General features: G+C 73.5%; 42 protein-coding genes (2 of these 42 cut by a window edge). 24 read left to right on the top strand and 18 right to left on the bottom strand.

All coding sequences use genetic code 11. The annotated features are described in order from the left end of the window. A protein-coding gene (locus ACFWPT_RS07440; protein ID WP_380480270.1) for a hypothetical protein crosses the window boundary here: on the top strand, positions 1–89 show its end. 187 nt of this gene lie to the left of the window's left edge; only the last 89 of its 276 coding nucleotides appear in the window; its start codon lies beyond the left edge, outside the window; it ends in the stop codon at positions 87–89. Positions 90–314: 225 nt separating this feature from the next. Here the strand turns inward: ACFWPT_RS07440 and ACFWPT_RS07435 are convergent, their stop codons facing one another. The 3 genes from ACFWPT_RS07435 to ACFWPT_RS07425 form a co-directional block, all read right to left on the bottom strand. Next, on the bottom strand, positions 315–1,232 hold the full coding sequence (locus tag ACFWPT_RS07435; RefSeq protein ID WP_380480268.1) for a phosphatase PAP2 family protein: 918 nt from the start codon (positions 1,230–1,232) through the stop codon (positions 315–317). A 142-nt stretch (positions 1,233–1,374) separates the two neighbouring features. Further along, on the bottom strand, positions 1,375–2,037 hold the full coding sequence (locus tag ACFWPT_RS07430) for a response regulator (protein WP_380480266.1): 663 nt from the start codon (positions 2,035–2,037) through the stop codon (positions 1,375–1,377). Beyond that, positions 2,034–3,347: a sensor histidine kinase gene (locus tag ACFWPT_RS07425; protein ID WP_380480264.1), complete on the bottom strand. Its 1,314-nt coding sequence runs from the start codon at positions 3,345–3,347 to the stop codon at positions 2,034–2,036. Before ACFWPT_RS07425 ends, ACFWPT_RS07430 begins: the two co-directional genes overlap by 4 nt. A gap of 325 nt (positions 3,348–3,672) precedes the next feature. Between ACFWPT_RS07425 and ACFWPT_RS07420 the strand changes: the two genes are divergently transcribed. After that, positions 3,673–5,172, top strand: coding sequence for an alpha/beta hydrolase family protein (locus ACFWPT_RS07420; protein WP_380480262.1), 1,500 nt, complete (start codon positions 3,673–3,675; stop codon positions 5,170–5,172). A 111-nt stretch (positions 5,173–5,283) separates the two neighbouring features. Here the strand turns inward: ACFWPT_RS07420 and ACFWPT_RS07415 are convergent, their stop codons facing one another. Beyond that, a complete protein-coding gene (locus ACFWPT_RS07415) occupies positions 5,284–5,772 on the bottom strand; it encodes an SRPBCC family protein (RefSeq protein WP_380372335.1) in 489 nt (162 codons plus the stop codon). 63 nt (positions 5,773–5,835) lie between these two features. Here ACFWPT_RS07415 and ACFWPT_RS07410 point away from each other — a divergent pair, with 63 nt between their 5' ends. After that, entirely contained in the window at positions 5,836–6,507 is a 672-nt protein-coding gene (locus ACFWPT_RS07410) for a TetR/AcrR family transcriptional regulator (RefSeq protein WP_380372338.1), read from the top strand. Between the two features lie 128 nt (positions 6,508–6,635). Here ACFWPT_RS07410 and ACFWPT_RS07405 read toward each other — a convergent pair whose 3' ends face one another. The 4 genes from ACFWPT_RS07405 to ACFWPT_RS07390 all read right to left on the bottom strand — a co-directional run bounded on the left by ACFWPT_RS07405 (position 6,636) and on the right by ACFWPT_RS07390 (position 10,276). Then, the gene (locus tag ACFWPT_RS07405) at positions 6,636–7,568 is read right to left on the bottom strand and encodes a chitinase (RefSeq protein WP_380480260.1); all 933 of its coding nucleotides are present in this window, start codon (positions 7,566–7,568) and stop codon (positions 6,636–6,638) included. A gap of 228 nt (positions 7,569–7,796) precedes the next feature. Further along, positions 7,797–8,222, bottom strand: a complete 426-nt coding sequence (locus tag ACFWPT_RS07400; RefSeq protein ID WP_380480258.1) for a VOC family protein — start codon at positions 8,220–8,222, stop codon at positions 7,797–7,799. 76 nt (positions 8,223–8,298) lie between these two features. Next, positions 8,299–9,168 (bottom strand): HEAT repeat domain-containing protein, encoded by an 870-nt coding sequence (locus tag ACFWPT_RS07395; RefSeq protein WP_380340365.1) that lies wholly within the window; start codon positions 9,166–9,168, stop codon positions 8,299–8,301. 241 nt (positions 9,169–9,409) lie between these two features. Beyond that, entirely contained in the window at positions 9,410–10,276 is an 867-nt protein-coding gene (locus ACFWPT_RS07390) for an LLM class flavin-dependent oxidoreductase (RefSeq protein WP_380480256.1), read from the bottom strand. A 781-nt stretch (positions 10,277–11,057) separates the two neighbouring features. On the opposite strand from ACFWPT_RS07390, the gene ACFWPT_RS07385 reads away from it, so the two are divergent. From ACFWPT_RS07385 to ACFWPT_RS07330, 12 genes are all read left to right on the top strand, one after another. Beyond that, positions 11,058–17,531, top strand: a complete 6,474-nt coding sequence (locus ACFWPT_RS07385) for an amino acid adenylation domain-containing protein (protein ID WP_380480254.1) — start codon at positions 11,058–11,060, stop codon at positions 17,529–17,531. After that, positions 17,528–20,518 (top strand): type I polyketide synthase, encoded by a 2,991-nt coding sequence (locus ACFWPT_RS07380; RefSeq protein ID WP_380480252.1) that lies wholly within the window; start codon positions 17,528–17,530, stop codon positions 20,516–20,518. The genes ACFWPT_RS07385 and ACFWPT_RS07380 overlap by 4 nt, the downstream gene beginning before the upstream one ends. Continuing rightward, positions 20,515–25,125 carry an amino acid adenylation domain-containing protein gene (locus tag ACFWPT_RS07375; RefSeq protein ID WP_380480250.1) on the top strand — a complete coding sequence of 1,537 codons (4,611 nt, stop codon included), beginning with the start codon at positions 20,515–20,517 and terminating at the stop codon, positions 25,123–25,125. The genes ACFWPT_RS07380 and ACFWPT_RS07375 overlap by 4 nt, the downstream gene beginning before the upstream one ends. A gap of 103 nt (positions 25,126–25,228) precedes the next feature. Beyond that, complete coding sequence (locus ACFWPT_RS07370; RefSeq protein ID WP_380480248.1) at positions 25,229–26,128, top strand: phytanoyl-CoA dioxygenase family protein; 900 nt, start codon at positions 25,229–25,231, stop codon at positions 26,126–26,128. A 2-nt stretch (positions 26,129–26,130) separates the two neighbouring features. After that, the gene (locus tag ACFWPT_RS07365) at positions 26,131–27,513 is read left to right on the top strand and encodes a cytochrome P450 (RefSeq protein WP_380480246.1); all 1,383 of its coding nucleotides are present in this window, start codon (positions 26,131–26,133) and stop codon (positions 27,511–27,513) included. Then, positions 27,510–29,303, top strand: coding sequence for a non-ribosomal peptide synthetase (locus ACFWPT_RS07360; protein WP_380480244.1), 1,794 nt, complete (start codon positions 27,510–27,512; stop codon positions 29,301–29,303). Before ACFWPT_RS07365 ends, ACFWPT_RS07360 begins: the two co-directional genes overlap by 4 nt. Continuing rightward, positions 29,300–30,034 carry a DUF6875 domain-containing protein gene (locus ACFWPT_RS07355; protein WP_380480242.1) on the top strand — a complete coding sequence of 245 codons (735 nt, stop codon included), beginning with the start codon at positions 29,300–29,302 and terminating at the stop codon, positions 30,032–30,034. The genes ACFWPT_RS07360 and ACFWPT_RS07355 overlap by 4 nt, the downstream gene beginning before the upstream one ends. Continuing rightward, positions 30,031–30,267 carry an MbtH family protein gene (locus ACFWPT_RS07350; protein ID WP_380372365.1) on the top strand — a complete coding sequence of 79 codons (237 nt, stop codon included), beginning with the start codon at positions 30,031–30,033 and terminating at the stop codon, positions 30,265–30,267. The genes ACFWPT_RS07355 and ACFWPT_RS07350 overlap by 4 nt, the downstream gene beginning before the upstream one ends. Next, positions 30,264–31,553 (top strand): ATP-grasp domain-containing protein, encoded by a 1,290-nt coding sequence (locus ACFWPT_RS07345; RefSeq protein WP_380480240.1) that lies wholly within the window; start codon positions 30,264–30,266, stop codon positions 31,551–31,553. Before ACFWPT_RS07350 ends, ACFWPT_RS07345 begins: the two co-directional genes overlap by 4 nt. Positions 31,554–31,686: 133 nt before the next feature. Then, complete coding sequence (locus ACFWPT_RS07340; protein ID WP_380480238.1) at positions 31,687–32,985, top strand: MFS transporter; 1,299 nt, start codon at positions 31,687–31,689, stop codon at positions 32,983–32,985. A 458-nt stretch (positions 32,986–33,443) separates the two neighbouring features. Continuing rightward, positions 33,444–33,593: a hypothetical protein gene (locus tag ACFWPT_RS07335; RefSeq protein ID WP_380372373.1), complete on the top strand. Its 150-nt coding sequence runs from the start codon at positions 33,444–33,446 to the stop codon at positions 33,591–33,593. Next, a complete protein-coding gene (locus ACFWPT_RS07330) occupies positions 33,590–36,424 on the top strand; it encodes a hypothetical protein (protein ID WP_380480236.1) in 2,835 nt (944 codons plus the stop codon). The genes ACFWPT_RS07335 and ACFWPT_RS07330 overlap by 4 nt, the downstream gene beginning before the upstream one ends. A gap of 75 nt (positions 36,425–36,499) precedes the next feature. Here ACFWPT_RS07330 and ACFWPT_RS07325 read toward each other — a convergent pair whose 3' ends face one another. Next, complete coding sequence (locus tag ACFWPT_RS07325; protein ID WP_063352197.1) at positions 36,500–37,039, bottom strand: hypothetical protein; 540 nt, start codon at positions 37,037–37,039, stop codon at positions 36,500–36,502. Positions 37,040–37,405: 366 nt separating this feature from the next. Here ACFWPT_RS07325 and ACFWPT_RS07320 point away from each other — a divergent pair, with 366 nt between their 5' ends. The 3 genes from ACFWPT_RS07320 to glsA all read left to right on the top strand — a co-directional run bounded on the left by ACFWPT_RS07320 (position 37,406) and on the right by glsA (position 39,478). Beyond that, positions 37,406–37,828 carry a DUF6325 family protein gene (locus tag ACFWPT_RS07320; RefSeq protein WP_063352198.1) on the top strand — a complete coding sequence of 141 codons (423 nt, stop codon included), beginning with the start codon at positions 37,406–37,408 and terminating at the stop codon, positions 37,826–37,828. 47 nt (positions 37,829–37,875) lie between these two features. After that, positions 37,876–38,175 (top strand): SHOCT domain-containing protein, encoded by a 300-nt coding sequence (locus ACFWPT_RS07315; protein ID WP_380372379.1) that lies wholly within the window; start codon positions 37,876–37,878, stop codon positions 38,173–38,175. A 76-nt stretch (positions 38,176–38,251) separates the two neighbouring features. Then, positions 38,252–39,478: a glutaminase A gene (glsA, locus tag ACFWPT_RS07310; protein ID WP_380480234.1), complete on the top strand. Its 1,227-nt coding sequence runs from the start codon at positions 38,252–38,254 to the stop codon at positions 39,476–39,478. A 54-nt stretch (positions 39,479–39,532) separates the two neighbouring features. Here glsA and ACFWPT_RS07305 read toward each other — a convergent pair whose 3' ends face one another. From ACFWPT_RS07305 to ACFWPT_RS07295, 3 genes are read right to left on the bottom strand one after another with little or no spacing between them, the layout of a single operon-like run. Beyond that, the gene (locus ACFWPT_RS07305) at positions 39,533–41,341 is read right to left on the bottom strand and encodes an SLC13 family permease (protein WP_380480232.1); all 1,809 of its coding nucleotides are present in this window, start codon (positions 41,339–41,341) and stop codon (positions 39,533–39,535) included. A 36-nt stretch (positions 41,342–41,377) separates the two neighbouring features. Continuing rightward, positions 41,378–43,078 carry an AbgT family transporter gene (locus ACFWPT_RS07300; protein WP_380480230.1) on the bottom strand — a complete coding sequence of 567 codons (1,701 nt, stop codon included), beginning with the start codon at positions 43,076–43,078 and terminating at the stop codon, positions 41,378–41,380. Continuing rightward, positions 43,075–44,676 carry a leucyl aminopeptidase family protein gene (locus ACFWPT_RS07295; protein WP_380480228.1) on the bottom strand — a complete coding sequence of 534 codons (1,602 nt, stop codon included), beginning with the start codon at positions 44,674–44,676 and terminating at the stop codon, positions 43,075–43,077. The genes ACFWPT_RS07300 and ACFWPT_RS07295 overlap by 4 nt, the downstream gene beginning before the upstream one ends. 202 nt (positions 44,677–44,878) lie before the next feature. Here ACFWPT_RS07295 and ACFWPT_RS07290 point away from each other — a divergent pair, with 202 nt between their 5' ends. Further along, positions 44,879–45,100 carry a hypothetical protein gene (locus tag ACFWPT_RS07290; protein ID WP_380480226.1) on the top strand — a complete coding sequence of 74 codons (222 nt, stop codon included), beginning with the start codon at positions 44,879–44,881 and terminating at the stop codon, positions 45,098–45,100. A gap of 226 nt (positions 45,101–45,326) precedes the next feature. On the opposite strand, the gene ACFWPT_RS07285 is transcribed toward ACFWPT_RS07290, so the two are convergent. Next, positions 45,327–46,694, bottom strand: coding sequence for a hypothetical protein (locus tag ACFWPT_RS07285; protein ID WP_380480224.1), 1,368 nt, complete (start codon positions 46,692–46,694; stop codon positions 45,327–45,329). A gap of 395 nt (positions 46,695–47,089) precedes the next feature. Here ACFWPT_RS07285 and ACFWPT_RS07280 point away from each other — a divergent pair, with 395 nt between their 5' ends. Continuing rightward, positions 47,090–47,800 carry a hypothetical protein gene (locus ACFWPT_RS07280; RefSeq protein WP_380480222.1) on the top strand — a complete coding sequence of 237 codons (711 nt, stop codon included), beginning with the start codon at positions 47,090–47,092 and terminating at the stop codon, positions 47,798–47,800. A gap of 76 nt (positions 47,801–47,876) precedes the next feature. Here ACFWPT_RS07280 and ACFWPT_RS07275 read toward each other — a convergent pair whose 3' ends face one another. Beyond that, positions 47,877–48,080: a DUF6093 family protein gene (locus tag ACFWPT_RS07275; RefSeq protein WP_380480324.1), complete on the bottom strand. Its 204-nt coding sequence runs from the start codon at positions 48,078–48,080 to the stop codon at positions 47,877–47,879. A 199-nt stretch (positions 48,081–48,279) separates the two neighbouring features. Here ACFWPT_RS07275 and ACFWPT_RS07270 point away from each other — a divergent pair, with 199 nt between their 5' ends. Continuing rightward, the gene (locus ACFWPT_RS07270) at positions 48,280–49,104 is read left to right on the top strand and encodes an SAM-dependent methyltransferase (RefSeq protein WP_380480220.1); all 825 of its coding nucleotides are present in this window, start codon (positions 48,280–48,282) and stop codon (positions 49,102–49,104) included. A 65-nt stretch (positions 49,105–49,169) separates the two neighbouring features. After that, complete coding sequence (locus ACFWPT_RS07265) at positions 49,170–49,841, top strand: hypothetical protein (RefSeq protein WP_380380551.1); 672 nt, start codon at positions 49,170–49,172, stop codon at positions 49,839–49,841. A gap of 52 nt (positions 49,842–49,893) precedes the next feature. On the opposite strand, the gene ACFWPT_RS07260 is transcribed toward ACFWPT_RS07265, so the two are convergent. Continuing rightward, complete coding sequence (locus ACFWPT_RS07260) at positions 49,894–51,186, bottom strand: cytochrome P450 (protein ID WP_380480218.1); 1,293 nt, start codon at positions 51,184–51,186, stop codon at positions 49,894–49,896. A gap of 176 nt (positions 51,187–51,362) precedes the next feature. Beyond that, entirely contained in the window at positions 51,363–52,364 is a 1,002-nt protein-coding gene (locus ACFWPT_RS07255; RefSeq protein WP_380480216.1) for a LacI family DNA-binding transcriptional regulator, read from the bottom strand. A gap of 179 nt (positions 52,365–52,543) precedes the next feature. Between ACFWPT_RS07255 and ACFWPT_RS07250 the strand changes: the two genes are divergently transcribed. Then, positions 52,544–53,485, top strand: a complete 942-nt coding sequence (locus tag ACFWPT_RS07250) for a nitrilase-related carbon-nitrogen hydrolase (RefSeq protein ID WP_063352210.1) — start codon at positions 52,544–52,546, stop codon at positions 53,483–53,485. 149 nt (positions 53,486–53,634) lie between these two features. Here the strand turns inward: ACFWPT_RS07250 and asnB are convergent, their stop codons facing one another. Together asnB and ACFWPT_RS07240 are read right to left on the bottom strand one after the other, a co-directional pair. Beyond that, complete coding sequence (asnB, locus tag ACFWPT_RS07245) at positions 53,635–55,494, bottom strand: asparagine synthase (glutamine-hydrolyzing) (RefSeq protein ID WP_380480214.1); 1,860 nt, start codon at positions 55,492–55,494, stop codon at positions 53,635–53,637. 291 nt (positions 55,495–55,785) lie between these two features. Next, positions 55,786–57,189 (bottom strand): short-chain fatty acyl-CoA regulator family protein, encoded by a 1,404-nt coding sequence (locus ACFWPT_RS07240; protein ID WP_380380542.1) that lies wholly within the window; start codon positions 57,187–57,189, stop codon positions 55,786–55,788. A 337-nt stretch (positions 57,190–57,526) separates the two neighbouring features. On the opposite strand from ACFWPT_RS07240, the gene aceA reads away from it, so the two are divergent. Then, positions 57,527–57,671, top strand: partial view of an isocitrate lyase gene (gene aceA / locus ACFWPT_RS07235; RefSeq protein ID WP_063352213.1) — the 5' end (the start) only. The gene runs 1,151 nt beyond the window's last position; the window shows 145 of its 1,296 coding nt (coding positions 1–145); its start codon is at positions 57,527–57,529; its stop codon lies off the right edge, out of view.

The raw sequence follows: 57,671 nt of genomic DNA, 5'->3' as shown, positions 1-57,671 counted from the left end.
TGCTCCTCGCACCGGTGATCGGCCTGGCCCTGCGCGCCACGGCCACCCTCGTGGCCCGCCGCCGACGGGCGCGGACCAGTCGGCGGTAACCCGACGCACACCCCTGCAACAGGCCGACCCGCCGGCGCCACCGGCGGGTCGGCCTGTTGCGTGCTCGTTCCGTGCTTCTGCAACAGCTCACGGTCCCGGCGTCCGGGGTCCACGTCTGGGAAGTCCCGGGTCGGAGTGCGCCGTGGTCACGAGGCAGACGGGCGGCCAATGCCGAAGGCCGAGGCCAACGGCCTCGGCCTTCGGCCGGACAACGTGCCGGGCGGTCAGCCCACGGCCAGCCGCGTGCGACGCGCGACGCGGGCAGGTCCCGCCACCACGGTGCACCAGACCAGGACCGCGCACAGGAAGGCCGCCGCCGCGAAGATCAGCGGTCCCGTGACGGAGTCGTCCCGCGCGCCGGCGGCGAGCGCGGCGGCCGCCGACAGGACGAGGGCGACGGCCGGCAGAGCCCGGGGGCTGCGCGCGACGCCCGGTGCGGCGGAGGCCGGCAGCAGCCAGAGCGCGAGGCCGTAACAGGCGCAGCCCAGCAGCGCGGCCCCCAGCACGTCGCTGGGCCGGTGGTGGTAGAGCGCCTGCACGGCACCGGCGGTGACGGTGAGCCACAGCATGCCGACCGCGGTGACGTAGGGGCGCAGGCGCGGGGAGGCGACGAGGGCGGCGCCGAGGACCAGCCCGATGGGGACGGCCGCGTGCCCACTGGGGAAGCTCACCTCGGTGAGCATGGCGGGCGCGTTCACCAGATCGGGGCGGGGCAGGACCATCTTGCTGCACACCTCGGTGCCCCCGAACGTGCCCAGGACGACCCCGATCGCCGCGCAGCCCTGCCACCAGCACCGCCGCACCAGGGCGACGACCACGATCACGGCCATCCCCACGACCAGGGTGGGCAGGGCGGTGAACTCCAACGGGGGCATGGCCGCCGAGTCGAAGGCCGACCCCGACCAGTCGTAGATCCACGCCGGTTCGCCGCCGTTCCCGTTCATCAGGGAGTTCTCACCCCGCTGCCCGAACGGGGTCCAGACGGCGAGCAGGTAGACCGCCGCGAACCCCAGGGCGCACAGCAGAGCCGGCAGCCACGGCCGTATCGACCGCGTGGGGCCCTCTCCGGCCGGGGTTCCCGGGGCCCGACCGGAGGCGTCCGGCCCGGGTGCGGGCAGGGCCTGGTGATCTTGCTGAGTCATCACTGTCTTTCTGCTCGGAACTCAGGGAGCCGCGGGCCCTGGTCGTAGACGACTTGGTTTGAACAGGGACGCCGACGACGACGTCACGGTTCCCGTGCCGACACCGGACCCGGGGCGGGCGGCGGCGAGGCGCTCGGCGGCGTCATGCGGGGTGGATGAGGCGGCTCTCGTAGGCGAAGACCACCGCCTGTATCCGGTCGCGGAGTTCGAGCTTGTGCAGGATTCGCCCCAGATGGGACTTCACGGTCGCCTCCGCGAGGTACAGGGCGGCCGCGATCTCGGAGTTGGACAGGCCGCAGCCCACCTGGACGAGCACCTCGCGTTCACGGGCGCTGAGTCGGCCCAGCCGATCGTCGGGGTCGGCGCTGCTGCCGTCGGGAATGTGCGGGCGCAGGTGCTCCAGCAGGCGGCGGGTGATCCGCGGGGACACCACCGCGTCGCCCGCGGCGACACTGCGTATCGCGGTGAGCAGTTCCTCGGGCCTGGTGTTCTTCAGCAGGAAGCCCGAGGCTCCGGCGCTGAGTCCGGCGAAGGCGTATTCGTCCAGGTCGAAGGTGGTGAGGATCAGCACTCTGCTCTGCGGGGAGATCCGGATGACCTGCCGGGTCGCCTCGATCCCGTCGATCCCGGGCATCCGGACGTCCATGAGGACGACATCGGGGCGCAGCTCCCGGGCGAGGCGGATGGCCTGGGCGCCGTCCGCGGCTTCGCCGACCGGTGCCATGTCGGGCTGGGCCTCCAGGACCGTGCTGAAGGCCATCCGGAGCAGCGCTTCGTCGTCGGCGATCAGGATGCGGATCGTCATGCGGACGCCGCTCCGCTGCTGTCGAGGAGGAGGCGGGTGTGGACTCCCCAGCCGCCACCCGGAAGCGGTCCGGCCCGCAACGTCCCCCCGTAGGCGGCCGAGCGCTCGCGCATGCCGGGGATGCCGTGGCCGGACGGTGTGGCGCCGGGATGGGGCGGGCGGGGGCCGCTGTCGGTGACGTCCACGGTGACGGTCCCGGTCGAGCACCGTATCCGGACCGTCGCACGTGTGCCGGCGGGTGTGTGCTTGAGGGTGTTGGTCAAGGCTTCCTGTACCAGGCGGTAGACGGTCAGTTGTGCGGTGGCGGGTATGTGGGTGTGGCCGCCCTGGACCTCGATGCGGGTCGGCAGCCCGGCGGCGCACATCTGGTCGGCGAGGGCCTCCAGTTGGGCGATGCCGGGTAGCGGGTGGCGTTCCGCGTCCGGTTCGTCGGTCCGCAGGATGCCCAGCGAGCGCCGCATGTCGGTCAGGGCCTGCCGGCCCGTCTCGGAGATCTGGAGCATCGCGGTGGTGGCCTTGTCGGGCGACCGGTGCTGCGCGTAGACGGCGGCGTCGGTGAGCGCGACCATGACGGACAGGTTGTGGGTGACGATGTCGTGCATCTCCCGGGTGATACGTGTCCTCTCCTCGGCGACGGCCAGTCGCGCCTGCTGTTCCTGTTGCTGTTCCAGGCGTGCGGCCCGTTCCTCCAGGGCCGCGAGGTAGGCGCGCGTGGTCCGCACGTTCACACCCAGGACGGCGGCGGCGACGACCATCGCGGTGACCGCGACGAAGGGGGTCAGGAATGCGCCTTCCGTCGCCCAGCGCAGGCAGGCCAGCAGGGCCCCTGCCTCCACGACGGCACCGGCGACGAGTGTGCCGCGCCGGCCCGAGTTCGCGGCTGCCGTGTAGAGGGCCACCAACAGGCAGACGTCCGCCGGGAGTTGGACGTCTGTCAGCCACTGGACGAAGGCCGCGGCTGCCACGGTGCCGAACACCGTGAGCGGGGCCCGGCGCCGCCACAGCAGGGGCAGCGCGAGAGCGGCGGTGAGGGCGACGGCCACCGGCAGCTCGTGCGGCGCGTGGGTGGTCACGATGTTGAGCAGGAGAAGCGTCGGCAGCAGCGAGTCCCACACCATGGGCGGCAGCCGGGAGCACCGGCGCCCGGCGGCTGTCACCAGTCGCGCCGCTCGTGCGGAGGCCAGGTCGGCGTACCTCGTCAGCCGAAGAGTCGTCCTCGCCCACCGCACCCGGTCCCGCACCAGCTCCCGCACCCTGTCCCGATCCCGGTCCCGGTAGGCATCGCCGGGTTCCGCGGCCGCCTCGGTCATCACACGTCCCTGTCGATTCAGCGTCATGGTGGCCCCGGCCGGGGCTGCCACCGCGTGCAGCCGGATCCGAGTCGGGTACGGGGAACGTACGCCTCGCGCTGCCCGGCACGTACCGCGGCCCTGTCACGGTAGGGCGCGGGCCCCAGGGAGCACATGCGTCCACCGTCTGATGGCACCGTGCCGAGGTACGACCGCAGGAGGAGTCCCGCTACCTCCCGTGGTCGTAGGGCGGCCGCCGATCCGGCGTGCCCGATTGCCACTCCGGTCGCACCGGGAGCTGCCACGGATTGCGACCCCGGTGGCACACGACGGCGACCCGGGATCGATGTGCCAGCGCGTACCCGGCGCCGAATATGGCCTGGTGACCGAGATCATCACGGGGCTGTACATGTCCCCCCTGGAAATCCTTGTCCTGCTGGGCGCCGTCGCACTGGTGGTGGCGCGCTGGCTTCCCCCCTCCGCCCGCCCACACGTCACGATCGCGGCGGGGGCGGTTCTCGTCCTGTCCGCGATCCTGCTGAGCGTGGCGGGGATCCGCTGGCAGATGCTGCCGGTCCTGGCAGGCGCCGCCTTCGCGTTGCCGTTCGCCCTCTCCCCCCTGCTGCGGCCGCTGCGACGCCGTCCCGGCCGGCCCGCGTGGCGGGCCCGCTGGTGGCTGGCGTTGCCGGGATCGGCGGCCTGCGTCGGTCTGATCGCCACGGGCCCGGCGGCCGCCTGGGCCCTTCCCGTACCCGAGTTCCCCACCCCGTCAGGCGACTTCGCGGTCGGCACCCGCGTGGTCCAGTGGACCGACCCGCACCGCCCCGAGACCTTCACGGCCGATCCGGACGACCGGCGCACGGTCGTGGTCCAGCTCTGGTACCCCGCGCAGAAGAGCCCCGCCGGCGCGCAACGGGCCCGGTACCTCGGACGCACGGAGCACGAGGCCCGCACCGTCTCCGACGCCCTCGCCCGCCAGGTCGGCCTGCCGGGTTTCCTGGTCGACGGTGTTCCGCGTGCCCACACCCATTCTGTATTCGACGCCCCGGTGGACGGCGGGCGGGGGCGGTTCCCCGTCGTCCTGTTCTCTCCCGGGTCGGGCGGAGTACGCACCCAGAACACCGCCTGGGCGGAGGAACTGGCCAGCCACGGCTACGTGGTCGCCGCCCTCGACCACCCGTACGACTCCGCCGCCGTCGTCCTCTCCGACGGCCGGACGATCACCACCGAGACCACCTCCACCGGCGACCCGGACCAGGACGAGAAACTGGCGGCCGACTGGACAGCGATTCGGGCCGCCGACCTCGGATTCGTCCTCACCCAGCTGGACGGTCTGGACCGGGGGGAGACCGCCGACCCGCTGAGCGGACACCTGGACACCGGTCGGGCCGCGGTGGCCGGACACTCCATGGGTGGCGCCGCCGCCCTCCAGGCAGCCCGGCAGGACCGCCGCTTCCACGCCGTCATCGATCTGGACGGCTACCCCCACGGCCCCACCTCCCCCGCCCTCGACCAGCCGACGCTCGCGCTCACCCAGGCCGTCACCCCGGCAACCGACCCGCGCTACCTGCCCCGCCTCACCGAGGCGCTCAAGTCCAGCACCGCGACGAGCTACCGGCTCACCATCCCCGGCGCCGCACATCTCACGTTCATGGACGGCCCCCTGTATCTGCCGCCCGTGCCCTCGATCGTCGGTTCCCTGGGCCGTGCCGAGAGCCCGCGCGTCGTCGCCGCGGCCACCCTCGCCTTCCTGGACGCCACGCTGCGGGGCAAGCCCGGCGACCTGGCCGGCGTTCTGCCGGCCTACGGCAACCTCAGCGTCCACCGCCCGGACAGCAGCCACTGACCAGCTGTTCCGGGGCACGTACGCCTGCCGGACGAGGACGATGAGATCAGACGAGATCATCGGCCGGAGGGCCGCGCTCGAAACCGCCGGCAGGCGGCCCCGTGTCGTTGTTCACCTGTGTGCGAACGCGCGGAGCAGGCGTACGTACGGGGTCCAGCGGGCCGGGCGGGCCACCGTGCCCGTGCAGGCGAGCTCGGCGCGGTCCAGGCCGTCCTCCAGGCAGGCGTCGTGCATCGGGCGCCAGGCCGCCGGCCAGGTCAGGCGCTCCAGGCCGCCGGCCTTCATCGCGAGGGTGTGTCGCAGCACGGTGCGTTCTTCGTCGACGGGCAGCACCGTGAACTCGTGGAAGCCGTGGAATCCGCGCGGCCCGCTGAAGGTGAAGCGGACCCAGACCCCGGGCACGTACGCGGTGACCGTGTAGCGGACCGGGCCGTGGCCGCCGGTCGCGCCGACCGCCAGTGGGCGGTCGAACTCCATCGCGGGCCAGTCCGAGTGCGCCCAGAGCCGGTCCGCCGGGCCGCCTGACAGGCTGTCGACGAGCGCGCCCACCTCGCTCGCCTTGGCAGCCAGCAGGCGCTCGTGCACGTTGTAGACGCCCATGCGTCCTCCCCTTCAGATTATTAGAGACCAGCCTCTAATAATCTGGAGAGTACCCTCTGATTCATGGCGAGACCACCCCGATTCGACACCGACCAGATCCTCGACGCCGCCGTCCGGCTGGCCGCCTCCGCCGGGCCGGCCGGCGTGACCATGTCCGCCGTCGCCCAGGCGATCGGCGCGCCGAGCGGGTCCATGTACCACCGCTTCCCCGGCCGTACGGCCCTGCTCGCCGAGGTGTGGCTGCGGACCGTGGAGCGCTTCCAGGAGGGGCATTTCGCCGCACTCGGCAGCGCCCCCGACCCCCACCCGGCCGCCCGCGCGGCCGCCCGGCACGTCATCTCCTGGAGCCGCGCCCACCCGCAGGAAGCCTCGCTCCTCCTCTACGGCGCCGAGGAGTTCGGCCGCGCCGGCTGGTCCGAGGAACACAAGGAGCGCGCGGACCTCGGCAACCGACGCGTGCTCGACTCCATCGGCTCCCTCGCCGAAACGCTCGGCGCGGCGGGCCCCCAGGACCACGAGCGCATCACCCTGGCCCTGATCGACCTGCCGCTGTCCGTGGTCCGCCGCCATCTGCGCGCCGGACAGCCGCTGCCACCGCACGCGGAAGACCTCACCGAGGAATGCACGACGGCTCTGCTGGCTGTCGCCCAGCCCGTCGCCGCGGGGGCCGGGAAGGCCTCGTCACGCCCCGTCAACACGGCCACCACCCGATCGGACACCGACAACGAGGCATGACCCGCCTCCGATGAGGTGTCCGGCATCCCCGGCTTCAGGGCACCGGCCGGGACGGCACCGGCCCCCTTCGCGCGGAAGCGAAGGGGGCCGGATGCCACGAGGCCTGAGAACTGCGCGGAGCTACACCGTCAGGCCTTGGCCACCGAGGCGACGAGCGCCTGACGGACGGCACAGTACCAACTAGCAGAACCAGTAGGGCAGTTGGGGCCGTCGACGTTGCGGGAGAGCGCGTATTCCCAACCGGCGGCGCCGGCGAAGTCCGGGTACTTGTCGGCGAGAGCGCGCAGGGTCCGCTGGAGGACCGGCATGTCGACGTAGCCCTCGCAGTCCAGGTTGTCGTTGGTGATGCCGGCGGCGACGACCTTGGACGCGGGGAACTGGTTCCGGATGACCGCGTCGTAGTCGGCGGTGTCGGCGAGGCTGCCGTTGCCGCAGTAGAACTGGGTGTTGTACCAGCGGATCAGGGGGCCGACCTGCTTTTCGAGCGTGCGGTAGTCGAGGAAGGGGAGGTTGCTGCCCTCGGGCATGGTGAGCTCGCCGGGCCCCGGGGCAAGGGTGATCAGGAAGTCCGGCCCGAAGTCGGAGCGCAGCTGACGGATGAGCCTCTCGGCGGTCGCCTCGTGGAACGCTTCCTCGACGTCGAGGTCGATGCCGTCCAGCCGGTACGTCCTGAGGGCGTCGCGGACGGGCGGGTAGTACGTGCCGAAGTCCTTGTCGAGCAGCCCGTACGTCCCCTGCGCGGCGCCGCCGAGGAGAGCGGTGACCTTGACGCCCTTCGCCTGCACCGAGGCGATGTCACGCCACATCGGGACGTACTTGGCCGCGGAGGGCGGGTCGTCGTTCAGGGTGAGGATCGGGTACTGGGCGGGATCGTTGAGGTGGAACGCGGCCACCTCCACCACGTCCGCGTGGCCGATCAGGGGCACCGGGGAGACGTACTGGCTGCCGGGGTCACCCGTGGTCGTGCCGGTCTGGTAGAACGCGACGACGTGACGGCTCGCCGACGCCTTCGCCGCGGGAGAGGTGCCTCGCACCCCGTCCGGGTGTCCGTGACTGCTCATGGGCGGGTTCCTCCTGAGTGCTCGGCCACAGCCCTGCTGTGGGTCACCAGGAAGCGTGCCGCCCCGCCCGGGAGGGTCGTGCGCATTCCCACCACGCGTCCCGGAATTCCACTCCGCCAGCCCCGTACCACCGCCGCCGCCCATCGGCCCGGCCCGCCGGGTCGAGGCCGGCGAGGTCGGCGTCGCGCTCGGCCCAACGGCTCCCCGCCTCGCCGGCTCGGGGGAGGCTCAGTCGACGCAGAACTCGTTGCCCTCGATGTCCTGCATCACGATGCACGAATCGGTGCCGTCGTAGAGCAGTTGGACGCGTACCGCGCCGAGCGCGAGCAGCCGGGTACACTCGGCTTCGAGCGTGGCGAGGCGCTCCTCGCCCACGAGCCCGGTGCCGACCCGCACGTCGAGGTGCACCCGGTTCTTGACGACCTTGCCCTCGGGAACGCGCTGGAAGAACAGTCGTGGGCCCACACCTGAGGGGTCGATGCAGGCGGACCACGAACCCCGGTCCTCGGCAGGCTGGGAGCGGTCGTACTCGTCCCAGGTGGCGAACCCCTTCGGCGACGGCGATTCGTACCCCAGCACCTCGCACCAGAAGCGGGCGACCCGCCGGGGTTCCGCGCAGTCGAAGGTGACTTGGAACCTCTTGATCAATGACATAAGCGCACCATAACAGGGGGTCTCTTGCTCATCTCCCGTCAGGAATAAGCATGCTGACGCGAAGCCGGAACCTCGGCTAGCCGATCCGGCGACGGGACTGGACAACGAGCAGGACGGCCCCCTCAGGAACTTCGTCGTCCACCGCGATCCGGACCTCCGTGACCGTGCCGGGCCAGTCCGCGATCAGCTCCTGGCAGATCGCGTCGTTCTCCAGGACGGCCATGAGTTCGCCGCCCCGGACCGTCTGACCGGGCTCCACCAGAACCTCGGCCACGCACCACGGCACGCCCATCACAGCCTGCGCGGTGAACACCGCCGGCCCCAGCTCGCGCCAGGCCGGCGGTACCAGCGGCCCGCCGATGCGCTGCTCGACCTGGTCGAGGGCTGCTCCGGCGCACCTGGCGAACGAGGAGTCGTCCGCCAGGTGCTCGCGCAGCAACGGCCCGACCGCACGGACGTCACCCAGCCGCGCCAGCGTGTCCACCGCTTCGGACCGCGTCTCGGGATCCGCCAGGCACGCGGCGACGGCCTCGGTGTGATCGGCCGAACCGTTCTCGGCCAGACCCCGCAACGCTCGACGGCGGTACTCCGGGCTACGGGTGCGCAGTTGGCGTTCCAGGAACGGCAGGGCTCGCGGATCCTTGATGTACTCCAGCGTCTCCATGAGTGCCGATTCCTGCGCAGGGTCCTCCGCAACCTCGTCGAAGAAGGTGTCCGGGAAGGCACGGGCAAGGTGTATCTGCGCTTCCAAGGGGCGCCGGTAGTCGTCCCGGTCGCGGCGCACGATCTCCGCCATGTCCCAGCCCGGCTCGGCCCGGCCCGCCCGAATGGCGAGGAGCCGACGAAGACTCGCCGGCCCCGCTGCCAGCAGGCTGTCGAGGGCGCGGTCGTCCCCATACAGGTAGTCCGTGAGGAGGCCGTCGATCGCCTCGTGTGCCAGGTCCATGGGGAGTCGGCCAGCTTTCAGTGGAGCAGCGGGTCAGGGTGGGCACCTTCTCCGCCGGACGGCGCCGCCCGGTTGCTCAACCATCGTTCATTGCGGGGGCACTTCCCGACAAACCAAGAAGGGCGTCGAACCGGCCGACGACTCCGACTGCGGACGTGATGGCGGACCCGTGACAGGGCCCGCCACCGGTGAAGCGCCGCTTCGGCGAGGGAGAACCGGGAGCCGCGCAGCCGCGGACGTGCTAGCCGAACGACGTGGTGACGGTGTGGTGGAGCCGGGCGATCTCGGCTTCCCAGTCGGGGACCGCGCGGGCGGGGACCAGGATGACGTGTTCGACGCCGACGTCCGCGAACTCGGCCAGGCGCTCGCGCAACGCCCGGTCGCCGCCGACGGCATAGACGTCGCGGCTGGTGCAGCCCTGCTTGTGGGCCGAGACCTCGGCGTCCAGCTCGCGCCGGAGCTCGGGGGTGTCGATGGCGGGCGGCACGTAGACGAGCTGCACCGCGCGGGTGATGTGCTCGGTGCGGCCGAGGCGCTGCTGCTCCTCGTCCAGGACCTTCAGGCGCCGGCGGTACTCGGCGGGGGTGATGAACGCGGGGACCCAGCCGTCCGCGAGGGCCGCGACGCGCCGTACGGTCCTCTCCCGGCCTCCGCCCAGCCAGACGGGCGGCACCCCGGCCGGGCCGCTGCCGCTGGACTCCCCGGCGGACTCCCCGACGAGGCGGCGGAGACGGCGCAGGATGTCCTCCAGGGCGGCGGCCGCCTCGGCGGGGTCCCGGATGAGGGCCTCGCGGGGGCCGCCGATGCCGAGCTGGGCGACGAACCGGCCGTTGGACCGCCGGTACAGGTCGGTCAGTTCGCGGACCACGGCGGAGGGTTCCAGGCCGGCGGCGACCAGGACGTGCGGACCGAACACCAGGGCGGACGTCCGGTGGGCCACTTCCCGTGCCAGCTCGAGCGGCGGGGGCATGTCGTCCCCGTTGTTGTTGTAGAACCAGAACGAATCGAATCCGTACTGCTCCACCGCTTCGAGCAATTTCCACAAGTGGTCCCGCTTCACGTCATGGCGCAACGAGGTACCGAAACAGAAGCCGAATTGCAGACCCATGAGACCTCCCTGTCGAGATATTGCCTGCGGGGCACGGCCGCCTGCCGGGCAGGCGGTCGATGAATTGGCGAGAGCCAGCTGAATACCGACTTCAGGTCCGTGATCCACAGGATTTCCCGCTCCTGCCGGACCCTTTCGAACCGTGTCGAAATAAGGGGTGTCCGCTCGTCGCACGCACTCGATGACGCGGATCCGGTGCACCTTCGCCTGGAACGTACCACAGGGGTCAAGCCTTCGAGAAGTACGCCAATCCTGGCCCGAGACTGTTTTACCGAGCCATATAACATCCTTTAACCAACCTTCGCAAGGTCCACAGGTTTCACCCAAATCAACGGTGCGATTCGCCCCAAAGTGCACCCTGGCACCGGCCCCGAGGCGGCAGGAGCGCCGGCGGAAGCGCCGGATCCGGTGTCGGGAGAGGCGGACGCAGCCCTATGTCCAGAAAGTCGCCCTCCCCGCACCTGCGAGAATAAGACATTCCGTTTGGTCGTTCTTGAAAAATTCCCAGGGCACATACAGACTCGTTTCGTGAACGGACCCCGGCATGCCGGAGGTCCGACCCGGGGCACCGATCCCCGAGGGCGCCGACCGCACCTTCAGGTACGCGCCCCCGGTTCCCCTCTCAATTCGCCGTCACCGGCATCCGCCCACTCACGGGCGAACTCTTCGAGTTTTCAGAGCCCCATGCCCGGATGGCCGCACAGCGACATTCTTTCTCTCGACACCCCGCACTCGGACCACCGGCCGAGTGCCGCCAGCACGTACGGAAGGGGCAACCGAAGTGAACAGGAGCGACCTGGTTTCGGATTCGGGTCCGGCATCGGATGCCGAATTCGCATTCCCGCTCTCGGCCCCGGAGTTCGGTATCTGGCTCACCTGTCGGGACCAGCCGGAGTCCTTCAACATCCACCGCGTCTGGGAACTGCGCGGGCAGCTCGACGAGCAGGCCCTGAAGGGCGCCGTCGAGGAGACCGTCGCCCAACACCCCGTGTTCGCCCGCCGGCTCGTCGACGAGGACGGCGTGCCCTCCTGGGTTCCCGGCGCGCCGCAGCCGCGATGGACCACGGTGGACACGGCCGCGGTGGACACGGCCGCGACGGCCGACGCCGCGCCCTGGGCGCCCGTCGGGCGCCACCGGTTCGACCTGAGACGAGACTGCCCCGTCCGCGTCGACCTGTTCCGGCACCGACCGGACCACCACGTGCTCTCCCTCCTGGTGCACCACATCGCGTGCGACGGGGCGTCGCTGGAGAACCTGCTGGCGGACATCGGTGCCGCGTACGACGCCCGCACCACCGGCGGGCCCCCCTTCACACCGGAACCGGCCCCGGCACCGCCCACGGCAGCGGCAGCGGCCCCGCCCACGGCACCTGGCCCGCCCGCGCCGGCGGAACCCTCCCGCTTCTGGCCCCTCGAACTGGCGGACGCCCAGTGGCCGGAGGCCCTGCCACGCACCCCGGGCCCCCGGACGGCCGAAGCCGACGTCCTGGTGCTCCCGCTGCCCCCGGACGAGGCCGACGCGGTGCGCGCGGCGGCCCGCCGCCTGCGCGTCACCCCGTACCTCATGGGACTCGCCGCCCTCTACGCGGCGTTCGCCACGCAGGGCAACGCCCCCGACGTCATGGTCGCCACGCCCTTCGCCTCCCGGACACCGGCCACCGTGTCGCTGGTCGGCTGCTTCGCGCGGATGGTCCCGCTGCGGCAGCGGTGGCCCTCGGGAGCCTTCGGCGCCGAGCTCTGCGACGGTGTGCGGCGGACCGTCGCCGAGGCGCTGTCCCACGCCCACGAGCCGATCCACGAGAGCGCGGACCTCTTCGACGCCGCGGCGCCCGGACTCACCGTCAGTTTCCAGCTGCGGGACCCCCTCCCGGGGCCGGCACTCGGCGGGCTCACCGTCCGCGCGATGGAAGCGGTGCGTGAGCCCGCGGCGGCACCCGTCGCAGGCGCACCGGAGGCGCCCGGAGCGACTGAAGCGACTGAACCCCCAGGGAGCCCTGAAGTCCCCGATGCCCTCGAAGCTCCCGGAGCCGCTCCCCCCGCCGAGCACCCCGGCGCGATGATCGGCCTCACTCGCTTCGACCTCGAATTCGACCTCTGCTTACGGGCGGACGACGCCTCGGTGACGGTGACGCGCCGGATGCGCGGCGGCACGACCAACGCGGCCGCCGCCGAACTGCTCGCCGTCTACCGCCGGGTCCTGCTCGCCCTCGCCCGCGACCCCGGGGCACCGCTGCCCCGATCGACGAGCGCGGCGACGCCGTCCCTGATCATCGCGCCGGCCGATCCGTCGGAGCACGCGCAGCCCCTCATGGAGCGGTTCGACGCCTGGGTGCGCACACAGCCCCGGCGGCCCGCGGTGCGGTGCGGCGACGACCTCCTCACCTTCGCCGGCCTGGACCGCGAGGTCGCCCGGCTCGCCGCCGCCCTGCACCGCCACGGCGCGGGCCCGGGCACCGCGGTAGGCGTCCTGCGCGAGCGGGGCGTCGCCCTGGTCGCGTCCGTGCTGGCGGCGTGGCGGGTGCGGGCCCACGTCGTCGCCCTCGACCCCTCCCAGCCCGACTCCCGTCTCGCGTACGTCGTGGCGGACACCGGCACCCGTCTCGTGCTGTGCGATCCCGCGTCGCGCCACCGGCTCGACGCGTCGCTCACGATCGTCGACGAGGCCCCGGACACCGAGGACGCGCACGACGAGACCCCGGACACCGAAGACGCCCGCCCCCACGATCTGGCGTACGTCCTGCACACCTCGGGCACCACCGGCCGCCCCAAGGGCGTCATGGTCGAGCACCGGGGCCTCGCCGTCCTCGTCGACGCGCAGCCGGCCGGAGCCGGGGCCGCCCGGGTCGGCGTCACCGCCGCCATCTCCTTCGACGTCTTCTTCCAGCAGCTCCTCTACCTCTTCCGGGGCAGCTGCCTGGTAGTGGCCGACCAGGCCACGTACCGCGATCCGCAGGCGCTGGTGGAGTGGGTCGAGCGCAACGACGTGCGCCTGCTCAGCACCTCGCCGTCGATGTTCGCCGCCATGCGCCCTTTCGGCGTCGAGGAGATGTTCCAACGCACCGGCCTGGAGCTGGACTTCGGGGGCGAGGCGGTCGACGCCACGACCTGGCACAGGCTGCGCGAGCTGGGTGTGAGGGGGTCCAACGGCTACGGTCCGACCGAGGTCACGATCCAGACCACGTGGTGCGGTTTCGACGAGTACGGGACCCCCAGCATCGGCCGGCCCCTCGACGGCACCTCGGCCTACGTCCTGGGCGCCGACCTCCGCCCCGTGCCGGTCGGTTCCCGCGGCGAGCTGTATCTCGCGGGGCCGCTGGTCACCCGCGGCTACCTCAACGCGCCCGCTCTCACGGCCGAGCGCTATCTCCCGGACCCCTTCGCCCCGGCACCCGGCGCCCGGATGTACCGCACGGGGGACCGCGTCACCCTCGGTGCCGACGGACACCTGATCTACCACGGCCGGACCGACCACCAGCTGAAGGTGCGCGGCCAGCGGGTCGACCCGTACGAGGTGGAGGAGGTGCTGCGCGCCGCGCCGGGCGTCCAGGACGCCTACGTGGCCCGCCGGGGCCCGACCGGGACGGCGGGGCTCCTCGCCTGGGTCACCCTCCGCCGCCCCGGGCCGGTTCCGGTGCCGGGGGAGCTGCGCGGCCTCGCGGCCCGGCGGCTGGCGCCCGCCGCGGTGCCCGCGCACATCGAGGTCGTCGACGCGTTCCCGCTCACGCTCAGCGGAAAGGTCGACGAGCGTGCCCTGCCCGTGCCCGCGCCCGTGCGGCCGTCGGACGGCGGCGCGGACCCCGTCGTCCGGCTCTGGGCCCTGACGCTCGGCCGCCCGCCCGCCTCGAACGGGGACAACTTCTTCTCCTGCGGCGGGAGTTCACTGGACGCGGCCCGGCTCGTCGCCGAGGTCAACCAGGAGTGCGGGGTGCGCGTCGACCTCGCCTCGTTCTTCGGCGACCCCACACCGGAAGGGCTGCGGCACCTGATCGCGCGGGCCGCGCCCGCCGGCGGCGAGGGCCCGTCCACGGCTGCGCCCGCCGGTCTGTCGGCCGCCCAGCGGCGGCTGTGGCTGCTGCACCGGGCGGAGCCGGACAGCCATGAGTTCACCGTGTACTGGGCGCTGCGGCTGAGCGGTCCGCTGGATCCCGCGCGCCTGCAGTCGGCCTGGCACGACGTGCTCACCGCCCACCCCGAGACGCGGCTGCGGGTCATCGACGACGACGTGGCCCCCGGGCGCGGGCAGTGGCCCCTCACAGCGTTCACCGTGAGCGTGCGGGACGTCCCCGGTCACGCCCTGGCGGAGCACCTGCGGCGCGTGGCCCACCGGCCCTTCGACCTGTTCGAGGAGCCCTTGGTCGAGCTGCGGGTGCTCAGGACCGGCGCCGAGGACCACGTACTGGTCTTCGTCGGCCACCACCTCGTGCTCGACCGCCGCTCCACGGAGCTGATCACCGAGCAGCTGCTGAGCCGGCTGGCCGGCGGCCCGGCGCTCCCGCCCGCCCCGGCGGGCGCCGTCCCCGGGCCGTCGCCCGCCGAGGCCGAACGGCTGCGCCGGTTCTGGGCCGAGGAGCTCGCCGGCGTCTCCGCGCACTCACCGGTCGCCCTCGGCGGGCCTCGGCCGGGCCCGCACCGGCGCACCGCGGCGACGGTCGGCGTCCCGCTGGACGCGGCGCAGTGGCGGCGCGTGACGGAGGCGGCGCGGACTCACCGCACCACGGCCCTCGTCCTCGTCCTGTCGGCGTTCGCGGTCACGGCCGACCGGTACGGCGCGGCGGGCGACGTCCTGGTCGGTACCACCATGGACGTCCGACCGCCCGGCTTCAGCGAGACCGTCGGCCTCTTCGTCAACCCCGTCCCGGTACGGCTGCGCCCCCGCCCCGGCGGCACCGCCGGCGAGGCGGTCGCCCAGGCGCACGCGGCCCTCCTGCGGGCGCACGCGCACCGCGCGCACCCCTTCGACGAACTCGTCCGGGAGCTCGGTCTGCGGGCCGATCCGGGGCAGGCCCCCCTGTTCCAGGTGCTGGTCGACCATGAGCAGCCGGCCACGGCGACGGCCGCGCCGCCCGGCGTCCGCGCCCGCCCGGTGGAGATCCCGGCGGCCATCGCGAAGTACGACGTCGAGATCCTGCTCCGGGAGACCCCTGACGGCGCCCGGCTGGACGTGCTCCACCGCACCGACCGGTGGACGACGGACCAGGCCTGGCAGCTGGCCGAGCGGATCCGCGGGGTGCTGCTCGCGCTGGCCGCCGAGCCCTCCGCGCCGGCCGCGCTCCCCGTGGCGCTGGACCCGGGGCGTCTCCCCCTGGAGTGGGGGCGGGGCCCGGAGCCGTTCGCGCCGGTGGTCCCGGTGAGCGAGCTCGTCGCCCGGATCGCCCGGGAGGCACCGGAGCGGACCGCCGTGGTCGCCGGGGGCGAGCAGCTCACGTACGGGCGGCTGCGGGCCGACGCCCTGGACCTCGCCGCCCGGCTGACGGCCCGGCTGACCGCCCGGGGCGCGGGCCGGGGCGCCCGGGTGGCGGTGCTGACCGAGCGGTCCGCGGGCCTGATGACCGCGCTGCTCGGCGTGCACTTCGCCGGTGCCGCGTACGTCCCGCTCGATCCCCGGCACCCCGACTCCCGCATGGCGGCGTGCCTGGCCGACTGCGGGGCCTCCGCCGTCGTCACCGACGCGGCCATGGCCGGGCGGGCGGCGTCGTTCGGGCTGCCGCTGGTCCCGCTGCTCCCGCTGTCCTCGGCGGCCGAGCCGGGGACCGACCTGCGGGCTGACCGGAGCGCCGAGCCGGCGGCCGACCGAAGCGCCGAGCCCACCGTCCCCCTCCCGCCCGGACCGCACGACCCCGCGTACGTCATCTACACCTCCGGGACGACCGGGCGGCCGAAGGGCGTGGTGATCGAGCACGGCACGCTGGCCGCCTCCACGGCCGCCCGCCGCACCGTCTATCCGGGGCGGCCGGTCTTCCTGCTGCTCTCGCCCGCGGCGTTCGACTCGGCCGCGGCCGGCATCTGGGGGACGCTGTCGGCCGGTGGCCGCCTGGTCGTCGCGAGCGACGACGAGGTCCGCGACCCCGAGGCCCTGGTCGCCCTGATCGCCCGGCACCAGGTCGCCCGGCTGCTGTGCGTGCCCTCGCTCCACGCCCTGCTGCTCACCGCCGCCGACCGGGCCGGCCCCGACGCGGTGCGGAGCCTGCGCGAGGTCGTCACGGCCGGGGAGCCGCTCCCGGACGAGCTGCTGCGGCGCCACTTCGCCGTCCTGCCCCGGGTGGCGCTGGTCAACGAGTACGGCCCCACCGAGGCCACCGTCTGGGCGAGCTACCGCCGCTACCACGGGCCGGAGGCCGTCGACATCGGCGGCCCGGTGCCCGGCTACCGCCTCTACGTCCTGGACCACGCCCTGCGCCCCGTCCCCCCGGGGGTCGACGGCGAACTGTACGTCGGCGGCGCGGGCGTGGGCCGGGGGTACGTCGGCCGGCCCGCCGAGACGGCCGGCGCCTTCCTGCCCGACCCGTTCGGCGGCGAGCCGGGGGCCCGGATGTACCGCACGGGCGACCGGGTGCGGTGGCGGGCGCCGGAGGCGCTCGCCTTCGTCGGCCGGCTGGACCACCAGATCAAGGTCCGGGGCCACCGGGTGCAGCCCGCCGAGGTGGAGGCGGCGCTGCGCGGCGCCGAGGGCGTCCGGGAGGCGGCCGTGGTCGCCGACGGCGGCGCGCGCCTCGTCGGCTTCGTCACCGGCGGCGGGCGGCCGGAGGCCATCCGGCGCGAAGTCGCCGAGCTGCTGCCGGAGTTCATGGTCCCCGCCGTGGTCCACGGGCTGGAGCGGCTGCCCGTCACCCCCAACGGCAAGGTCGACCGGCGGGCCCTGGAGCAGGAGGCGGCCCGGCGCCGGGCCTCGGCGCTCGCCCGGCCCGCCGGGGACGTGTCGCCCGGGCACGCGGCGGTCACCGCGGCGTGGCGGGAGGTCCTGGGCGTCGTCGACGTTCCCGGCGACGTCAACTTCTTCGACCTCGGGGGGCATTCGCTGCTGGTGCCGGCGCTCCAGGAGGCCTTGCACCGGCACACCGGCGTCCGGCTGCCGATCCTCGACCTCTTCCGCCACAGCACCGTCGCCGACCTCGCGGCCCGACTGGCGCGCAGCACGACGGCCGCGCCGCCCGCCCCCGGGGCGGAACCACCGCCCTCAGCCGGGTCGTCCCGTCGCCGACGCGGCGACGCGGCCCGTACGCTCCGCGACCGCCGCGCCCAGGAGGCCGACCGATGAACCGCGACCGTTCCCTCGACATCGCCGTCACCGGCATGACGGGGCGCTTCCCCGGAGCGGCCGATCTGGCACAGCTGTGGCAGGCCCTGCGCGACGGGCGGGTGCTGACCCGGCGCCTGAGCCGGGAGGAGCTGGCGGCCCGTGGCGTCCCCGCGTCCCTCGCCGACGATCCGGCCTACGTCCCCGTCCACGGGCCGCTCGACGATGCCGACCGCTTCGACCACGAGTTCTTCGGCGTCAGCCCCCGCGAGGCCGGGCTGACGGACCCGCAGCACCGCCTGCTGCTGGAGTGCGCCTGGGCCGCCCTGGAGGACGCCGGCCACAGCGTCACGGCCGGCGACGGGCTGCGGACGGCGGTGTACGCGGCCGCCAGCGGCAGCGGCCATCTGCGGGCCCTCCTGGCCTCCGGCTCGCTGGCGCCCCCGGAGTTCGAGGAGGCGCTCCTCGTCAACGAACGCGACTTCCTCGCGACGCGCATCGCCTACAAACTGGGGCTGACCGGGCCCGCGCTCACCGTCCTCACGGCCTGCTCCTCCTCGCTCGTCGCGGCCCACCTGGCCGTCCAGGCGCTGAACAACGGGGAGTGCGACCAGGCCCTGGTGCTCGCCGCGTCGGCCAACGCCCCCCAGGCGGGGCACCTGCCGATGGCCGGCGGAGTGATGTCGCTCAGCGGGCACTGCCGCCCCTTCGACGCCTCGGCGGACGGCACCCTCGGCGGCTCGGGGGCGCTGGGCGTCGTCCTGCGCCGCCACGAGGACGTGGCGGGCGGCCCGCTCCCCCTGCACGGAGTGCTGCTGGGCTCCGCCGTCAACAACGACGGCACCGCCAAGGCGGGCTTCCTCGCGCCGTCGGCGGCGGGCCAGGAGCAGGCGATCCGCGCCGCGCTCGCCGCCGCCGACGTCGACGCCGCGTCCGTCGGCTACCTGGAGAGCCACGGCACCGGCACCCGCGTCGGCGACCCCATCGAGTGGTCCGCCGCCTCGGCGGTGTACCGGTCACTGGGTGCCGCTCCCGGCAGCATCCCGGTCGGCGCGCTCAAGGCGACCATCGGCCACCTCGACGCCGCCGCCGGACTCGCCGGGCTGGTGAAGGCACTGCTGGTGCTCCGGCACGGGTACGTGCCCGCGCTTCCCGGGCTGAGCCAGGCCAATCCGCTGCTGGAACGGGAGGACTCGCCGCTGTCCCTGCCCACCGAGGCCGGGCCGTGGCGGGGCCCGCAGCCGCGCCGGGCCGCGGTGAGCTCGTTCGGCGTGGGCGGGACCAACGTGCACATGCTGGTGGAGCAGCCGCCGGAGCCGGCCGCCGCGCCGCCCGCCCCGCCGACCGGGCGGGAACGGCTGGTGGTGCTCTCCGCGAAGGACCCGCGGGCCCTCGCCCGCATGCGGGAGCGGCTCGCCGCGCACCTGGAGGACGCCGAAGCCGCCCCCTCGCTGGCGGACGTCGGCCGGACCCTCGCCCGGCGGGCGGAACTCCCGTACCGCTCCTCGGCGGTGGGCGCGAGCGTGGCCGAGGTCGTGGCGGCGCTGCGGGCCCCGGCCGAGCCGGCGCCGGAACCCGCCACGCACCCCGCCCCGGCGCTGCTGCTCTTCCCGGGGCAGGGGACGCAGTTCCCCGGCATGGCGGCGCCCTTCGCCGCCGCCCTGCCCCCGTTCGCCGACGCGCTGGACGCCTGCCTGGCCGCCTTCTCCCCCGGGCTCGCCCGCGAGGTCGACGAGGCGCTGCACGACGCCTCCTTCCCCGCCGAACGGCTCGCCCGGACGGCGCTCGCCCAGCCCGCGCTCTTCGCCGTCGAGTACGCCGCCGGGACGGCGCTGCTCGCCCTGGGCCTGGTGCCCTGCGCGCTGCTCGGGCACAGCCTGGGGGAGATCACGGCGGCGACCCTGGCCGGCGCCCTCGCCCTCGACACCGCGGCCCGCCTGGTGGCACGCCGGGCCCTGCTGATGCAGGACTGCGCCCCGGGCGCGATGGTCTCCCTGGCCTGCGGCGAGGCCGAGGCCCGGGCCCTGCTGGCCGAGACCGGCGCCGAGCTGGGCATCGCGGCGGTCAACGCCGCCACCAGCACCGTGCTCGCCGGGCCCCCCGCGGCGGTGGCGGCCTTCCGGGAGCGGATCGGCGGCCGGTACGCGGCCAAGGTGCTGCGGTCGTCCCGCGCCTTCCACTCCCCGCTGATCGAACCGGCGGCCGAGGCGCTGCGGGGCACACCGGCGGCCGCCGAGGTGCGCCCCGCCGTCCTGCCGTGGATCGAGAACACGGAGGGGCAGCTGCTGCCCGAGGGCTCGCTCACCGACCCCGGCCACTTCGCCCGGGCCGCCCGCCGGCCGGTGCGCTTCGCGGACGCGCTGGCGACGGCCCGGGCGAAGTTCCCCGACGCCGTCGCGGTCGAGGTGGGGCCCGGCCGGGTGCTGAGCGGCTTCGCGGAAGCCGCCGGGCTGCCCGCGATCCCGCTGCTGGGCTCCTCGCCGCCGGCCCCCGCCGCGCACGCGCACGCCCCGGCCGCTTCCACCGCCCGCCCGGTGCTGGCGGCGATCGGCCGGCTGTGGTGCTCCGGCCTCCCCCTGGACCTCTCCCCGCTCCAGGCGCCGGGGCGCTCCGTCCCGCTGCCGACCTATCCGTTCCACGGCCCGCGCCACCCGGTGCCGGCCGCCCCGGCGCCCGGAGCACCGCCCGGACCACCGCCCGGACCACCCGCCCGGGCGGCCGTCGCCGACGCGGCCGAGCCCGTCGCGGACACCCCCGTCGCGATCCTCCGCGCTCTGTGGGCCGAACAGCTGGGGGTGACCGACGTGCCCGACACGGCCGACTTCTTCCAGCTCGGCGGTGACTCGCTCACCGTGGCCCGGCTGGCGCGCGGGATGAGCCGCCGGTTCGGCGTCGACGTCCCCGTCGGCGAGCTGTTGCGGGCCCGGTCCATCGGGCTCCAGTACGCGCTGGTCGAGCGGTTGATCGCCCAGCAGATCCTCGACGAGGCCGGGGAGGAGCTCGGATGACCGCCTCGCCCCTCGACCGGCTCACCCCCGGGCAGCGCGCCGAACTGGCCGCCCGGCTCCAGGGGCGCAGCCCCGCGGCCGTGCCACCGGCGGCTTCCGTACCGGCACCGGCCCCTTCGGAACCGGCGCTCCCGTCCCGCCCGGAGGCCGCGGCCGGCAGCCATCCCCTCTCCGTCACCCAGTACCGGATGTGGCTCGCCGAGCAGGCGTCCCCCGCCGCGTCGGCGGCCTACACCGTGCCCCTGGCCCTCCAGCTCGCGGGCCCGCTGGACATCGACCGGCTCCGCGTATGCCTGGACGCCCTCGCCGCCCGCCATCTGGCCCTGCGAACCCGTTTCGGCCAGGAGAACGGGGTGCCCCGGCAGCGCTTCGACCTGCCCGCCCGCATCCCGCTGGAGGTGCGGCAGCTGCCCTCGGGAGCGCCGGAGCGGGACCGGGCACTCGACGCCGAGGCGGCGCGCCCGTTCCGCCTGGACCGGCCCCCGTACGTCCGCGCCGTCCTGCTGGCCCAGGGGCCGCAGCAGCACACCCTCCTCCTGACCTTCCACCACGCCGTCTGCGACGGATGGTCGTTGGGGGTGCTGATCGACGACCTGCTGGACGCGTACGCCGCCGGGGACGGCCCCGGTTCCGCCCGCCCCGCGCCGGGCGCCCAGCACCTCGACTACGTCCGCTGGGAGCAGTCGCCGGACGGACGGGCCGCGCTCGCCGCCCACGCCGCCCACTGGGCCCGCTCCAGCGGCCGCGCCGACGACGGAGCCGACGACGGGGCCGACGACGGGGCCGAACTCCCCTTCGCCGTCGACCCGACCACCACGGAGCACGCCACAGCACAGCACGCCGCCCGGATGCCGCACACCGAGCTGGCGCTGCCCCCGGACCTCACCCGGCAGGTCCACGCGTTCGCCCGGCGGCACGCCTGCACGGCACACGCGGTGTGGCTCGCCGCGTTCGCGGCCACCTGGAGCGCGGTCACCGGCACCCGGACGGCCTCCGTGAGCGTTCCCACCGCCAACCGGGCGGCGGAGCGCTACGACCTCACCGTGGGCGCCTTCGTCTCCGCGATGCCCCTCGCCCTGCCCCTGCCCCCCGCGCTGGGCTTCGCCGCGCTGGCCCGGCGGACCGGCGAGCAGCTCCTGACCGGCTCACAGCACCCGACCCTCCCCCTGACCTCCGACGACACCGCCGTGCCCGTACCCGCCGCCGCCTTCGTCCTGACCCACGAGGACAACCGGCCGCGCCCGGCCGGCCCCCTCACGGTCACCCCCCTGCCGGTGCGCGTCCAGGGCGACCAGGGCGCGCTGACCGTGCAGCTCACGGAACACGCCGACACCGCCGTCGTCCGGCTGACCGGCTCCCCGCAGCACTACACCGACGCGGCCCTCGCCCGGCTCGGGCGGGCCTACCGACGCTGCCTCGCCTCCGTCCTCGCCGCCCCCGACGCGCCGCTGGCCGCCCTGGACGCACGCGACCCGGCCGAGCGCGCGACCATCGCGGCCGCCTCGACGGCGCCGCCCGCGGCCGGGGCCCGCCTGCCCTACGACGCCTTCGCGGACTGGGCGCGGCGCACCCCCGAGGCGTTCGCCGTCCGGGACGCCGCCGACGGCCACCTCACCTACCGGGCACTGCACGAGCGCACCGAGCGCGCGGCGGCCCACCTCGCCCTGGCCGGGGTCGGCCCCGGCTCGGCGGTGGCCCTGGACGTGCCGGCGGGCGCCGACTATCCGACGCTGGCCCTGGCGGTCTGGCGGCTCGGCGGCTGGATCATCGCGCTGCGCCCCGACGACCCCGCGGAACGCCGCCGCGCCCTGCTGCGCAGCGCCCGGGCGGACTTCCTCGTCCGCACGGCCGACGGCCCCGGGCACGACGCCGACGGCCCCGATGCCAACGAGGACCGCACCGACGGGGACCACGCCACCGAGGACCGTGCCACCGGGCACGACGCCGACGGCGGCCCGCCGGGGAGGGCCCTGCGGACGATCCGGCTCCCCCGAGGGGGCGCGCGGGAGCTCCCTGCCACCGGCACGGCGGTGCCGCCCGTGGCCCGCACGGGCCCGCAGGACCTGGCCTACGCGGTGTTCACCTCCGGCACGACCGGTACGCCCAAGTGCGTCCCGGTGCCGCTGGGGGCGCTGGCCAACGAACTCGCCTGGCGCCGCGAGGCGATCGGCCTCGCCGCCCCCGACCGGGTGCTCCAGACCATTCCCCTGGTCTTCGACCCGTCGCTGTGGCAGTGCTTCGGACCGCTGGTCGCCGGGGCCGGCGTGGTCTTCCCCGGCGTCGACCTCGGGGCGCATCCGGCCGCCCTCGTGGAGGCAGCCCTTGAGCACTGCGCGACCGTGGTCGACGTCGTCCCGTCCCTGCTCGCGGCCCTGGACGACGAGGATCTGCGCCGGCTGCCGGCCCGGGTCGTCTTCTGCGGCGGGGAGGCGCTGCCCTCGGCGCAGGCCGACCGCTACCTGCGTGTCGGCCGCGGTGAACTGCGCAACCAGTACGGGCCGTCCGAGACCTGCATCGACGCCACCTCGTACCGGTGCACGGCGGGGGCCGAGGGCGGCACCGCCCCCGTGGGCCACCCCGTCTCCGGCGTGCGCCTGCACATCCTCGACGGCGCGCTGCGTCCGGTGCCGATCGGGGTCACCGGCGAGCTGTACATCGGCGGCACCGGGGTGGCACGAGGCTACCGGGACCGTCCGGCCGAAACGGCGGCCCGGTTCCTGCCCGACCCGGCCGGTCCCCCGGGCTCGCGGATGTACCGCACCGGGGACCGGGTGCGGTGGAACGCCGACGGGAGCGTGCAGTTCGTCGGCCGCAGCGACAACCAGGTCAAGGTGCGCGGCCACCGGGTGGAGCTGGAGGAGGTGGACCGGCACGTCGTGGACGCGCCGGGGGTGCGGGAGGCGGCGACCGTCGTCGTCGGGGAACGCGTCAGCCGCCTGGTGGGCTTCGTCACCGGCGAGCCCGCCCCGGACCCGGCGGCGGTGCGCGCCCATCTGGCCCGTACCCTCCCGCCGTACATGGTGCCCGGCGAGATCCGGGTGCTCCCGCGGCTGCCGGTGACCGCCAACGGCAAGGCGGACCGCCGCGCGCTGCTGGCCATGGTGCGCTCCGCGCGCACGGCGGACGGCCCCGCCGCCGCCCACGACCGGGTGGCCGCCGCCGTGGTGGAGGCGTTCGCGGCGGCGCTCGACCGGCCGTCGGCCACCCTGGACGACCATCTCTACGACCTCGGCGGCGCGTCGCTGGGGGCCGCCCGGATCGCCTCCGTGCTGAGCCGGCGCCTCGGGGTGGAGGTCCCCGTGCGCACCGTCCTGACGCATCCGCTGGCCGTCGAACTCGCCACCGAGGTCAGGACGTTGCTCGCCGCCGCGCGGCCGCTTCCCGCCGACGGCGCCGGAGCCGACGCGTCCCAGACGCCCGAACAGCTCCTGGTGGCCCAGCAGGAACGGGCCCTCGGACACCCCGCTCCCCCGATTCCGCTGCTGCTCAGGCTCGATGCCCCCGTGGATCCGCAGGACGTGGAGCGGGCGGTCCGCGCACTGGTCGCCCGGCACGAGGCCCTACAACCGACAGCCCCGCAGGCGACACCGGGGGCCGCCGGAACGGGACAGCACGACGCGTGGCAGCCCTGCCCCGTGGCCCCGCTGCCGGACCGGCCCGCCCTGGTCCACTGGGACACCGCACTGGTCGAGCGGCCGCTGCCCGCAGGATCACCGGGGCTGGAGGTCGTCCTGCTGACCGGGGAGGACGGCACCGTCCGGCACCTGCTGCTGAGGCTCGCCCGCCACCGGGGCGACGGCGCCTCCGTGGGCATCCTCGCCGACGAGCTCCTCGCCCTGCTCGCCGGACGCGACCTGCCCCGACCGGCCCCGCGCTACAGCGACTACGCCCGCGCCAGGGCCGTCCGCCGCACGGCCCGGCGCGCCGAGCTGGAACGGTACTGGCGCACCAGCCTGGGCCCGGTCGCCCCGGACCCGTTCGCCGAGCGCCGCACCGGCCCGAGGACCTTCCGCAACCACGGGGTGCGGAAGGTCCTCCCCGCCGACGCGTACGCACGCCTCCAGCAGGCAGGCCGGACGGCGGGGACGACCACCACGGCCGCCTTCCTCGACCTGCTCGGCCGGATCGTCTCCCGGATGTCGGGCGGCACGTCCACGGTGATCGGCATGCCGGTCTCCCACCGCTCGGCGGCCACCGAGGAATCGCTCGTCGGCCGCGCCGTCGACCTGCTGCCGGTGGTGCTCGGCGCCACCGGGGCCGGCCACGCCCACCGGGCGCTGCTGTCCGCCCTGGACCACGCCGACCTGCCGCTGCTGCACATCGCCGAGCTCGCCGATCCGGTCGACCCCGCGGTCCGGCCGCCGGTCTGCGCGGCCGGGCTGGTCGTCCACGGGCCGGAGGAGAACCCGGCCGTGGTGCCGGACGACCTGCCCCACGACACCGTGCCCGAGCACTGGGCGGACCTCGACCTCGTCCTCCACGTGCAACCGGCCCGCTCGGGAGGGTGTTCGGTGCTCCTGACCGGAGCCGTCGGCCTCTTCCCGCAGGCCGAGCTGCGCGGGCACCTCGCCCGGTCCCTGGCGGAGCTCGAACCCGACCAGAGCTGAGCTACGCCCCAGCCGCACCTCCCGCGCGGTGCGCCCGTCGCGCCCGTGCCCCGACCGCCCGCTCTCCGGCACATCCGACACATCCGACACAAGGGGAAAAGTCATGGACGAAGAGCAGAAGTACCTGTTCGACCTGCGCGGCTACCTGGTCCTGGAGGACGTCCTCTCCGCGCGGGAACTCGCCGCCGTCAACGCCGCCCTCGACGGCCACGGCCTGTGGGACGGCGAGAACAAGCTCAGCTACCCGCTGCTCAAGCGGTACAACCCGTTCATCGCCAACGCCGGCCCGCTCCACACCACCCCGCGCCCGGTGCGCGACCTGATCAGCCACGAGAAGGTCCTGCCGCACCTGGAGGAGGTGCTCGGCGCCGACCTGCGCTACGACGAGGGCCAGGTACTCTACGCCCGCAAGGGCGCCGGAGCGCTGATCCTGCACAACGGCAACACCCCGTGGGAGTACCCGCCGCTGACCTACCAGGTCCGCGACGGGCGGATCTACGGCGGACACCTGATCGTCGCGTTCTGCCTCACCGACGCCCTCGCCGACCAGGGCGGCTTCGCGGTGGTCCCCGGCAGCCACAAGTCGGCCTTCGAGATCCCGGAGGACTTCCAGACCTGGCAGAAGGTCGGCGACTGGGTCTCCCGCGTCCCGGTCAGGGCCGGCTCGGTGGTCCTCTTCGCGGACACCGCCACCCACGGCAGCTGGCCCTGGGCCGCCGACTTCGAACGCCGGGTCGTCTTCTGCCGCTACACCGCGGGCATGGTGCAGCACACCGCTCCCGCGCCCGTGCCCGAGGACCTCCCGGGCGAGGAGTGGACCCCGGTCGAACGCCGGCTGCTCCGCCCGCCGTTCGCCTGGCACTTCCACGACCGGGGCAGGGGCTACACGGAGCAGCAGCGCACCTCCGTGCGCACCGCCGAGGGCTGGACGATGAACGACCACTCCCAGCAGATCATCACGCTCGCGGAAGACGCGGAAGAGTCCGCCGAGGGGCGGGGTTAGCCATGGCGAGCATCACCGTGAGTTCGGTCGGCTACGAGGAGTTCGACCAGGAGCTCGGCAGCGACCCCCTGGGGCTGATGACACGGCTGCGCGACGAGGGGACGGTCAGCGCCGTCCCGCTGGACGACGGCACGCGGCTGATCGTCGCGGCGGAACCCGCCGTCGCCGCCGCGGCCCTCGCCCACGGCACCCGCAACCACCGCGGGCTGCTGCGCGAACTCGTGGGCAGCGGACTGTTCGTGGTCGCCTCCGGGGAGCAGTGGCGCCACCGCCGCGCCCTGCTGCGCCCGATGTTCTCGGCCCGGGCCGTGGCGGAGTTGCACACCCTGGTGCTGGAGAGCGCGGAGGACTTCGTCCGCCGTCGGCTGCTGCCCGGGGCGGGCCGCGAGTTCGACCTCGGACACACCCTCCAGCAGCTGAGCATCGAGATCATCCTCCGGCTCGTGGACCCGGAGCTGACCGGCGCCGAACTGGCCTCCCTGGCCTCGACGGTGGACACGGCCGTCCACTACCTGGACCGGCGGCTGTTCGCCCCGGAGACCGTCACCGACGCGGACGGCGAGGCGTTCGCCCGGGACAGGGCGGTGCTGGAGGAGTTCATCGCGCACCGGGCGGCCCAGGCGCCCGCGCCGGCCACGGCCGACGGGGTCCTGCCGTCGCTCGTCGCCGCCCTGCACCAGCGGGGGGACACGCTCGGCAACCGCCCCGAGGACGTGCTGCGCGAGGAACTGATGTCGATCTTCGTGGCCGGGGTGGAGACCATGGGCACCCTGCTCACCTGGACCTTCCACAACCTGGCCGGCTCTCCCCCCGCCCTGGCCCGCACCCTCGACGAGGTCCGCTCCACCGACCTCGGCACCCTGCGCGCCGCGCCGTCGATCCCCCAGGGAACCTTGCCGTACACGCTGGCGGTGGTCGAGGAATCGCTGCGGCTGCACCCGCCCGCGTGGGCGCTCTTCCGCCGCATCGACACCCCCGTCGAAGCGGCCGGCGTTCGGCTGGAGCCCGGCGACCTCGTCCTGGCCAGCACCTACGCCATCCACCGCGCCCCGGCCCTGTGGGAGGCGCCCGAGGAGTTCCGTCCGGATCGCTTCCTGGGCCGGCGCCCGCCCGTCCAGCAGTACTTCCCCTTCGGGGCGGGCCCCCACCAGTGCCTGGGGCGGCAGTTCTCGCTGCTGGAGGCGCAGCTCGCCACGGCGACGATCCTCGCGCACGGCCGGTTCACCCTGCTGGGCGACCGGGCCGCGACCGGGCTTCGACCGGCCATCGCCCTGACCCCGGACCCCAGCCCGCGCGCCGTGTTCACCCCGCACCCCGGCCCCGGAACCGGCACCGCAACCACCGGCCTCGGCGACGCCCGCAAGCACCCCTCGGGGGCACGATGACGACCGCACCGCACGCCCGGATCGAGCAGTGCTTCACCGCCGTGGCCGAGGCGTTCCCCGAGCGCGTGGCGCTGGCCGATCGGTACGGCGAGATCCGCTACGGGGAACTCCTGACGCGGGCGCGCGCCGCGGCGGCGTCGCTCCGGGCGAAGGGCGTCGACTCCGGTACCGCCGTGCTGATCGTCGGGCACGGCGACCGCCGGACCGTCCTCGCCATGCTGGCCGTCCTGATGGCGGGCGGCTGCTACGTCCCGGTGGACCCCCGGTACCCGGCGGACCGCGTCCGGCTCATGGCCGGCACGGCCCGGGCGGCCCTGGCCCTGCACGCCGACCGCCCACCGGTGGCGGACCTGGGCATCCCCGTGCACGACATCCCCTCCCTCCTCACGGAGCGGACCACCACGGCGGTGCCGTCCGCACCGGCCGGCCCCGACGACCTGGCCTGCATCATGTTCACCTCCGGCACCACGGGAGCCCCCAAGGCCGTGGGCGTCACCCACCGGGGGATCACCGGGCTGGCGCTCGGGGCGGAGTCCCTGCGGCTGGGCCCCGGCGACGGCGTGCTCCTGCACTCCACCCTCGCCTTCGACGCGTCCACGTTCGAGATCTGGTCCCCGCTGCTGGCCGGGGCCCGGATCACGGCCGCGGACCGCCACCCCCTCGCGCTCCACGAACTGGCCGCCCTGCTGGCCCGGCCGCAGATCACCACGGCCTGGCTGACGGCCCCGCTCTTCCGCCTCATGGCCACCCACCACGGTCCGGCGCTGGGCACCCTGCGCACCCTCGTCACCGGCGGTGACACCGTCCCGGCCGGCGCCGCGCGCTCCTTCACCGCCGCCCACCCCGCCACCCGGCTGGTCAACGGCTACGGCCCGACCGAGAACACCACCTTCAGCACCCTGGGGGACGCCGCCGCGTGGGACCGCGAGCACTCCGCCGCGTTCCCCATCGGCACCGCCATCGCGGGAACGACGTGCCACGTCCTCGACGAACGGCTGCGGCCCGTCGCCCCGGGCGCGGAGGGCGAGCTCTTCCTCGGCGGCCCCCGGCTCGCCCGCGGCTACCTGCACGACCCCGCCTCGACCGCCGCGCGGTTCGTGGCCGACCCCTTCTCCGCCCGGCCCGGTGCCCGCATGTACCGCACCGGTGACCGCGTACGCCACCTCCCCGACGGCGCCCTGGACTTCCTCGGGCGCGCCGACGACGAGGTGAAGGTCAGGGGCTTCCGCACCGATCCGGCGGAGGCGGCGGCGGTCCTCGCCGCCGACCCCGCCGTCGACGACGCCGTGGTCATCGCCGGCACCGGGCCCGACGGCGCCGTCCTGACCGCCTTCCTCACCCCGGCGTCCGTCGACACCGACGCGGTGCGCCGGGGCGCGTGGCAGCGGGCACCGCGCCATCTGGTGGCCGAGCGGATCATCGCGGTCGACGCCCTTCCGCTGGGGCCCACCGGAAAGGTGGACCGCGCCGCCCTCGCCCGTCTCGCGGACGACGCGGACGCCCGGACGCACGACGCGCCCGGCACCGCCGCCCCGGGCCACCCCGCACTCGCCGCGGCCTGGGAGTCCCAGACGGGGCACCGCCCGCTGCCCGACTCCGACTTCTTCGCCGACGGCGGCACCTCCCTGGGGCTGATGCGCCTGGTCGAGCAGGTGCGCACCCAGCTCGGACCGACCCTCGACTTCGCCCAGCTCTACGCCGCTCCCACGTACGCCGATCTGTGCCGGCTGACCGCCCCGAGCGCCACCCCGGCACCCCACGGCGACCGAGCACAGGAGGCCGTCGCATGACGCAGGTGATGCAGGATCAGGACAATGATCTGGCCAGAATGGACGGCCTGTGGATCCGGGTGATCGAACCCCAGTCACCCGCCCGGCACGCCCGGGACTTCGCCCAGGTCCACACCTGGCTGCGCCAGTACATCAGCCGGCCCCACGACGAGATCGGCCGCACCGGGCCGGTCTGCCCCTTCATCCCGCCCGCCCTCAGCGGCAAGGACGCCCAGTTCAGCTTCCGCTACGACATCACCGGGGAGGACGCGCGGCAGCTGCGCGAGGCCCTGGAGGCGGAGATGTCCACGTTCGCCCTCGGCACCGAGCGCAGCCGCACCCACACCGGAGCCTCCCTCGACTGCCGCATCGTGGTGCTGCCGGCCACCGGGCCGGAGGGCTGGCGGGTCCTCGACGAGGCGTACGAGGGCCTGAAGAACAGCGCGGTCGCCGATGGGCTGATGGTCGGTCAGTTCCACCCGCACTGCGACGAACGGGCCGTGCGCAACCCGCTCTTCCCCGTCTCCGTGGCCCCCGTCGGCCTGTTCGCGATCCGCCGGATGGCGCCCCACGATGTGCTCTTCTTGTACAAGCACCGCGCCTGGTTCAGGATTTACGATCAGAACTTCCGCGCCCACTACGAACGGGGCCGCGTACGCGACCCGCTCCTGCGCGAGTTGTACGTGACCGCTGTGGAACGTCACGGCCTGCCCGAGCTCGCCCCGAAGGCAAAGGAGAACGACGCGCCGTGACCGAGGACCAGTACCACGTCGTCGTCAACCACGAGGAGCAGTACTCGATCTGGCCCACCTACCACGACGTCCCCCTGGGGTGGGGGACGGTGGGCGAGCCGGCGTCGCGCGAGGACTGCCTGCGCAGGATCGAGGAGGAGTGGGTCGACATGACCCCGAAGTCCGCCCGGCGCCAGGCGGCCCCGGCCGCACCGGCCCCCGCGGGCCCGGCCGGCGCGGCGGGGTCCCCGTGACGGGCACGCTTCCCACGGTCGCCGTCGTCTACGGCAGGGGGTCGGCGGGGCCGGCCGAGATCCTCGGCGCCGCCCGCGGCCTGTGCGACGTGGTCTTCGTCTGCGACCCGGCCGTCCCGGGCGTGGCTCCGCTGCTCGCGGGGATGCGCCGACGGGCCCGGGTCTGCGAGATCAGCGGCCATGACACCCCCGCCGCCGAACTGCTGCGCGGGCACGGCCCGGTGGGCATCGTCACCTTCAGCGAGTACTGCCTCGCCGGCACCGCGCGGCTCGCCGAGGCCCTCGGCCTGCCCTACCACCGGCCGGACACCGTCCGGCTGCTCACCGACAAGGCCGACCAGCGCGCCGCGTTCGCGGCGGCGGGGGTCGACCACACCCCGAGCGTCGTGGTGCGGTCCGCCGCCGAGGTCGACACCGCCGTGGCCCGTCTGGGCTACCCCGTGGTGCTCAAACCCCGTACCGGGGCGGGCAGCCAGGACACCGTACGGCTGGCGGACCGCGAGCAGCAGCAGCGCGCCCTGGCCGACGTCGGCCTCGTCACCGGGCCCGGCCCCGGACCCGGTGACGAGCCGGCGGGCCCGCACAGCGCCCCGCGTGACTTCGTCGTGGAGAAGTACCTGCCCGGGGACCCGACGGTGGCCGGACCGGACTGGGGGGACTACGTCTCCGTCGAGGCCGTCGTGCAGCACGCGGAGGTCACGACCCTCTGCGTCACCGGCAAGTTCGCCCTGGCGGACCCGCTGCGGGAGACCGGACTGTTCCTGCCCGCCACCCTCACGCCCGCCGTGGAGAAGGACGCCGCCGAACTCGCCGCGGCCGCGGTCCGGGCCCTCGGCGTGACGACCGGGGTGACCCACACGGAGGTGAAGCTCACCCCGGACGGCCCCCGCGTCATCGAGGTCAACGGCCGCGTCGGCGGGCGCGCCGTGGGCCTGCTGGACCGGGCGCTGGGCATCGATCTGCTCGCCCTCGCCTTCGCGTTGGCCCTGGAACGCACCGTCGAGCCCGTCACGGCCCCCCGGCCGGCGGCGGTGACCTTCGAGTACTTCATCGTGCCACCGCGCACGGTCGGCACCGTCCGGGCGATCGACGGCGCCGACGCCGTACGGGCCCTCCCCGGCGTCGGCGAGGTCGACGTGGCGACGGCCCCGGGGCAGCCCGTCGACTGGCGCCACCCCGCACAGCGCCTGGCGTTCGTCCGGGGCACCGTCGCCACCCATGACGAGCTGCTCCGGCTCATCACGTCCGTCCATGACAGATTCCACCTGGAGTTCGCACCCCAGTGAAGAGAACGTTCCCCACCACAGGCCGGCCGCGCACGCCCCGCCGAGAGCGTCGAAGAGCACGTGCCCCGCAGTGTCCCGTAGTCCTTCATCGTGGAAAAGTGGAACAGCAGAGAGGTAGTCGATGCTCGACAAGGTGCGACAGCCACTGAAACACCGGCCCTTCCGGCGGGTGTGGCTGGGCGAGACCGTCTCCCTGGTGGGGGACTACAGCTTCGAGGTCGCCTTCATCTGGCTGATCCTGAACGAGACCGGATCGACGACCACGCTGGCCACGATCCTGCTCGTCCAGGCCGTCCCCCGGGGCGTGCTGATGCTGGTGGGCGGCGCGGTGACCGACCGGCTCTCCCCGCGCGCCGTCATGTTCTGCTCCCACACGCTCCGGGGGCTCGCCGTCGCCACGCTGGGGCTGATCGCCCTGGCCGACCACGTGAGCACGTGGCACCTCTATGCCCTCGGCGCGCTCACCGGCATCGCCGAAGCGTTCTTCTGGCCGGCGGCCGGCAGCATCATCCCCTCCCTCCTGCCGCCCGAGCACCTCGCCCGGGGCAACGCGCTCGTCGGCTTCGGAGAGCAGGGGGCCCGGCTGCTGGGGCCGATCCTGGGCGGCGCCCTCGTGGCCGCGGTGGGGACGTCGACCACCATCCTGCTCAACGCCTTCACCTTCTTCTTCGCCGCCCTGACGGTCTTCGGCGCACCCCGCAGACAACCGTCCGACCAGGCGGGCGACCAGACTTCCGACCAGGCGGGCGACGCCGACGAGGGCGCCAAGTCGTTCACAGCGATCCGCCGGGAGATCGTCGAAGGGCTCCGCTACGCCGGACGCAGCCGGGAGATCCGCACCGTCCTCCTGCTGATCGGCGCGGCGGCCCTCAGCTACAGCGGCCTCTTCAGCGTGGGGCTGCCCGCGCTGGCCAAGACCTTCCCCCAGGGCTCGCTCGCGCTGGGCGTCCTGCTGTCCGCCTGGGGACTGGGGCAGCTGATCGGCACCATCGGCGCGGTCTTCACCGGACTGCCGCGCCGCTGGGGGCTGCTCATCATCGGGATGACGCTCTGCGAGGGGACCGCCTTCGTGCTGCTGGGCTTCCTTCCCAGCGTGTGGAGCGCGGCGGTGGTGCTCACCCTGCTGGGGATCGGCGTCGCGTACTCCAGCGACGTCGCGCTGCCGACGTTCATCCAGACCAGGACCCCGACGGACGTGCTGGGCCGGGTCAGCAGCGTGATGGAACTGCCCCGGGCCACGCTGGAACCGCTCTCCATCGCGGCCATGGGCCTGCTGGTCGGCTGGGACATACAGTGGGCGTTCGTGCTGGCCGCGATCCCCATGCTGGCCGTCGGCCTCCACCTGGCCCTCGACCGCGAGGCCCGCGCGCTGAGCACCACGGCCCCGGAGGAGCATCCGGCGGCCAAGGATCCGGACCCCCTCGTCTTATAGGCCCCTGTCCGCCGGTGGTGGCCGGTGATCTCGAATGACCGCGCTTTCCGACCGAAATCCCGGATTTCTCGGACAATGCGGCAGAACATCGTTATCGAATCTCCTCCGGAACGAGTTCGGCCTGGGCCACCACCGGGCCGGTGGCAGCCCGGGCCAACGGACGCGGCGGCTCTCTGGTTCACAATTCCGAGCGGAAAATTCGGGAAAGGAATTTCCCCTGGTCAAAGGGGTGCGGCGATACCGGAATTGTGAAGTGTGCATGGCATTTGTTCCTTGCTTACTTGATTCGCGCAAATCCCTTCCGTTCCCGGAGCGAATCTGACAGCATCGTCCGCTATCCGGCGACCGAATGTCGGTGATCACTGCACCGGCATGCCCGCGAGGTGTCCGTCCATGGCCGATATGTGCCTGGATCGGAGCAATGGGTGGGGCCGGGACGCGACCGGGGGGAGAACCTGATGCTCGGCTTCGTCGTGCGCCGACCGTACGGGCGCCGACCGCGCGGGCGACGGCCGCTGGCGGCTGCCGCCCCGCTGCTGTCGGCCTTCCCCACCGGACGCCGCCGTCGAGACGTGGCCACCCGGCTGCGCCACGTGGAGGAGATGTGACCCCCCGGGCCGGCACCACCGTGCCCACCCCTTCGCCCGCGCCCGGAACCGCTCCCGGGACACCCCACCGCCCCGCGCGCTGGGTCCGCACCAGGCTGCGGGCGAACCCGCTGGCCGCGCTGCTCATGGCGGCCCTGGCATTCGTCGCCGTCTTCCTGGCGGCGGCCTTCCCCCGCATCGCGGACCGGGGCGCGGACACCGCGCTCCAGGACTTCGTCAGTCAGAAGGGCCTCAACCAGACCAGCCTGCAGACCACGTCCAAGACGCGGGACGACGACAAGGCCGCCGCACTCGACCGGGTGCAGCAGCAGCTCACCGAGATGGTCGGTCGGCAGCTGACGCTGACCCAGTCGGGCCAGGCCTACGGCGCCCGCGCCCTGGGCGACCGCGGCATGGGCAATCCGGAGTACGACCGGTTCGCGGAAAGGAGGACCGACCCGGTCCTCGGCCTGCTCTACCTGCACGACCTGGCCGCCCGGGCCACCCTCACCGACGGCACCTGGCCGACCCCCGCCGCCGCCGGCGGTCCGCTGCCGATCGTGATCAGCAAGAAGGCCGCCGAGAGCATCCACATCAAGCTCGGTGACGTCATCGACAACGGCACCGAGGGTTCGGGCGCCAAGCGGACCACCGCGGTGGTCGGCCTGTACCAGATCAACGACCCCCAGGACCCGTTCTGGGACGAGCTCGGCTGCCCGGCCCGCGCCTGCCTGAGGACCGACCCCCAGCAGGAACACTGGATGACCAGCGGATTCGTCGACGGCGACAGCCTGCCCGCGCTGGCCCGCTGGGGTTCGAACGCCGAGAACTTCTGGCGGCTGCCCGTCGACGCCGCCTCGCTGCACGCCGACCAGCTCGACCGCACCCGCGGCATCCTCAGCTCCTTCCTGACCGGGCGCGACTCCACCGCCCTGGCCGACGCGACCCGGCGTACCGACCTGCACACCTCCTCGGGCCTTCCCGAGATCCTCACCCGGGCGAACGACCGCTACCAGGCCTCGCTACCGCTCAGCACGATCGGCCCGGTCGCCGTGGCGGGCGTCGCCACCGTGGTGCTGTTCCTGGCCGCCGCCCTCACCACCGACCGGCGCGCCGCCGAGATCAGGCTGCTCCAGGCCCGCGGCGGCTCCCGTGCCGGGGTGCTGCGACGGCTGATCGCCGAGGGTGCCGTCACCGTCCTGCCGGCCGCCGTGCTCGGAACGGCCCTCGCCCTGGTGCTGCTGCCCACCCCCCGCTGGGACCGCTCGGTGCTGGCGGCCCTGGCCGCGGCCCTGATCGCGCTGCTGGCCTTCCCGGCCCGCGCGGCCCTGCTGTGGGCACGCAGGCGGCCGGCCGGCGGCCGACGCCGACTGGTCGGCGAACTCGCCGTCCTCGCGGTCACCGCCGCGGCCGTGGCGGAGGTCCGGCGCCGGGGCGTCGGTACCGGCTCCGGGCTGGATCCGCTGCTGGTGGCCGCCCCGCTCCTGCTCGCCGTCACCGGTGGCCTGCTGCTGGCCCGCATCGAGCCGATGGTGGTCGGCTGGCTGGCCGCCCTCGTCGGCCGGGGCCGCGGCCTGATCGGCTTCCTCGGCCTGGCCCGCGCCGCCCGCGACAGCTCGGGCCGCCGCCGGCCCTCCGCACTGCCGCTGCTCGCCCTGGTGATCGCCGTCACCACGACCGGCTTCGGCGCCACCGTGCTCGACACCGTCGATCACGCCCGGACCCGCGCCGCGCGCATCTCCACGGGCGGGGACATCGGCGTCTCCCTCCCCGGCTACGCCACCCTGTCCGAGTCGTTCACCAAGGCCGCCGACGCCCTGCCCGGCGTCCGGGCCTCGACCGCGGCCTGGGTCGAGCCCAAAGCCCGCATCGCCGGCGCCGACCAGCGCTACACCGAGGCCTACCTGGTGATGGTGACCGATCCGGCGGCGTACGCCGAGATCGCCCGGACCCTCGGAGCCGGCGGGTTCGACCCGGCGAAGCTGGCCGGGGCGGCCGGCGGCCGGGACACCCCGGTGCCCGCGCTGGTCAGCCGCGACCTGGCCGAGCGCCTGGCCGCAGGGTCGTCCCAGGTGCGCACGCCCAACGGCAACGACCTGCGCCTCACTGTCGCCGGGACCGTCGGCGCCACCCCCGCGCTGCCGGACCCGGGCAGGCCGTTCGCCGTCGTTCCCGCCGGCCCCGCCTGGGAGCGACTGCCGGACGCCAAGCGGGTGAACAAGTGGTTCGCCGTCGGCGAGGTCGACCCCGAAGCGGTCAGGACGGCACTGCGGGACAACGGCGGGGTCCAGCCGACCGGCCTGGCCAAGATGATCGCGGACGACGCCGCGGCCGTCGGCAAGGCCGTCCACGGCCTGCCCGCGGGATACACGGTGCACAGCAGCCGGGAGACCGTCGCCGAGCTCGGCGGCGACCCGCTGCAGCACGCCGCCGGGCGGCTGTTCTGGTACTCGGGTGCCGCCGGCGCCGGGTTCGCCCTGCTCGCCGTGCTGCTGACGCTGTTCCGGGCCGCGCCCGACCGCACGGCCGTGCTCGCCCGGCTGCGCACCATGGGCCTGCGGCCCCGCCAGGGGCTGGCCCTGATCGTCGCCGAGGCGCTGCCGCAGACCCTGGCGGCCGCCGTCGGCGGCGGGCTGGTCGCGGTGGCGGCGGTCGCCCTGCTGGGCGGCGCGTTCGACATCTCGACCCTGGTCGGCGCCAGGGTCGGGGAGCTCGTCACCCCCGCGCTGATGCCGGTGCTGCTGCCCACCGCGGGCCTGGCCCTGCTGGTCGGCCTCGGGGTGGTGCTGGAGACGCTGGTCACCGGCCGGCGCCAGATCGCCACCGAACTGCGGGCGGGCGAGCAGTCGTGACACCGCGACGGCGGCTCTCCGCGATCACCGGCTGACCGGCCCTCGACCCCGTGGTCGAGGGCACGCGGTGGCGCCTCAGCCCTGGTCCAGCTTGGACAGGGCGTCGGTGATCAGGCGGGTGGCGAAGTCGTGGTCGTCGCCGGAGACCCGGTTGACGTGCTCCGCGAGCAGGGTGGCCGTGGCTTCCAGGGGGTTCATCTCGGCACCGGTCCATGGTCCGTACTGCGCGCGCCACAGGTTGGGACTCAGACCACTGCCCGCGGCGATCACCAGGCCGGCCATGGTGGGGATGACCTCGGGGCGGAAGGTCCTGGGCATCATGCGCATCGTGGCCACGAGGGTGGGCACCACGTGCTCGATGACGTCCTTGTCGTGCTCCTCGCAGGCCGACCGCAGCCAGTTCATGAACAGGTAGATGAGCGTGCACGCGCCGTCCAGCAGCGCGTTGAACTCGTCGGGGCCCACGGATGCGGCGAACTCGTCGACCAGCCGCTGCTGTTCGGGGTCCGTCCCGGTCTTACCGTCGTAGACGGCCTTGAGCCGGGAGTCGATCATCATGAGCGCGGTGCTCACATCGCCGACGGCGGCGTATCGGGGGTCACAAGGCGATGACACAGGACTCCTCCTCACACGGCCGCGGCGGGTGCGCGGCAGGTCCGGTCGCAGGGTTCTTCGGCCGGTCGGGTCACCCGCCCGACGGTACCGCTCCCCGTCGCGGCCGGGCGCCCGTTTCCGCTCCTCGCACACGCCTCGGCGGGCCGCCTGCGCTCACCCCTCTGCGGCGGCTTTCCGCAGGTCCCGGCGGTGCGGCGGATCGCCGGGGGCGGTGGCGCAGCCCCCGGCGATCCGGTTCCACTCGTCAACAGCGCGCCCTCAGTACGTCATCAGTACGGGTGAGCCGTCCGCGCGGTCGCGGCGGCGCCGGGCTCGGCGGAGGATGAAGGCAGGGGCGGGGACGCGATGCGGAAGGGGCGTGACGCCATGGACGTCGGGCCGGTCGAGTACGCCGTCATGGCCTTCCCGGGCAACCGGTTCCGGGGGGCGATCCTGCCGGAGCTCAAGCGCCTGACCTCCGAGGGGATCATCCGCATCCTCGACCTCACCTTCATCAAGAGGGACGAGCAGGGCGCGGTCCGCGTCCTCGAACTCGATGCCCTGGACAGCGACGAAGCGGCCGTGTTCGCCGAGCTGGACGGCGAGATCATGGGCCTGCTGAGCGACGAGGACCTGGCCAGCATCTGTGACGAGATCCCGGCGGGGTGCTCGGCGGCGATCATCGTCTGGGAGCACCGCTGGGCCGCGCCGCTGCTACGGGCACTCGACGACGCGGACGGGATCCTCGTCACGCGCGAGCACGTGCCGCACACCGTGGTGGCGGCCGACCTCGCCGCGATCGGACTCTGAAGGATCGGACTCTCGAAGGGGAGCCGGACTCCGAGAAGGAGGCTGTCATGATCGGCCGCCGTCTGTCGCGCGGCGGGCGCCCGGGGCTCATCGGCACCGCCGCCCGCACCGCCGTCATCGCCGGGACCGCCACGTCCGTGTCGAGCAGGGTCGCCGCCCGGCACCAGCAGGCCACCGCGCCGGAGCCTCCGCCAGCGCCCGCGCCTCAGCCCGCACCGGCCGCACCGGCCGCCGCGCCGAACGACCAGACGCTCGCCCAGCTCGAACGCCTCGTCGAACTGCGGCAGAGCGGGATGCTGACCGACGACGAGTTCACGGCGGCCAAGCAACGCCTCCTCACCCCGTGAATCCCCTCCGCCGGGCGGCCCCCGCACGGGGGCAGGGCCCGACCGGGCCCGCGCGCCGCGCCGCCGTGGTGCGCTGATGGAGCCCGTGACGGCGGTGCTCGCCGAACTCGTCGAACGGCACCGCGCCGATACCGCCGGTGACGTCGCCCGCTACATCCCCGAACTCGCCCGCGCCGACCCGCACGCCTTCGGCCTCGCCATGGTCAGCGTCCAGGGCCACGCCTACCAGGCCGGTGACGCGTCGGCCGCCTTCACGATCCAGTCGGTCTCGAAGCCGTTCGTGTACTCGCTGGCACTGTCGGAGCTGGGCCTGACGGAGGTGGCCAGGAGGGTCGGGTTCGAGCCGAGCGGGGAGCCGTTCAACGCGATCAGCCTGGAGGCGGGCACCGGGCGCCCGGCGAACCCGCTGATCAACGCCGGGGCGATCGTGACGACCGCGCTGATCGGCGGCGACGGCGAGGCCGCGTTCGAACGGATCCGCGACACCCTGTCGGGCTTCGCCGGCCGCCGGCTGACGGTCGACGAGGACGTCTACCGGTCCGAGGCCGCCACCGGGGACCGCAACCGGGCGCTGGCCTACCTCACGCTCTCCCAGGGCGTGCTGGAGCGCCCGGCCCAGCAGGCCTGCGACGTGTACTTCCGCCAGTGCGCGATCGAGGTCACCGCCGTCGACCTGGCCGTCATGGGCGCCACGCTGGCCAACGGCGGGCGCAACCCGGTGACCGGGCGCCGCGTCGTGGACGCCGACGCGGCAGGCGCCACGCTGTCGGTCATGGCCACCTGCGGCATGTACGACCACAGCGGCGAATGGATGCTGAGGGTGGGCCTGCCGGCCAAGAGCGGTGTCGGCGGAGGGGTCTGCGCCGTGAGCCCCGGCCAGTTCGGCGTCGGCGTGTTCAGCCCCCCGCTGGACCCTCGGGGCAACAGCGTCCGCGCGAGCGCCGTCCTGCGCGAGCTGTCCGCCGAGCTGGGCCTGCACGTCCTGCGGCACACCGAGCGTGCCCGCTCACCGCTCCAGGTGGTGCGCACCGACCACGGCGCGCACCACCTGGAGCTGCTGGGCGACCTCGGTTTCGCGGCCGCCGAGGAGATCGTCCACTGCGTCCGCCGCCTGGCCCGCGACCAGCCCCGGCCGCTGGTCACGGTCGACCTCTCCCACGTCACCGCCGTGCGCCCGATCGCCCGCAGGCTGCTGGCCGACTGCGCCGCCGGCCTCCGGGCCCGGACGACGGTGCGCTTCGTCGACCCCGCGGGCCTGGTCCGGAGGCCGCCCGCAGACCGGAGCGACACCCCGGCCGAGTAACCGTCCACAAGCCCGATCACGGCGGCCGGCTCCGTTCACGGCGGCCGGCTCCGTTCACAGCGGCCAGACCAGGGGAACGACGGTCGTGGCGACGACGAGGTACCAGACCAGGACCGGCAGGCCGAGCCGCCAGTAGTCACCGAACCGGTAGCCGCCGGGGCTCATGACCATGAGGTTCGCGGCGGTGGCCACCGGGGTGAGCAGGGCCGCCGCGGCGGGGACCGCGACGCACATCAGGACGGGCAGGACGGAGACCCCGGCATCGCTCGCGGCGTTGACGGCGATCGGGGCGACGATCAGCGCGGTCGCCATGTTGCTGATGAACTGGCCCAGGACGGCGGTGAGGAGGAACACCGCGAGCAGCAGCAGCCGGCCGTTGCCGGAGGCCGCGGTGACGACGAGGTGGGCGACCTTCTCCGCCGCTCCGGAGGACTTCATGGCCTCGGAGAGCGGGAACATGCCACCGACGATGACCAGGGTGGTCCAGGAGATGCCGCCGTAGGCCTGGTCGACGCGCACCACGCGCAGGGCGACCAGGAGCAGCGCCGCGAGGGTCGCGGCGACGGCCGGCGGTGTGGCGCCGGAGGCGAGCAGAGCGATCATGCCGCCGAGCACGGCGAGGGCGCGCACGGCGGCGCCCCCTGGCGGGGCGGCCTGGCCGCGGATGCCGGAGGGCTGGTCGACGGCCAGCACACCGGGGCGGGCGCCGGCACGCTCGAGTTCGTCCCACCGGCCGCGGAGCAGCAGGTGGTCGCCCGGAGCGAGCGTCAGGGGCTGGGGGCCTACGGGTCGGTCCTGGCGGTGCACGGCGAGGACGGCCAGGTCGCCGGTGCTGTCGGTCATACCGGCGAAGGCGGTCATGCCCGCGAAGGAGGAACGCGGGCTGACGACGAGTTCGAGCAGGCCCGTGTGCTGGTCCAGGAGGACGCTCGCGGGGTGGTCGTCCAACGGCGGGGGCAGGGGCTCCAGACGGTGGCGGTCGCTGAAACCGTCGATGGCGGCCGGGGTGCCCCGGAGGATGACGATGTCCCCGGCGGCGAGGGGCCCGGTGCCCCGTGGGTCATGGCCGTCGGCGGCCATGGCTCCGAGCACCAGCACCCCGTCCTGGGCCGTGGCGGCAAGCTGCTCGACCGACGCGCCGATCGCGTCCGAGCCCTGCGGGACCTGCCGGGCGGCCGAGTCGCGGGTCAGCGCGTAGTGGTCGATCAGGGTGCGGGCGTGCCGGCTCAGGTCGGCCGGGAGGGCGTCGGGTGTGCGGGCGGGCAGCAGGGCCCGCCCGAGGAAGGCGCAGATGGCGACGGTGCCGGCCAGCACCGGGAGTCCCACCACCGCGAACTCGAAGAACCCGAAGGGCCGGGCACCGGCCGCTGCCGCGCTCTCGGAGACGATCACGTTGATGGGTGACCCGATGAGGAGCAGCAGCGAGCCGGCGTGTGCGGCGAAGGCCAGCGGCATCGCGAGCCTGGAGACGGGCAGACGGTGGCGGACGGCGAGCAGCACGGTCATCGGCAGCAGGGCCGCGACGGCTCCGTTGACCGTGATCAGGGCCGTGAGCAGGGCGGCCGCGAGCATGGTGAGGACGAGCAGGCGGCGCTCACCGGTGCCGGCGAGCGCCGCCAGTGCCCGGCCTGCCCAGGTCGTGACGCCCGTGGCCTGGAGGGCGGTGCTGACCACGAAGAGGGCGGCGATGAGGGCGACCACCGGATCGCCGAACCCGGCGAAGACCCGGTCGGCGGGCAGCAGCCCGACGGCCGGCAGCAGAAGGGCGGAGCCGAGCGCGACGAGCTCGACGGGCAACCGGTTCCACACGAACAGGGCGATGAGCACGGCCAGCACGAGCAGGCACAGGACGGCGTCGCTCACCGTCTCACCCTGCTGGTGGGAGGGGCAGGCGCCGGTTCACTGGCTGACGGGTGCGCCCGGCCCCATCGGGATGCCGATGGCGTACCAGGCGACGAAGAACAGCAGCCAGGCCACCGCCACGACGACCGTGTAGGGGATCATCAGGGAGATGACGGTGCCGACGCCGGCCTGCTTCCTGAACTTCTGGCACTGCAGGACGATGAACGGCAGGTAGACCATCAGCGGGGTGACGACGTTCGTCGGGGAGTCGCCGACCCGGTAGGCGGCCAGCACGGTCTGCGGCGCGACGCCGAGGCGGATGAACAGGGGCACGAAGATCGGCGCGAAGATCGCCCACTTGGGGATGATTCCGGGGATGATCAGGTTGATGACGTAGGTCAGCAGGATGAAGGCGATCAGGAGCCAGATCGCGCCGATGTTCGCGCTCTCCAGCTGGTCCGCGAGCTGCACGGCGACCACCGTGGCGATGTTGCTGTAATTGAAGTACGAGATGAACTGGGCGATGATCAGCAGCAGGAAGATCAGGCCGCCGAGCCCGGCGAAGGTCTTGGTGATCGCGTCCATCGCGGCGGCGCTGCCGCGCAGGGTCTTCGCCCCCGCGCCGAAGGCCAGGCCCATCACCAGGAACGCGATCATGATGATGACGATCAGGCCGTCCATGAACGGCGAGTCCTCGAACAGGCTCCCCGTCTCCGGGTTGCGCAGCGGCGCGCCGGGGATGAACGCGAGCAGCGTGACGGCCACCACGAGCGCGATCAGCGAGAGGCCGGCGTAGCGCAGCCCCCGGGCCTCGGCCGCCGTGTCGACGGAGGGCTCCTCGCTGTCCGCGACGGCGACGGTGTCCCCCGGCTGCCAGGGGCCCAGGCGGGGTTCGATGATGCGTTCGGTGACGAAGGTGATGACGATGGTGAGGAACAGGGTGGAGCCGATCGCGAAGTAGTAGTTCGCGGTCAGGTTGAGGGACTGGCCGGGGTTGACGAGCCTGATCGCCTGGTTGGTGATCTCGGTCATGATGCCGTCGATCGGAGCGATGAGCAGGTTGACGCTGAAGGCCGCGCTGACCCCGCCGAAGGCCGCGGCGATCCCGGCGAGCGGGTGGCGTCCGGCGCTGATGAAGGCGACCGCTCCCAGCGGGATGAGGACGAGGTAGCCGGCGTCGGAGGCGATGCTGGACAGGATGCCGGCGAAGACGATGATCGCGGTGAGGGTCTCCGGTGGTGAGATCCTGACCAGGCGTCGGATCAGGGCCGCGATCAGTCCGGCCTCCTCCGCGAGCCCGACGCCGACCATGATGACGAGGATGACCGCGACGACGCCGAAGTCGTTGAAGTTGTGCGCCGCGGAGGTGAACAGGAACCGGACGCCGTCGCCGGACAGCAGGCTCTCGACCTTCGTCGTCTCGACGACGGTCTCGTAGCGGTGGGTGTACGTCGACTCCGGCGGCAGGTGGGTGCCCGGGTACTCGGTGCCGCCCTCGTGGACCTGCGTGGCCGGGTAGGGAACGGACTTGACCGTCTCGCTGGTGACGTGGACGTCGAACGCGGACAGGACCGCCGACAGCACGATCACCACGACGCACAGCAGCAGGAAGATGATGGCCGGGTGCGGGACCTTGTTCCCGATCTTCTCGATGGCGTCCAGGACGCGCCCCGACCCGCCGCCGGACTTTCCGCTCCCGGAGGCGGTGGCGCTCTTGTCCTGCGGTCCGTCGGCCTGGGCGTGGGCGAGGACGTTCACCGGCCGGCCTCCTCACTGATCGAGCGGGTGGAGTCGGTGCGCGCGGCCGTCGACGGAGGGGTGAAGGCCAGCGCGAGCTCGGCGAGCAGGCGCGCGCCGAAGCCGGTGCAGCCCTTGGTGCGCCAGCCGCTCGGCTTGTCGTTCTGGGCCGGCCCGGCGATGTCGATGTGCGCCCAGGGTCGGCCGGCGATGAACTCCTCCAGGAACAGCGCGGCATGGATCGCCCCGCCGTTGGGGCCGCCCATGTTCTTCAGGTCCGCCACCTCCGAGTCCAGCTCCGGCCGGTAGCGCCGCGACAGCGGCAGCTGCCAGGCCGGCTCGCCGGTGCGGGCGGCGGCGTCCAGGACCTGGTCGACCAGCGGCTGGGCGTTGCCGAACACGCCCGCTGTCTCGGCGCCGAGCGCCCGCAGACACGCGCCGGTCAAGGTGGCGATGTCCACGATCGCGTCCCCCGGCTCCTCGCCGGCCAGGACCAGGGCGTCCGCCATGACCAGGCGGCCCTCCGCGTCGGCGTTGACCACCTCCACGCTCGTGCCGCCGCGCATCCACAGCACGTCGCCCAGCTTGAGCGCCGAACCCGAGGGCATGTTGTCCGTGCACATCAGGTAGCCCGTCACGGCCGTCCGGCAGCCGAGCCCGGCCAGGACGCACAGGGCCGCCAGGATCGCGCCGGCACCGGACATGTCGTTCTTCATCGTCGCGTGCACGGCGTCGGCGGGCTTGAGGCTGATGCCGCCGGAGTCGTACGTGATGCCCTTGCCCACCAGGGCCAGCCGGGGCGTCCCGTCACCGGCGTCGGAGGGCAGGTAGGTGATCTTGATCATGCGGGCTTCGTCCACGCCGCCCCGGTTCACGCCCAGCAGGCCGCCGCAGCCCAACTCCTCCAGCTCCCGCTGCCCGAACACCTCCACCTCCAGGCCGCACTGCGCGCCGAGCCGCACCGCGACCTCGGCCAGGTCCGGCGCGGTCAGCAGGCTGGGCGGCGCGCTGGCCAGGTCCCGGGCCAGCATCGTCGCGCGGGCCAGCCACACCCCGCGTTCGACGCCCCGCTCGACGGCCTCGCGCGAGTCCGAGTCCGAGTCCGAGCCCGAGCCCGAACCCGAACCCGCCACGACCGTGACGGCCTCCAGCGCCGTGCCGGACGGCTCGCGCTTGAGCGGATCGAAGCCGTAACGGGCCAGCAGCACCCCCTCCACCAACGCCTGCGCCGCCTCCGCCGGCGTCGCACCCGCCCCGGACGGCACCACGACGGCCAGCCGCGAACGGCCCGGCACCGCGAGCGCCACGGCCGCCCCGGCGTCCCTCAGCACATCGGGACCTGCCGCACCCTCCGGCCCCGTCCCGTAGAGCACGACGTCCGGCCCGTCCTCCCGGGGCACCAGCAGCACCCGGCCCGCCGCCCCCGTCATGCCGGCGGCCTCCACGGCCCCCGGGCCCAGCCCGATCCACGCCGGCACCGCCACCGCCCCTTGGACCACCGGCAGCCCCACCGCCTCCGGATCCCGCACCGCCTCCGGATCCCGGGCCGGGACGACATCAACCCTCGGAAAGCGGCTCCACGAAGGAATGAGATCGAGGGCTGCCTTGCTCTGCGCCACTGTGCTCTCCTCTGCAGGGGGCGGCGGTCCAGAGGCCGCCGGTCCCAGCAGCCGCTCCCCAGTAAGACGCACGGTCAAAGCGCTTCCAGGACACGCCACGCACTGTGCCCCCCAAACGCACGAACACCCGGCGCCCCCGCCCGGGCGCCGGCCTGCCGGCGCACCCAGACCCCGATGAGCCGGCTCGGCGTCAGAGGAGGTCGTGCCGGGCCAGGACCGCGCGCTCAGTCTCGGCGGGGTCGAGGACGGCCAAGAACGCGGCGGCGGCCGGGCCCGGATCCTCGCCCACCGCGACGCGGGCGGCGCCCTCCCACTCCGGGTTGGCGGTCTGCCGCAGCAGTTGGAGTTCGGGGAGTTGCCCGGCGGTGTGCCGCAGCTCGTACGAACGGACCTGGTCGGCGATGTCGTGGTCGTCGATCTCTAGGTGAGCGGTCGAGCCGCCAGGATGCGGACATGCCGCTGCTCAGGGGGTTGGCGGAGGTCATGGTCACAAGCGTAGGAGCCGCGAATGACCTGGGATCCGCGCCACAGGTCCGCCACCGCAGCAAGGTGCGGGGGCGAGACCAAGGTCTCGCCACCGCACCTTGCTGCTGCAACCCGTCAGCGGAGAGCTCGCGGCACCGGGATACCGCTTCAGGAGCGGTTTGTTCTCACGGGTTGTCTGTCCTCAGGACCCACCCCATGTCGGCGAGCGTCTGGGAAATGGGGACGTACCACATTCCGTTGAAGCACCACGGCGTTCGAGTTCCACCGTCAGAGGTCGCTCGGCCGCCGCAGTTGGTCTCCTTCTCAAGCGACGTGATGGTTCCGCGGGCCTGGAGCTTGCCTCCGCCAAGTTCCGTGACGACAGGTCCGCCGCTGTCTCCGTTGGCGGCGGCAATGTCGTTCGGGTCCGTCTGAACGACCTGGTCAGCGAACTTGCGCCAGACTTTGTTAGGCCCTTGAATCTGCCGATCGACCTGCAGAACGCGAAGACCGCAGTGCGCCCCCGAGTTGGCGGCGGAGTGGCAGACGTAGTCGCCTACGTTGTTGCCGCCGGAACCGGAGACCTGAAGGGCATAACCGCTGCTCTCGTTCCACGGGCCGCCATAGACGTATCCGCCCGAGTGCTGGCTGTCGCGCGGGACGATACCGATCGTGTCATCGGCGGCGTTTCCGTCACCCTCGTTGGCGTATCCCATGTACTGATGGCTGTACCAGGTCTCGTACGAGCCTGCGCCGCAGTGCCAGGCAGTGGTGACAAAGTTCTTGCCCTGAGCCGAGGGCTTGTATACCCCGAAGCCAGTGGAGCAGATCGTCCCACCCGCGGGCTGATGAATGCCGGCGCCGCCGTACCAAGGCTCGGAGTCTTCTCCTCGCGTCAGGTCCACAACCATCGCCTGGTGGCGGGCGTGGACTTCCACACCGGCGATGGCAGATGCGATGGCCTCCACCTGCGGCGTCAGCTCTTCGGCGGGAAGCGGCGGAAGGACTGCCTGCATCTCGGGGGCCCGCTCGTCGTCCGTCTCGTAGCCGAGGTCGAGGCCGCTTCCGTCAAGCGACGGCCCGATACTGTTGATGTGGCTTGGCCTCTTCGCCGCGATGGGGATCGGCTTGCCGTTCGACAGCAGTTTCTCACGGGCTGCATGCAGCTCCGCCTTGGAGTACTTGGCAGGTACGACCTGCACGCTCACGTCCTTCGGAAGGTCTTGGAGCACACCGTGAACTGTGTCCGGAAGCTCCCCCTTCCAGTGCAAGGTGATGCGATTGACCCCTGGGTCGACCTCGACTTCGGAAAATCCCGGGATCCGATCCCGGTTCTGTTCCTCTTGCCCTCCGGTGATACGGTCGACGACCTTGTCTAGGACCTCCTGTTTCTTCATGAGCTCGATGACCTCCGGCTTGGCGGCCCCCAGCAGCGCAGCTGCACCGGTGGCGCCGGCCGGCAGCTTCCTCTTGGGTGCGTTGCCTGGTTGAGCCGACGGTGTGGTGAGGGTGCCATCCCCCGATATGGCGACAGCCGGAGCAATTGCGGACACCGACGCCAGTAGGGCAGTGGCTAGAATTATCCACTTCCGACCGGAGCTGCTTTTTTGAACCATTCGGTTCCCCCCGAATTGGATTCAATCAGAGCCTTCGTGGACCACGTTGCACCCAGCACGGTAGCGCCAAGCCAACGCCCCGCACACCGCAAATAAAAGCCCCAGAAGCACCCTTGCGAGACCTTTCCGGGCACAACCGTCAGGGCTTTGCCATTTCTTGGCAATTGAACGGCACATCTTTGAACGATTTGCCCAGTGAGTTCCGCTTCCCATCTCGCTTGACTTCGCGCACGCCATGCCGCAAGCATGGCCGCGACCGCCGGGGAGGGCTCGTGACGCAAGGTACCGTCCGTCAGATATCAAAGCGCGGACGACGGAATCGCTTGACCGCCGTGGCTGCCATGGCCATTCTCGGTGGCGGCTTCGCGATCAACGCATGGGTGAACCGGGGCCCGGAAACCAAGGTCCACGAAGGCCCCGTGACCGGCCAGCTGCTGCTGCTCAGCTCCGACAGCCAGACCCTGACACTCAGCATCGGCTGGAGTTGTGAGAAGCAACCCGAGCTCGTGGCCCGCGAGACCGCCGAGACAGTAAAGGTCTCCCTGCGGCACACTGTCGCCCCGGGGTCCTGCGACCCAGGTGGCATCGGACAGATCACAACCCACCTGAACAAACCGCTCGGGACCAGGGCGCTGAACGACCCCGCAGGCAAGCCCGTCATCCACTTCGACGAGCGCAACCTTCTCCGGCCCGCGTTCCTGCCGGAGAACTACTACCCCTACCCCGCAGGCAGGATGGTCCAGTTGCCCGGCCTGGCCCCGCTCCCGACCGACACCCCCGCCTGGGCAAGCGGGTACCGGCTGGGAACGGGGCCCGAAGCAGGGTCCCTGATCATCAGCCAGACTCTCCGGAACAGCACGCCACCAGCCGGCCGGGCCGCCAGCGTCAAGGGCCACCCCGCGACCATCACACAACCGGATTCTCATAGCGGACCCCGGTCGCTGACATGGTCTGACGGGACCTACACCTTCGCCGTCACCACCGGCGGCCCCCCACGACTCTCGGACGAGGAACTCATCCGCGTCGCAGAGAGCCTCGGGTAGCCGACACCACGACAAAGTCTGGTGGGGCCGTTCTGTGAACCGGCCCCACCAGAACCGGAGACCGCACCTGCTCCGGTCAGGGCAGAGCGACCTCGTCGAGGCGGGCGATCCGCGCGACTTCCACGGTGCCGGCCTCACCCGGGTCGAGGGCCTGCCAGGTCCGGCCGACCGTGCCAGCCGTCGGGTTCTTCGCGGCGATGAGGGTCACCAGGTCGCCGCGCTGCGGGAGCGACGCGGACAGCGGGGTGGCGAGCCCGTACCAAGAGGCGTTGTCCTCCAGCCACCGGCTTCCGCGTTCCCATCCGGGTGAACTTTGGCGGGGCAGCCCGGTCCGGGCGCACCCAGTGCCCTAGATTTCCGATCGCACAATGAGGACGTTTCACAGGCCACAGGGACCTGTGTGAAGGACAGCCGCGCTGACCGAGTGCGGGGCGGGTGGGACTCGAAACCCACGACCAAGGGATTATGAGTCTGTTGCCGTGACCGATCGCAACTCAGAGGATGATCAGTCGAACCCGAGCATCGCCCGGGTCTACGACTATCTGCTCGGCGGCAAGGACAACTACGCCGTCGACCGCGAGATCGGCGACTTCTTCATCAAGGACCTGCCCGGTTCGCAGGCGGTGGCCTTCGCCAATCGCCGGGCCCTCGTTCGCGCCGTGGCGGCCATGGCCCGCGACGGCATCTCCCAGTTCGTCGACATGGGCAGCGGCCTGCCCACCGCCGACAACGTGCACCAGGTCGCCCAGCGGCACCGTGCGGACGCGCGCGTCGTCTACGTCGACCACGACCCGGTCGTGGTCGCCCACAGCCGGGCCCTGCTGACCGCCGACGACCGCACCACCGTGATCCGGGCGGACCTGCGCGAGCCGGAGGAGCTCTACCACGACCCCGGCCTACAGGAGTTGGTCGACTTCGACGAGCCGGTGGGCGTCGTCTTCAGCGCCGTACTGCACCACCTCACCGATGCCGAACGCCCCGCCGAGCTCGCGCGCTGGTGGGTGGACCGGGTGCCGCCGGACAGCCAGGTCTACATCTCCCACTTCCGCTCCGGCGGGAACGAGGAGACCCGGCTCCTGGAGCAGAAGCTGCAGAGCAGCTTCGGCCGCGGCCAGTGGCGCACCGACGAGGAGATCATCGGCCTGTTCGACGGTCTTGAACTCCTCGAACCGGGCCTGGTCCCCTGCTCACTGTGGCGGCCGGACCCCACGCCGGACGACGACGGCACCGGAAACGGCGTGGACAGGCCCGCCCTGACGGTGTGGGAACAGCTGATCTCCTGCGCGCTGGCCCGCAAGCCGTAACCGGCTCGTACGCCGCGCAGGCGGGCGGACCGGGAGTGTCAGTGGCGTGCTGTTGAGTGTGCGCCATGACTGTTCACCACCTTCTGGCCGCCCTGCCCGGGCCCGACGAGCTGCGCGCCCGCTGCCGGGCGCTGGCGCTGCTGGACTCGATCGTCTCCACCCCCTACGCACCCGACCACTCGTACGTGGCCGGGTGGCGTCCGGGCGTCGATCTGGCGTGCATGGACAACGGTTCCGGTGACCAGTACGCGATCGTCTTCGACCCGGCCGGGGTGTTCCTCTACGGGTTCGACCACGAGAGCGACGCCACCCCGTGGCGGGAGGAGGACCGCGCGCACTGGCCCGGCCTGCTCGACGGCCTGCCCGGCTCGCTCGCGCACTACACGCAGGCGCCGGAGTTCCAGCTCGAAGGCTTCTTCGACGCGACCGTGTGCGCCTGGCGCGAGACGGGCGGCACCGACTGGCGGTGCGGGCCGGTCGAGTTCGCCGACGGCGAGACGGACGGCGCCGACTGGCTGTTCGACCTGCTCACCGACGCCGACGGTACGGAGGCGTTCGTGGACTACGCCGAGGACCACCACGAGCAGTCCGTCGACCGGGAGGCGGTGGCGGCCGTGCTGGCGGACGCCCCGCTCGATCGCCGGACGGTTTCCGCGCTCTCGCCCACCGCGAACTTCGACACCGTCGCCGCGTTGGCCCGCGCGCTGGGTTACCACACCGTTCGGGAGGACAGCTGAGAAGTCGCCGGTCAGCGAGGTCGCACGACCGGCGTGATCCGAAAGAGAGCCCCTAGACCAGCGGCGTGTGGCTCGGGGGTTGGAGGCGTACGGGGAGGGTCTTCAGGTGCCAGTTGAGCGGGTTGGTGCCGCGTTGCAGGTGCTCCGGGTCGACGGCGAGTTGCAGGTCGGGTACCCGGTTGAACAGGGCGGCCAGGGCGACGGCGGTCTCCTCCTGGGCGAGGTGCGCGCCCAGGCAGCGGTGCGCGCCGTGCCCGAAGCCGAGGTGGGGCTCCTTGCTGTGGCGGGTGCGGCCGAGGTCGAGGCGGTCGGGGTCGGCGAAGGCGGCAGGGTCGCGGTTGGCCGCGGACACGATCGGGAGGACGGCTTCTCCGGCGCACACCGGGGTGGCGCCGACGGTGGTGTCGCGGGTGGCGTAGCGGGGCAGCGCGCGCACGACGGGCCCGCAGTAGCGCATGAGTTCGTCGACGGCGTGCGGCATGAGGGCGGGGTCCGAGCGCAGCAGGGCGAGCTGGTCGGGGTGGGCGAGGAGCACTTCGGTGCTGTTGGCGATGAGGTTGACGGTGGTGATGTGCCCGGCGACGACCAGGTTGGTGATGAGCGAGACGAGCTCGTCGGTGCTCAGGCGGTCGTCGTGGTGGGGCGCGAGCAGTTCGGAGATGAGGTCGTCGCCGGGGTCGGCGGTGTGGAGGCCGATGAGGAGGTGGGCGTCGGCGACCATGCCGGCGAGCGCGTCGCCCAGTTCCTCGCCGCAGGTGCCGGCGGCCAGGGTGGCGCTGCGGCTCCGCCAGCGGTCGCGGTCGGCTTCGGGGACGGCGATGAGTTCGCAGATGACGGTGATGGGCAGCGGTCGGGCGAAGTGTTCGATCAGGTCGACGACGCCGTCCTCGGCGTGGTCCGGCAGGCGGTCGAGCAGGTCGGCGGCGATGGCTTCGATCCGGGGGCGCAGCGCGGCCACACGGCGCGGGGAGAACGCGGCGGCGACCAGGCCGCGCAGACGGCGGTGGTCGGAGCCGTCCGAGTCGAAGATCCCGGCGCGCAGGTACTTCTCGTGGCCCGCGTACATGCCGCGGGCCTGCCAGGTCTGTTCGGTGCGGTGGGCCACCTTCGCGCCGGGGACGGTCGCGGCGTCGATGGTGAAGTCGGGATCGCTCATGATCGTGCGGATGTCGTCGTGGCGGGTGGCCACCCACATGGGGTCGACGCCTCGTACGCGGCCCCGCACCAGGTGCTCGCGTTCGCGGATGTGCGCGTAGGAGGTGAACGGATCGCGGACCAGCTCCTGGTCGGCCAGGTCCAGTGGTTCGTCGCCGGTCTCGGTGGTGGCCTGGCCTTGCGTCGTCATGGTGAGGCGCTCCCTACGGGTGGTCGTTCCGTGACGGCATCATGGCGGCCGGACCGTGCCCCACCTGTCGTTATCGGCGCCAATCCACCCGAACGAACGTATTCGCCCTCGCCCCCGGAGACGAGGACGGCCGGTCGTCGTCCGGGGCCGCGGCCGGTGTCCGTTCGGGGTCGGTGTCAGCCGTGCCCGGCGGTGGATGAACGGACGTGGAGTTCCCACGCGTGGGTCCGTACCACGCCCGGGTCCGCCGCGCCCGACAGCAGGTCGCTGAGCAGGGCGGCGCATTCGCGGCCGTACTCCGCCGCGCGCAGGTCCACCGCCGTCACCTGCGGGCTCGACCCGCGGGCCGCGGCGCCGTCGACGCAGGCGGCCACCAGCACCTCGGATCCGGCCCGCAGGCCTGCCCGGGCCACGGCTGCCAGCACGCCGGGCACCGCGCCGTCGGGGGCGCAGACCACGGCGTCCAGGCCCGGGGTGCCGGCGAGCAGGTCCGTGGTGGCGGCCTCGGCCTCGGTCGGCGTGGCCGCGAACGGGACCGTCCGCACGGCGACCTCGACGCCATGGCGCCTGGTCCAGTCGGCGGCGGCGGCCCGCAGGGCGGCCGCCCAGTCGGATCCCGGGCCGGGGGCCAGCAGCGCCGGGCGGCGTGCCCCGCGCTGCGCGAGGTGGTCCAGCAGGGCGACGAGCGAGGTGGCGTTGTCGCACACCACCGACCCGCTGGGAGCGGCCCCGCCGCCGAGGTAGCGCTCCCCGGTGACCACGGGTACGCCGGCGGCCAGCAGGCCGGGCACGGCCGGGTCGTCGACCTCGGGATCGATGACCATCAGTCCGTCGACCCGGGCGGCCAGCCCGTCCTCCGCCGCCTTCCCGGGGGCCAGCAGCACCACGTCGAGGCCGTCCTCGCGGGCCCGCTCGACGGCGCCGAACGCCAGTTTCATGTAGTAGTCGAGGCGGGTCGCCGTGCGCGGCAGGTACAGGCCCACCGCCCCGGTGCTGGAGCGGCGCAGGCTGCGTGCCGCCGAGTTCGGCCGGTAGCCGAGCTCTCGGGCCGCGGCCTGGACGCGTTCGCGCGTCGCCTCGGCCACCCGGCCGGATCCGAGGAGGGCGTCGGAGGCGGTGCTCTTGGACACCCCGGCCGCCCGGGCCACGTCGAACAGGGTCACGGATCGGCTGGTCACAGCCCGGAAGTCTAGACGCAGTACCGGGAGCCACCCGTCGTCCGGGCGCCTGCGGTGCTGCTCGCACCCCCTTGCCGGAACGTTCCGGCACAGCTTAGGGTCACCCGTGCCGGAACGTTCCGGCACGGCTTCGGCCGCTGCTCCCGACACCATCACCCGAGACGACCCGAGGACCCGCCATGCGCCTGATCACCGCCCTGAACCCGCCCGCGTCCCCGGCCCGCACCCGCGCACCCCGGCGCGCCGCCCTGCGGGTCGCCCTCGTCCAGCAGCGCTGGCACGCGGACCCCGAGCAGCACCGGGCCGGCCTGCTGGAGGGGATCCGGCTCGCCGCCGAACAGGGCGCCACCCTCGTCGCCCTCCAGGAGCTCACGCTCTCCCCGTACTTCGCCGTGCTGCGCCAGGCCGACCACCCGCAGGCCGTCGAGCCCGAGGACCTGCGCACCGGTCCGACCTTCACGTTCGCCGCGGCCGCCGCCCGCGAGCACGGCCTCCACGTGCACGCCTCGCTCTTCGAGAAGGCCGACGGGCCGGACGGCCCCGACGGCCTCGGCTACAACACCGCGATCCTCGTCGCCCCCGACGGCACCCTGGTGCAGCGCACCCGCAAGCTGCACATCCCCGTGACCGAGGGCTACTACGAGGACACCTGGTTCCGCCAGGGCCCGGCCGGCGAGGACGCCTTCCCCCTCGCCGAGGTGGGCGACGCCGCCATCGGCCTGCCGACCTGCTGGGACCAGTGGTTCCCCGAGCTCGCCCGCGCCTACTCCCTCGCCGGCGCCGACGTCCTCGTCTACCCGACCGCCATCGGCTCCGAGCCGGGCCACCCCGGCTTCGACACCCAGCCGCTGTGGCAGCAGGTCATCACCGGCAACGCCATCGCCAACGCCACCTTCATGGTCGTCCCCAACCGCATCGGCACCGAAGGCGAACTCACCTTCTACGGCAGCTCGTTCATCGTCGACCCGTACGGCCGCGTACTCGCCCGGGCACCGCGCGACGAGGCCGCCGTCCTGGTCGCCGACCTCGACCTCGACCAGCGCCACGACTGGCTCGAACTCTTCCCCTTCAACGCCACCCGCCGCCCCGACGCCTACGCGCCCCTGACCGCCGAGCGCTGACGCCACCCGGCCTCCCCGGCCCGGTTCCGGCCGGGAGACGGGGAGGCCCGGCGGCGGCGCCACCACCGGCACCCGCCCACGGCCGGACCCGGGCGAGGCGGTGAGGTGGTGAGGCGGCGAGGTCAGAGGGCCAGGGCGGGGCGGCGAGGTCAGAGGGCCAGGGCGGGGCGGTGGTGGTCGAGCCACAGCGCGAGGTCGACGACCCGCTCCAGGCGGAGCCGGTGGCCCCACGGCAACTGCCCGGCAGGCGTGTCGAGGGCGGCCCCGACGACCGTCTCGTCGGCGATGTCCCGTACGTACGGTACGTCCAGCGCCTCGCGGGCCAGCCGCTGCAGGCCTGCGTTGTAGTCGGGGTGGTGGGTGGCCGGGTAGTGGTTCTTCGGCCGCCAGAGCACCGAGTCGGGGGCGATGCCCCGGCCGAGGTCGCGCAGCAGGCTCTTCTCCCGGCCGTCGTGGTTCTTCATCGCCCAAGGGGTGTTGAAGGCGTACTCGACGAGGCGGTGGTCGCAGTAGGGCACCCGCACCTCCAGGCCCTGGGCCATGGAGAGGCGGTCCTTGCGGTGCAGGAGTTGGCGCAGCCAGCGGGTGAGCGAGAGGTGCTGCATCTCGCGCAGGCGGTGTTCGGCGGCGCTCTCGGAGTCGAGGCGGGGGACGGCGGCCACGGCGGTGCGGTAGGTGTCGGCGCGGAACTCGGGGATGCGCAGCTGGGCGGCGAGGTCGGGGTGCAGGGGCATGGCGGCCTGGTCCCCGGTGACCAGGAGCCAGGGGAAGGCGCGAGCGGCGAGCGCCTTCGGGTTGTGGAACCACGGGTAGCCTCCGAAGACCTCGTCGGCGGCCTCGCCGGAGAGGGCGACGGTGGAGTGCTTGCGGATCTCCCCGAACAGCAGGTAGAGCGAGGTGTCCATGTCGCCGACGCCGATCGGCGAGTCCCGGGCGACGACCACGGCGCGCCGGTTGTCCGGGTCGAGCAGGGCACGGGGGTCGAGGACGACGGTGGAGTGCTCGGTGCCGATGAACGCGCCGGCCTCGGCGGCGAAGGGGGTGTCGTGGCCGGTGCGCAGCACGTCGCCGGTGAACCGTTCGGCCTGGTCGCTGTAGTCGACGGCGTAGGAGCGCAGCGTGGCCTGCGGCCCTTCGCGGAGCCGGAGTTCGTCGGCGATCAGGGCGGTGACGACGGTGGAGTCGAGGCCGCCCGAGAGCAGGCTGCACAGCGGGACGTCGGCCTCCAGCTGGGTACGGGCGGCGCGGTCGACCAGGCCGCCGATCAGCTCGGTGGTGGTCAGCGGGTCGTCGGTGTGCGGGCGGGCGGTCAGCTCCCAGTAGCGCCGTTCGCGGATACCGTCGCGGTCGAGGACGAGCAGGCTGCCGGGGTGCACCTCACGGATGCCGGCCCAGACGGTGGGGCCGGTGTTGAACAGCAGGCTGTAGGCCTCGCGCAGGCCGTCGGCGTCCACGGTGGGGGTCACCTCGGGGTGGGCGAACAGGGCCTTGGGTTCGGAGCCGAAGACGAGGCCGCCGTCGGTCCCGGCCCAGAACAGCGGCTTGACCCCGAGCCGGTCGCGGACCAGCAGCAGGCGCTGCTCGCGGTCGTCCCAGACGGCGAAGGCGTACATGCCCTCCAGGTGGTCGACCAGGGCGTCTCCCCACTCCTGGTAGGCGCGCAGGACCACCTCGGTGTCGCTCCGGGTCTCGAACCGGTGGCCCTTGGCGGCGAGTTCGGATCTCAGCCGGTGGTGGTTGTAGACCTCGCCGCTGTAGGTGAGCACCACCTGCGGGTGTTCGGGGCGGTCGGGCATGGGCTGGGTGCCGCCCTCGATGTCGATGACGGCGAGGCGGCGGTGGCCGAGCGCGGCGTGGCGGCCGAGCCAGACCCCGCCGGCGTCGGGTCCGCGCAGGGCCATGGTGTCGGTCATGGCCTGGATGACGGAGGCGGCGCCGTGGCCGGTGTCCTGGTGGAAGGACTGGCCGATGTCCTGGTGGAAGGACACCCAGCCGGTGATCCCGCACATGCTCGCGCTCCTGGGGTGAAGGGGTGTGCTCTGCCGGACGCTGTCGGCGACGGCGCCCGGCACAGAAGTCGGACCGGACGTCGGGGAAGTTCCGAGCACCTGCATGATTCCCGGAGCGGGTCGGGCGGTGCCCGTGCGAAGCCCGCCGAGCGCGAACCGCCGGGCGTCGGGCTCGGACGGACGGGCGTCGGGCTCGGACGGACGGGCGTCGGGCTCGGACGGACGGGCGTCGGGCTCGGACGGACGGGCGTCGGGCTCGGACGGAGGTGCCGGTACGCCGGGTGGCGGCCTTCAGTTCCGGGGGTCGGGCAGCGCGGGGTACGGGATGAAGGTGCTGGTGTGCTCGTCGAGCGCGAGCGGCCGGCCGATGGCGGGCGCGGCGCGCTGCGGGCACGCCGGGCGTTCGCACACCTTGCAGCCGAGCCCGATCGGGGTGGCGGCCGCCACGTCGCCGAGGTCCAGTCCCGCCGAGTACACGAGCCGTGCGGCGTGGCGGAGTTCGCAGCCGAGGCCGATGGCGAAGGTCTTGCCGGGGCGGCCCCAGCCGCCGGGTGAGCGGGTGACGGCGCGGGCGGTCCAGAGGTAGCGCCGGCCGTCGGGCATGGCGGCGACCTGGACGTGGACCCGGCCGGGGGCGGCGAAGGATTCGTAGACGTTCCACAGCGGGCAGGTGCCGCCGGTGCGGGAGAAGTGGAAGTCGGTCGCGGACTGGCGCTTGGAGACGTTGCCGGCCCGGTCGACCCGGACGAAGGAGAACGGCACGCCGCGCAGCCGGGGCCGTTGGAGGGTGCTCAGCCGGTGGCAGACCGTCTCGTAGCCGACGCCGAAGTGGTCGGCGAGGTGCTCGATGTCGTAGCGCGCCGATTCGGCCTCGGCGTGGAAGGCGGCGTACGGCAGCACGAGGGCGGCGGCGAAGTAGTTGGCCAGGCCGATCCGGGTGAGCGACCAGGCGGTGGAGCCTTCCGGGCTGTCCTGGGCCGCGAGTTCGGACAGCAGCGGATCGTGTTCCAGGTAGGCGAGTTGGGTGGCCATCCGGAAGGCCTGCTGGCCCGGGCGCAGCCGGTCCGACAGGCTCAGGACCTTGCTGCGCGGGTCGTACCGGTGCAGGTGCTCGCCTCCGGCGACGGTCCGTACGCCGTGGCCGGAGGCGAGCCGGTCGGCCAGCACCGCCCTGACCTCGCCGCGCCGCAGGCCGATGGCTGCGGCCAACTCCTCGGCCGCGGTGTCGAGTTCGTGGAGGTAGTTCTGGCGGCGGTAGAAGAACTCGCGGACCTGTTCGTGCGGGGTGAGGGTGTCGGGCGCCGGGCCGCGGTCCCCGGCGAGGACGGCGAGCTGCTCGGCGACCGCCCGTCGGCTGCGGCCGAGGTCCATGAGCAGCCGCGCCACGGCGGGCAGGCGGGCGGCCACCTCGTCGAGGTCCCCGGCGGTGACCCGTCCGGCCGCGAGCTCCTCGCCGAGCGCGTCGCGCAGTTCGGCGGTGAGCCGGGCGCTGTCGGGCGGGGCGAAGTACCCGGCCTCGACGCCGAAGGCCTCGGTGAGGCGCAGCAGGACGGGCACGGTGAGCGGGCGGGCGTCGTGCTCCAGCTGGTTGAGGTAGCTGGGTGAGAGGTCGATCAGCCGGGCGAGGGCGGCCTGGCTGAGTCCGCGTTCCTCGCGCAGGCGGCGCAGCCGGGCACCGGCGAAGGCCTTTCCCATCGTGTCGTTCTCCCCTCACCGGGCGTCGGCCGATCCGGTGCGGGAAGCCTAGCCGCACGGCGAGGGGCCGAGTCGTCGCAACCTTCGCAGATTTGCCGAGGACCGTTCGCAGAAGTTGGCAGTGGTCCATCGGTGACGGCGGCTCCGCGGGGTGCCAGAGTCGGTGGTGCGGCCGGGAGGTGCGCAGGACAGCGGCGAAACACCAGGTCGGTCGCGGCCGGGCAGGCTGTCCGGGCATCCACGTCCTGCGGCGTTCCGCCGCCGCCCGGCCGCCCACTCACCCTTGCGGTGAGACACCTCACAACCTTCGCAACGAGCACCCCTGGGGAGCAGACCCATGACTCAGTCGGTCCGGCAGCAGCAGGAGCAGCAGGCGGCGGCGCTGGCCGCCCGGTGGGCGTCCGACCCGCGGTGGGCGGGCATCGAGCGCACGTACTCGGCGGCCGAGGTCGTGCGGCTGTCCGGCACCGTCCGCGAGGAGC

Source organism: Kitasatospora sp. NPDC058478, assembly GCF_042720345.1.
GTDB lineage: Bacteria > Actinomycetota > Actinomycetes > Streptomycetales > Streptomycetaceae > Kitasatospora.
This window is presented reverse-complemented; position numbering and strand designations above follow the sequence as displayed.

Bases quoted from the DNA above. Each gene is read 5' to 3' on its own strand.
- ACFWPT_RS07265 (WP_380380551.1), top strand. From the start codon at position 49,170: ATGACTGTTCACCACCTTCTGGCCGCCCTGCCCGGGCCCGACGAGCTG.
- ACFWPT_RS07355 (WP_380480242.1), top strand. From the start codon at position 29,300: ATGACGCAGGTGATGCAGGATCAGGACAATGATCTGGCCAGAATGGAC.
- glsA (WP_380480234.1), top strand. From the start codon at position 38,252: ATGGAGCCCGTGACGGCGGTGCTCGCCGAACTCGTCGAACGGCACCGC.
- ACFWPT_RS07260 (WP_380480218.1), bottom strand. From the start codon at position 51,186: ATGACGACGCAAGGCCAGGCCACCACCGAGACCGGCGACGAACCACTG.
- ACFWPT_RS07250 (WP_063352210.1), top strand. From the start codon at position 52,544: ATGCGCCTGATCACCGCCCTGAACCCGCCCGCGTCCCCGGCCCGCACC.
- ACFWPT_RS07320 (WP_063352198.1), top strand. From the start codon at position 37,406: ATGGACGTCGGGCCGGTCGAGTACGCCGTCATGGCCTTCCCGGGCAAC.
- ACFWPT_RS07405 (WP_380480260.1), bottom strand. From the start codon at position 7,568: ATGAGCAGTCACGGACACCCGGACGGGGTGCGAGGCACCTCTCCCGCG.
- ACFWPT_RS07430 (WP_380480266.1), bottom strand. From the start codon at position 2,037: ATGACGATCCGCATCCTGATCGCCGACGACGAAGCGCTGCTCCGGATG.
- ACFWPT_RS07420 (WP_380480262.1), top strand. From the start codon at position 3,673: ATGTGCCAGCGCGTACCCGGCGCCGAATATGGCCTGGTGACCGAGATC.
- ACFWPT_RS07390 (WP_380480256.1), bottom strand. From the start codon at position 10,276: ATGGGTCTGCAATTCGGCTTCTGTTTCGGTACCTCGTTGCGCCATGAC.
- ACFWPT_RS07375 (WP_380480250.1), top strand. From the start codon at position 20,515: ATGACCGCCTCGCCCCTCGACCGGCTCACCCCCGGGCAGCGCGCCGAA.
- ACFWPT_RS07425 (WP_380480264.1), bottom strand. From the start codon at position 3,347: ATGACCGAGGCGGCCGCGGAACCCGGCGATGCCTACCGGGACCGGGAT.
- ACFWPT_RS07380 (WP_380480252.1), top strand. From the start codon at position 17,528: ATGAACCGCGACCGTTCCCTCGACATCGCCGTCACCGGCATGACGGGG.
- ACFWPT_RS07335 (WP_380372373.1), top strand. From the start codon at position 33,444: ATGCTCGGCTTCGTCGTGCGCCGACCGTACGGGCGCCGACCGCGCGGG.
- ACFWPT_RS07400 (WP_380480258.1), bottom strand. From the start codon at position 8,222: ATGTCATTGATCAAGAGGTTCCAAGTCACCTTCGACTGCGCGGAACCC.
- ACFWPT_RS07240 (WP_380380542.1), bottom strand. From the start codon at position 57,189: ATGGGAAAGGCCTTCGCCGGTGCCCGGCTGCGCCGCCTGCGCGAGGAA.
- ACFWPT_RS07315 (WP_380372379.1), top strand. From the start codon at position 37,876: ATGATCGGCCGCCGTCTGTCGCGCGGCGGGCGCCCGGGGCTCATCGGC.
- ACFWPT_RS07395 (WP_380340365.1), bottom strand. From the start codon at position 9,168: ATGGACCTGGCACACGAGGCGATCGACGGCCTCCTCACGGACTACCTG.
- asnB (WP_380480214.1), bottom strand. From the start codon at position 55,494: ATGTGCGGGATCACCGGCTGGGTGTCCTTCCACCAGGACATCGGCCAG.
- ACFWPT_RS07435 (WP_380480268.1), bottom strand. From the start codon at position 1,232: ATGACTCAGCAAGATCACCAGGCCCTGCCCGCACCCGGGCCGGACGCC.
- ACFWPT_RS07415 (WP_380372335.1), bottom strand. From the start codon at position 5,772: ATGGGCGTCTACAACGTGCACGAGCGCCTGCTGGCTGCCAAGGCGAGC.
- ACFWPT_RS07370 (WP_380480248.1), top strand. From the start codon at position 25,229: ATGGACGAAGAGCAGAAGTACCTGTTCGACCTGCGCGGCTACCTGGTC.
- ACFWPT_RS07360 (WP_380480244.1), top strand. From the start codon at position 27,510: ATGACGACCGCACCGCACGCCCGGATCGAGCAGTGCTTCACCGCCGTG.
- ACFWPT_RS07365 (WP_380480246.1), top strand. From the start codon at position 26,131: ATGGCGAGCATCACCGTGAGTTCGGTCGGCTACGAGGAGTTCGACCAG.
- ACFWPT_RS07410 (WP_380372338.1), top strand. From the start codon at position 5,836: ATGGCGAGACCACCCCGATTCGACACCGACCAGATCCTCGACGCCGCC.